At 64.6% G+C, this 41,042-nt stretch carries 24 protein-coding genes and 1 pseudogene; 4 read left to right on the top strand and 21 right to left on the bottom strand.

Going from position 1 to position 41,042, the window contains the following annotated elements; all coding sequences use genetic code 11:
* Positions 1-501 precede the first annotated feature (501 nt).
* On the top strand, positions 502-1,296 hold the full coding sequence (locus V5B39_RS12760; protein ID WP_332343271.1) for an IclR family transcriptional regulator: 795 nt from the start codon (positions 502-504) through the stop codon (positions 1,294-1,296).
* A gap of 116 nt (positions 1,297-1,412) precedes the next feature.
* Here V5B39_RS12760 and V5B39_RS12755 read toward each other — a convergent pair whose 3' ends face one another.
* Complete coding sequence (locus V5B39_RS12755) at positions 1,413-2,249, bottom strand: PEP-CTERM sorting domain-containing protein (RefSeq protein WP_332343270.1); 837 nt, start codon at positions 2,247-2,249, stop codon at positions 1,413-1,415.
* Positions 2,250-2,537: 288 nt separating this feature from the next.
* Here V5B39_RS12755 and V5B39_RS12750 point away from each other — a divergent pair, with 288 nt between their 5' ends.
* Positions 2,538-3,113 carry a Uma2 family endonuclease gene (locus tag V5B39_RS12750; protein WP_332343273.1) on the top strand — a complete coding sequence of 192 codons (576 nt, stop codon included), beginning with the start codon at positions 2,538-2,540 and terminating at the stop codon, positions 3,111-3,113.
* Between the two features lie 4 nt (positions 3,114-3,117).
* On the opposite strand, the gene V5B39_RS12745 is transcribed toward V5B39_RS12750, so the two are convergent.
* The 4 genes from V5B39_RS12745 to V5B39_RS12730 form a co-directional block, all read right to left on the bottom strand.
* Positions 3,118-4,596: a DUF3999 family protein gene (locus V5B39_RS12745; protein ID WP_332343269.1), complete on the bottom strand. Its 1,479-nt coding sequence runs from the start codon at positions 4,594-4,596 to the stop codon at positions 3,118-3,120.
* A gap of 5 nt (positions 4,597-4,601) precedes the next feature.
* Positions 4,602-7,901, bottom strand: a complete 3,300-nt coding sequence (locus V5B39_RS12740; RefSeq protein ID WP_332343268.1) for a DUF2339 domain-containing protein — start codon at positions 7,899-7,901, stop codon at positions 4,602-4,604.
* A gap of 293 nt (positions 7,902-8,194) precedes the next feature.
* Positions 8,195-9,541: a methyl-accepting chemotaxis protein gene (locus tag V5B39_RS12735; protein WP_332343267.1), complete on the bottom strand. Its 1,347-nt coding sequence runs from the start codon at positions 9,539-9,541 to the stop codon at positions 8,195-8,197.
* A gap of 9 nt (positions 9,542-9,550) precedes the next feature.
* Positions 9,551-9,919, bottom strand: a complete 369-nt coding sequence (locus tag V5B39_RS12730) for a response regulator (protein WP_034951443.1) — start codon at positions 9,917-9,919, stop codon at positions 9,551-9,553.
* 283 nt (positions 9,920-10,202) lie between these two features.
* Between V5B39_RS12730 and V5B39_RS12725 the strand changes: the two genes are divergently transcribed.
* Entirely contained in the window at positions 10,203-11,012 is an 810-nt protein-coding gene (locus V5B39_RS12725; RefSeq protein ID WP_434735693.1) for an ABC transporter substrate-binding protein, read from the top strand.
* Entirely contained in the window at positions 11,009-13,732 is a 2,724-nt protein-coding gene (locus V5B39_RS12720) for a bifunctional diguanylate cyclase/phosphodiesterase (RefSeq protein ID WP_332343266.1), read from the top strand. Before V5B39_RS12725 ends, V5B39_RS12720 begins: the two co-directional genes overlap by 4 nt.
* Before the next feature lie 32 nt (positions 13,733-13,764).
* Here the strand turns inward: V5B39_RS12720 and V5B39_RS12715 are convergent, their stop codons facing one another.
* The 16 genes and pseudogenes from V5B39_RS12715 to V5B39_RS12640 all read right to left on the bottom strand — a co-directional run bounded on the left by V5B39_RS12715 (position 13,765) and on the right by V5B39_RS12640 (position 40,848).
* Positions 13,765-14,598, bottom strand: a complete 834-nt coding sequence (locus V5B39_RS12715; RefSeq protein WP_332343265.1) for an HDOD domain-containing protein — start codon at positions 14,596-14,598, stop codon at positions 13,765-13,767.
* 8 nt (positions 14,599-14,606) lie between these two features.
* Positions 14,607-15,728 carry a protein-glutamate methylesterase/protein-glutamine glutaminase gene (locus V5B39_RS12710; protein WP_332343264.1) on the bottom strand — a complete coding sequence of 374 codons (1,122 nt, stop codon included), beginning with the start codon at positions 15,726-15,728 and terminating at the stop codon, positions 14,607-14,609.
* Between the two features lie 31 nt (positions 15,729-15,759).
* On the bottom strand, positions 15,760-16,944 hold the full coding sequence (locus V5B39_RS12705; RefSeq protein ID WP_332343263.1) for an HD domain-containing phosphohydrolase: 1,185 nt from the start codon (positions 16,942-16,944) through the stop codon (positions 15,760-15,762).
* Positions 16,941-20,351, bottom strand: coding sequence for a hybrid sensor histidine kinase/response regulator (locus V5B39_RS12700; protein WP_332343262.1), 3,411 nt, complete (start codon positions 20,349-20,351; stop codon positions 16,941-16,943). Before V5B39_RS12700 ends, V5B39_RS12705 begins: the two co-directional genes overlap by 4 nt.
* A gap of 7 nt (positions 20,352-20,358) precedes the next feature.
* Complete coding sequence (locus V5B39_RS12695; RefSeq protein ID WP_332343261.1) at positions 20,359-21,435, bottom strand: ABC transporter substrate-binding protein; 1,077 nt, start codon at positions 21,433-21,435, stop codon at positions 20,359-20,361.
* Positions 21,432-23,672, bottom strand: coding sequence for a response regulator (locus V5B39_RS12690; RefSeq protein WP_332343260.1), 2,241 nt, complete (start codon positions 23,670-23,672; stop codon positions 21,432-21,434). The genes V5B39_RS12695 and V5B39_RS12690 overlap by 4 nt, the downstream gene beginning before the upstream one ends.
* Positions 23,669-24,526, bottom strand: a complete 858-nt coding sequence (locus V5B39_RS12685; protein WP_332343259.1) for a CheR family methyltransferase — start codon at positions 24,524-24,526, stop codon at positions 23,669-23,671. Before V5B39_RS12685 ends, V5B39_RS12690 begins: the two co-directional genes overlap by 4 nt.
* On the bottom strand, positions 24,517-28,458 hold the full coding sequence (locus V5B39_RS12680; RefSeq protein ID WP_332343258.1) for a response regulator: 3,942 nt from the start codon (positions 28,456-28,458) through the stop codon (positions 24,517-24,519). The genes V5B39_RS12685 and V5B39_RS12680 overlap by 10 nt, the downstream gene beginning before the upstream one ends.
* Positions 28,455-32,189, bottom strand: a complete 3,735-nt coding sequence (locus V5B39_RS12675) for a PAS domain S-box protein (RefSeq protein ID WP_332343257.1) — start codon at positions 32,187-32,189, stop codon at positions 28,455-28,457. The genes V5B39_RS12680 and V5B39_RS12675 overlap by 4 nt, the downstream gene beginning before the upstream one ends.
* Positions 32,186-32,593 (bottom strand): bacteriohemerythrin, encoded by a 408-nt coding sequence (locus V5B39_RS12670; RefSeq protein ID WP_332343256.1) that lies wholly within the window; start codon positions 32,591-32,593, stop codon positions 32,186-32,188. Before V5B39_RS12670 ends, V5B39_RS12675 begins: the two co-directional genes overlap by 4 nt.
* 172 nt (positions 32,594-32,765) lie before the next feature.
* Positions 32,766-34,913 carry a putative bifunctional diguanylate cyclase/phosphodiesterase gene (locus tag V5B39_RS12665; RefSeq protein ID WP_332343255.1) on the bottom strand — a complete coding sequence of 716 codons (2,148 nt, stop codon included), beginning with the start codon at positions 34,911-34,913 and terminating at the stop codon, positions 32,766-32,768.
* 173 nt (positions 34,914-35,086) lie between these two features.
* Positions 35,087-36,715 carry a methyl-accepting chemotaxis protein gene (locus V5B39_RS12660; protein ID WP_332343254.1) on the bottom strand — a complete coding sequence of 543 codons (1,629 nt, stop codon included), beginning with the start codon at positions 36,713-36,715 and terminating at the stop codon, positions 35,087-35,089.
* Between the two features lie 32 nt (positions 36,716-36,747).
* Complete coding sequence (locus V5B39_RS12655; protein ID WP_332343253.1) at positions 36,748-37,317, bottom strand: chemotaxis protein CheW; 570 nt, start codon at positions 37,315-37,317, stop codon at positions 36,748-36,750.
* A 14-nt stretch (positions 37,318-37,331) separates the two neighbouring features.
* A complete protein-coding gene (locus V5B39_RS12650) occupies positions 37,332-38,963 on the bottom strand; it encodes a methyl-accepting chemotaxis protein (RefSeq protein WP_332343252.1) in 1,632 nt (543 codons plus the stop codon).
* A 16-nt stretch (positions 38,964-38,979) separates the two neighbouring features.
* Positions 38,980-39,183 (bottom strand): annotated as a pseudogene (locus V5B39_RS12645) (chemotaxis protein CheW); the annotation flags it as partial.
* A 36-nt stretch (positions 39,184-39,219) separates the two neighbouring features.
* Entirely contained in the window at positions 39,220-40,848 is a 1,629-nt protein-coding gene (locus V5B39_RS12640) for a methyl-accepting chemotaxis protein (protein ID WP_332343251.1), read from the bottom strand.
* Positions 40,849-41,042 lie beyond the last annotated feature (194 nt).

Here is a 41,042-nt window from a genome sequence, read left to right as displayed (position 1 = left end):
CGATGACGACCTGCTTGCGCTGGGTACTCCTCGTTGAACGGTCATGAGTTATTGACATTACTTGCCCGGCTGACCGGACAGTAGTGCGCTTCTTTCGAGGCGATCCTCGAGTTCGCCGATACTTGCGCACTCCCGTCGGCAGGGCTCCACTTATCAAAGCAGGTTTTCTGTCCAAACGTTCATGGCGAGCGATGAGTTGCGCCACCCCGCACGATGAAACGACTTTCATCCAAACGGGCGAAATTTTCGGCGCGAGTCAATTACCCATATAGATTACTGTTTATATTACAGTTTTTGTTATTTCACAGTAACAGACGGCCACCTCTCCAGCGTACTGGCGCATCAGGTTCGACAGGTCAAGCGACTTGCCCCCTCCAGCTGGCAGGCAACGTCCATGATGACGTGGTAAGATGCGGCACCGCACAGGCTGCGGCGGGCGAGTGGCGGAGCGCCCGAAGGAATTCCCCGTGAGCGCAGAACGGAAGGTTCGACACCAAGGCGATGGCCGAACAACAGGCAGAGAAAGGTTCCATTCAAGTCATCGAGCGGATGCTGTCACTCCTCGATGTGCTGGCCGACATGCCGGCACCGGTGAGTCTCAAGATCCTGGCCCAGCGTACCGGCCTGCATCCCTCCACTGCGCATCGCATCCTGGCCGTGATGACCGGTGCCGCACTCGTCGAACGGCACCACGACACCGGCACCTACGCGCTGGGTATCCGATTTCTCGAACTGGGCAACATCGTCAAGTCGCGGATCAACATTCGCCAGGTGGCACTGCCCTATATGCAGCAATTGCACGAGCTGATCGGCGAAGCGGTGAATCTCGGCATTCGCCACGAAGACGAAATCATCTACGTCGAGCGAACCTCGAGCGGTAGCTCGCTGGTGCGCGTGGTTTACCTGGTCGGCGGACGCGCGCCGCTACATCTCACCTCGGTCGGCAAACTGTTTCTGGCGGCTGACGGGCTGGCCGATGTGCGGGCCTACGTCAGGCGTACCGGCTTGCCGGGCAAGACTCCGCATTCGTTGACCCGCCTCGATGTACTCGAAAAGGAACTCGACGAGATCCGCCGCCACGAATTGGCCTACGATAACGAAGAAGCCGAAATCGGCCTGCGCTGCATCGCCGCGCCGATCCGTAACGATGAAGGTCGGTTGGTCGCCGGGCTTTCGATATCAGCACCCAGCGATCGCCATAACCCCGACTGGGTGACGCCGATCAAGGCGACCGCCAATGAAATATCGCAGGCTCTGGGCTTTCGTCTGCCATTGCGCGCCTTCACTGAAGTTTAGGCCCTCGCCATCGCCGGCAGATGCCGAAGGCATTCGGGCGGCGCGGAAAAATTTTTTCGAGAAATGCGAAAAACCTGGGGGCAAAGCTCTTTCAATCTCTTATGCCTGACCGAAGATCAATCCTCGGCGGCTTTTTCCGGGTCGCTGCGACGCCGAATCAACCCGAACAAACCCAGCCCCATCAACGCCAGGGTGGTGGGTTCCGGAACATTCCCGGGCGGGTCAACGAAAATGCTGTCGTTGGCACAGTTCTCCGTCCAGTGAATGTCGAAGGCCTGGCCATCCCAGCCGGCGCGGAACAGAAGATCGGTATCGATACTCATCTCGTAGAAATAATGGAGGTCGGTGCTTCGCTGTCCATAACCCGCCACCCCGACTGTCGTGTACTTCAGCTCGGCCTGTCCTATCTGCGTTCCACCGGTCATGTGCGTAGGATGGGCGAGGTCGGCATTGCCCTTCTTGGCGAGATTCCCGGCAGTGTCCCATAGTCCGTAAGCCCACACCGGATCCTGATAGACACCCCCTTCGACGCCAAATTTCTCGAAGGTGTAAACCCCCTTCTTCAGACTTTCGGCATGCAGAATGTTGATGCCGAGATCGAAACTGCCGTCCCTCTTGAAGTCGATCGCGAAATCACCCGCGCCGTAACTGTTCCCCTGGTTCAAGGTCCGCGGGTTGTGGCCGGTCGCCAGCGCGATGTAAAGCTTGTCGCCGGTTTTCTTCGCGTATAGCGCCTCGGCATCATAGGCCTGGCCACCCCAACCGGGAGTCAGGTAGTAGGCGCCGACACCAATCTGATCTTCAATGGTGAACTGGATTCCGTCGGCAGGAATCCATGTTGTCTTGTCCACTCCCCAATCGTCGAGATTGCCGTCGATGATGAATGCAGCGGCCGGCAGGCTGCCTGCCAGGCCCATCACGGCGATGGAGAAAAAAATGAATCCTCTCTTCATGTAATGCTTTCAGCCAGGAATTTGTTTTTCGGGTGATCGAGCCTTCGTCGCTTGCGGGAGCCGCTGCGCGTCTCAATCGGGAGAGGGAGTATCTCGTGAAACCGCAGGCTGCCGTTATGAACTACTGCACAGGGTCCGACACGATTCCGCCCTGTGGCCTCCGCTGGAAATTGACGCCGATTGGTGGGCGCTCATATACTCACCATGGTGCCGTTGGATTTCCTGTCCTTTGATGGCGCACCAATTAGCGGAACGAGGCAGTCACATCGGAGATGCACCGTGGGCAGCATGATCGAATTGATGGCGCAAGCCCGCCACCGCCTCAGCGTGAACGACTTCCACAGGATGGGCGAGGCGGGCATCCTGTCGCCGGAAAGCCGGGTAGAGCTGATCGACGGGGAGATCGTTGATATGGCGCCCATCGGCAGCAAGCACGCCTTTGTCGTCAACCGTCTCGCGCAGTTCTTCGCCGCCGCCGCGGGCGATCAATATCTGGTCAGTGTGCAAAACCCGCTTTGTCTCGATGAGCATTCGGAACCGCAACCGGACATTGTTTTGCTGCGACCGGACAATTACATGGAGCGGTTACCCGGCGCTACCGATGCGCTGTTGGTCGTCGAGGTTGCGCACTCGTCGGTTCACTTCGATCGCGGCGTGAAGCTGCAACTCTATGCCCGGCATGGCATTCCGGAAGTCTGGCTGCTCGACCTGATGGGCGGCGAATTGCTGGTCTGTCGCGAGCCGGTGGAGGACCAGTATCGGGTCGTTCATCAGCCGCGCGCCCGGGATGAAGTGGCGCCGCTGTTGGTGCCAGAGGTGAAGTGGCGATTGGGGGACGGAAAAACGTGGTCCGTTCCCTATTGATCCATCATTGCTCTCCGGCTTTCGACGCGCTGCGGTTCATCTGCCCGACGAGTCGCCACGTCATTCCGCCCAACACCAGCACGCCGAGCAGCAGAACGCCCCACAGGACGTAAGTGCGATTGCGCGCCGAGCGGCTGGCAAGCGCTGCGGCGCTTGCCGCCACCGGGCCGGCATGGCCGCTTTGCAGCTCGCCGACCTGCGCGGATTCCAGCCGATCAAGCTCGTGGACGGTAAAACCGGGGGCGACCTGGCTGAGCGGCTGGCTGGTCGGGCGGGCATCGGGGCGGCCAAAGTACAGGCGATAAGGGGGGGTGCCGCCAGCGAGAAAAATCAGCGTCGCTGGTTGCCAGGTCAGGCCCAGTTCGGGCTGTGCCGTGGCCGCGGTATTCAGCGGACGGATCACCCACTCCTGTTGGTGGCCGGGACGGATCGTCAGCGGACCGGAACGGCGGGTCTCTCCGTCCTGGGTGATCTGGTAGAAGGTGGCGCGGGCGCTCGGCTGAAAGACCCATTCGGTCGCCTTGCCGACCTGCCGGCTGGGCCGTTCGACGTAGGCACCGAACGCCATGGGGTAGACGATGTTGGCCTCGTTCAGCCTGACACTGATCTGTTCGACCGGCATGGCGATGCTGGCCTTGTAGAGCAGATCACCGGCCTGCTGTCCGGGCTCGGGCTTGACCCAGAGGGTTTCGCGAAAAGGTTCGCTGCGTTGCCGGGTGACGACTTCGGCCTGGATGTCGGCAAAGAGGACGGGTTCGCCACGACGCCAGGTCAGGCGCGCGTAGCGGAAAGTTTGCGGACTCAATTCGAGACGGTCATGGGTCAGCCTCTGGGCGTGGTCGTTGCTCAGCCAGCCCAGTTCGGCAGCGCCGATGGCGGACCATTGCTTGAGGTCGTTGCTGGTTTCCAGCCAGATCTGGGCGTTGTAATTGGTCCGATCCTTCGGCGCACCGAAACGCAGCGCCTCGATGTACGCCGGGGCGGTTTCGCTGCCCTTGCCCTGGTCGATTGGGCCGAAATCGAGAATCAGGCTGTCGAGCACGGCGCTGCCATGGCCATTCGCCTGGCCGGCATGCGCCTGTACCGACAGGACGCTGCCGTCAGGACGTGTCCGGATGTCGATATCGATGGCCGGGGAGCCCCCGGCTGCCGTGTGCGTCTTCGAGCGAACGGGAAAAATCCGCGCCGCCAGCCAGGTCCGCTGCGCCAGTGCTTGCTCCGGCGGACGGTGCAGGGCATGGGGCTGAGCCGTGTCGTGGGCATCGAAGACCCGCAGATCATCCAGGCCGGCGGTTCGGGCGTGCAGATAGACCGACTGCGGCAGGCGCAGTGCAAGCACGCCTTGTTTGCCGCTGATCTGCAAGGGCAGGGCATGCGAATAGTCGGCCGGCGCGTCGCTTTCTGGTGACGATGCCGCGCAGCTCGACGCCATGCACAGCAGGAACAGAAGGGCGGGAGCGGTTTTGGCTGGAGATTTCTGCATGGTCGTCATTCGGCAGCGGTCGATTTTGTCGCGGGGAATGGTGCCAGGTAGCCGATGGCCAGCATCAGGACACCCACCCCGAGGAAGGAGATGATACGTTCGACGCCGCCCACGTTGGAGAGGTCGACCATGAACAGTTTGACGACCACCAGGGCCAGCAAGGCGGCACCGGCCATCCATAGCGCGCGCCGCCGCTGCCGGGCGGCAACACGCATCAGCACCAGCGCGCTGGTGCTCCACACCAGAGCCAGCATGGCCTGCACAAACTGCGAATGGAACAGCGGTTCGGCACGATAGGGAATGGCGAGGAAGTGGGCAGCCGTGCGCAGCAGCATCAGGTTGAACCAGGTGTAGGCGGCGACCATGAGCAGTTGCGGAAGGCGGGTGGTCAGCCTGGCCAGCGCACCGCCCTCGGGTTTCCCACACAGCCGCCAGGTGGCAATGGCCAGCAGGGCGGCAAAACCGGTGGTCAGATCGAGCGGATTCAGGATCGGCAGATAAGGCAGCGGTGCCATCACGCCATCCTGCGTCAGATTCCACACCACGACCAGCGCCAGCGAGTACAGCGTGCCGAGCGGCAGCAGCACATCACGGTACCAGCCGGCCACCGGCCGCGTCGGCCAGCGTTCGTCGCGCGCGCGCGTCATCAGCAAGGCGAGGCAGGCCATCGCCACCCACGCCGGCAGGTAGCGCGACCAGCCCACGGCAGCGGACCATCCCGCCCCGGCCAGCAGCGCGGCCTGTTCCGCCGAATCGATACGCAAGCCGATCAGCACCAGGTTCTGTACCAGTGGCCAGAGAATCAGCCAGGGGCCGGCCGTACGCAGGGTATGCAATGCGCGCAACCCCTTGAGATGCTGATCGGGCAGCAGCCAGGATGCTTGTTCACCATCGCGCAGCAACCATTCGCTGGCCAGCCACAGGGCGATCAAGGCCACCCACACCGGCAGTGCCGGGAGATACGGCGTCGAGCCATGGAGCTGCCGGAATACGCACAGCAGGACCAGGAACAAGGCCGGCCAGACGGCGGTGGCCAGCCAGCGCAGGTCGGGCCATTCCTGGCGGCGTGAGATCCAGACAAAAGCCGGCGTTCCGAGTGCCACCAGGATGCCATAAAGCGGATGGACGCGCGGGTAGCCGGTCTCGACCCACCCGTAGTGACTGGCCAGGAGATGCTCAGCCCAGGCATTGAACAGGCCGAGTACGAAAACAAACCAACAGAATGCGCTCCACGCGAGCAGCAGGCGGGCAATCCGACGATGACTGGCAAACGGTTGGCGATGAAAAACCAGACCGGTGAATGCCGCACCAACAGCGATCAGCAGGGCGCCGAGAAAGTCGGTCTCGAACAGCTGGTTGCTCATTGGACGGGCTTCCCAGACTCGGCCCGAATCCATCAGGACCAGGAAAGCGACGCCGACAAGGGCGTGCGGAACCAGTGAGAAAAAGCGCGAAATACCCCAGTCAAGCCGCCTGGCGATGACCAGCAGGAGACCGGCAACGGCCAGCGCGCTCAATACCAGCAGGTTGGTCATCTGCTTTCCGCCGTGCAGCCAGATCTCGTTCCACATGCCGGCAAGAAGCCAGCTCGCGGCAAAGCCGAGGAAGACGGTGGAGAGCCCTGTCAGAATGACCGCTGACGAGATTGCTTTCTCGCCTGCCACTCCTCCTTCCGGGTTTTCGAACTTGCGGGCAGTCTCCTTGCGGAAACTGATCGCCATCAGGAAGGCGGTGATTGCGAGCAGCAGGAAACCGAGCCAGAGATTGGATCGAGCGGCGATTTCGGGCGTCAGCCCGTGCATCGAGGCCATGAAGGAGATCCAGGCGCCAAGCTGCACCAACACCCCGAAAACCCAGGCCAGGGTCTGCTTTTGCCGCAACCCGACCCAGACGATGCCGGCCCCTTCGAGCGCCCACGCGGCCGCTGTCCAGCGGCCATCGAGCGCAAACGGAATGGCCAGCGTGCCGAAGACCATGCCGAGTGCCAGGAAGGATTCGACGAGCAGCTTCAGCGAATCGGCCCGCCGTCGCCAGAGCACGAACGTCAGGCCGATGTAGAACAGCCCGAGCGCCAGCGCCGAGAAAGCCATCCCGAAAGCCGTTTCATGCACCAGACCGTATTGCAGGCCGAAGGCCAGCAGCGGCGTGCCGAAAACCAGCGTCCCGTCGACATAGTGCCTGAGCTGCGGTGCCTGCCGGCTGGCGTAGAGAGTGGCAATGGCGACGTAGAAGACGAAGAACAGGACAAGAAAAACCTGCACCGACAGGTAGTTCTCCGGCTGGTAGCGCAGCACACCCCAGGTGGTGCCGATCAGGAAGGTGAACACGAAACCGAGCAGGTTGAGCAGGCGCCACGAGCGCTTGAGCGCAATCGCCAGGATGCCGGCGTTGAGCAGGGCGTAGTAGGAGAACAGGGCGACGTGGCTGCCGTGCCCGGTCGAGGTCAGGATCGGCGCGGCGAAACCACCGACGATGCCGAATACCGCCAGCCAGAGGGCGTCCTGCAGAACCGCCAGAAGACAGGTGAAAAAGGTCAGCATGAACAGCAAACCGAACGCCAGACCCCCCGGAATCAGGTCATAAAGCCGGAAGGCGGCAAAGGTCACGAGCATCAGGATGCCCATCGCTCCGCCCTGTACCGGCAGGCTGATCGACGGCCGCGAGTGGCGGATGCGCCAGCCCCAGAGCAAGAGGCCGATGTCAGCCAGTACGATGCCGGTCAGACGCCATTCGATCGGTACCGACACGCGCGCCGCGGCATATTTGAGCAGGAAGCTGACGCCAAAGAAGAGGATCAGCAGACCGATCTTGGCCACCAGATTGCCGCCGAACAACCATTCCCTGGCCTTGGCCAGCCAGCGCGGCGGTTCCGGCAAGTCGCGCGCTTCGACCTGGCGCTGGTCGGTGGGCCCCGATCCGGTGGGCGTGGCCTGCGCCAGCGGCTCAGACTCAACGTCCGGCTCCCTGGCCCGTTCCGGAAGGGGAGCGGAAGCAGGGCCATATTCCATCTGGACAGCCGCAACAGAAGGCTCCTGGGGAGTCGATGCGATCTTTGCTGCGCTTACGGGTTCATGCGGTGCCATTCCGGCCGCGACCAGCGGCGTTTCGGAAACCTCGGGCGTCGTGGCCTCCGCCGGTGAAATCCTGGCCTCCGCATGTTCGTAGAGCCACTGTAACTGTGCCTGGAGTTCCTCGACCCGACGCTCCAGCGTGGCCAATCGGCTGCGCGCACCCAGGAGCAGAAACAGCATGACGATCGGGCCGACCACGAAGAAGAGCGCGGCCATGACGAGCAGAGATTCCACGGACAGTTTCCGGTAAAAACCTGCCCCGGATTATCACATAAGAATCCCTACCGAAAACGCTGACGAAATGGGGGAAGGTGGCTTCAGAGGGTGCGAATGAAAGCGTTGGTCGAAGTGTCTTGTTCGATCGAGAGGCGTTGACATCGGTGATCGCCCCTCCCCCTCGCGGAGGCGAAGGCGGGGTTTCGCGGAGCGCTGCTCCGCGCCGCCGCAGCCGACCCGCGAGGGGGAGAGGAGTATCGCGCCACCTCCCAACACTTTCATTCACACCCCGAAACGGGGAGGGTGGCTGCTCAGAAAAGTTCGACGTTCGACGATTTGCTGGCCGGCGCCGGCGCAGCGCGGGCAGTGCGCGTCTTACGGGTGGCGGCGGGCGGGCGCGGGCTATGCGCGGGGCCGATCGCCTGGCGGTGGACGTCGCGCTGCTGGTCCATGACATAGTTCGAGAACTGCTGCTCCATCTGCCGGGCGAGCGGTTCGATGCGCGTTTCGTGGTTGCCCTGGGCGCTGCTTTCAATGGCTCCGGCGAGCGCTTCGGCGTGCGTGTCGAGGCGTTCGAGGCCGTGGACCACCTGTTCGATCTGCTGGCGCGTCACGTCCTGGAACTGCACGCTGGCCAGGGCTTCCATGAACATCGTGGCGAGCTTGCCGCTGCTCGCGGTGATGGTGTCGAGAAGCTGCCGTTCGCGCGCTGTCAGGCGCTCGTAGCTGGCCCCGAGGGCGGCGAGCTGCTGCGCGAAACGTTCGAGACTGTCGCGTTCCTCGGTGAGGTGCGAGTGGGCGAGCTTGTCCTTGAACTGGCGCTCGATGATCCGAGTGACGGCGATGATGCCGTCGTTGATCTTCTTGACCGCGGCTTCGGTTTCGTGCGAGAGCTTCCTCACCTCGTCGGCGACGACCGCGAAACCACGTCCGGCCTCGCCGGCGCGGGCGGCCTCGATGGCCGCGTTGAGCGCCAGCAGGTTGGTCTGGCCGGCAATGTGCCGGATCAGGTCGACCAGGGTCTGCAGCGAGCGGGCTTCCTGGATCGCTTCGGCACCGTGCCGCTCGTCGGCGGCGGTCTCTTCGACGCGTTGGGCGATGAAGGCTTCGAGCTTGTCGATCAGTTGGCGATTGCCGGCGATCTGCGCTTCGGATTCGTTCGCCATGGCCTGCGATTCGGCGGCGGCGCCGGCGACGAACTGGTTCAGGTCGGTGACCACCTCGTCGATCGTCTGCAGCCGGGAGGTGACATCGTAGGCGGCCTGTTCGGTCTGCTCGACGACGCTCTGCAACTGCCCGACGAGGACCCGGTTGAAGCGCGGGATCTCCCGCAGCTCGGGCAGGGCGACGCGCTGGCAGACCTGCTGCGCCGGGCAGCGCGGGCGTTCGTCCCGGAGCGTTTCGTCGAGGCCCTGGTGGGCGTCGTGGTACAGGAGCCGCGAGATCGCCTGCTGAAGGCCGAGAAACAGCAGCAGGCCGAGCAGGATCATCAGGGTGTCACGGCTGCGGTCGCCCAGACCGAAGGTCTGGTTCAGGAGATCGACGTAGCCCGCGTGCAGGAGCCAGGCCACGATCAGCAGCACGACGGTCGCGGCCAGTCCGGTCAGCAGCGAACGCCGGCGGTACTGGTCATGGGATGGGCCGGGGGGAGGGGTCATCGTCTCGGCCTAGCGGATGACCAGCTTGATGGTGTTGAGCAGGTCGTCGGCGGTCGCCGGTTTGACGATCCAGCCCGAAGCGCCGGCGGCCTTGGCTTCTGCCTTGCGGCTTTGCTGCGATTCGGTGGTCAGGAAGAGAATCGGCAGGAACTTGTAGGCGGGCAGCGTGCGCACCTGCTTGATCAGCTCGATGCCGTTCATGCCGGGCATGTTCAGGTCGGTGATCAGGAGGTCGACCTTGACCCCGGCCTTGAACTTCTTCAAGGCTTCGTCGGCATTCGACGCTTTCTCGACGGCAAAGCCGGCCTTGCCGAGGATGCTCGAGACGCTGAGCAGGATGGTTGCCGAATCATCGACCAGAAAAATGGTTTTTGCCATGGGGAAGCTTTCTCCTGTGTGGAATGGACGCGCCATGGGCAGGCACTGCCGGGGCGACAAAGAGCTTGGTCAATGGTCTGTCGCGTGGCCAGAATCGGTATCCCCTGACACGCTCATTCACACCCGTGCTCATGCCGGGAATTGTACTGACAATTCCCGGATTGAGCACAATTTGCCAGCCAGCGGCGGGGTTTTATGGTTCAATACCCGATGGTAATGGCCATTTCAGATGGCAGAAGATGGCTGGCAGTCAATACCTCAAGAGTCATTTCAGGAGATTGCGATGCGCATTCTTGTTTTCTTCTGGCGTTTTGTCATGCTGGTCGGCGGTCTGACCGTGTCGCTTCAGGGAAGCACGGCAGATCTCGCCACGAGCCGGCTCGATCGCGTCCGGGAAGCCAGGGTGCTGCGTGTCTGCATCTGGCCCGATTACTACAGCATCACCTATCGCAACCCGAAGACGCAGTTGCTGTCCGGGATCGATATCGATCTGGCCGGCGAACTCGGCAAGGACCTCGGCGTGGCGGTGCAGTTTGTCGATAGCTCCTTTGCCCGGCTGATCGAAGATGTCACTCGGGACCGCTGCGATCTGGCCATGTTTGCAGTCGGCATCACGCCCGCGCGCGCGGAAAAGCTGCGCTTTACGCGCCCCTATCTGGCCAGCGACATCTACGCGATCACCACCAAAACCAATCGCCGGATCAAGGACTGGGATCAGATCGACCGCCCCGGATCGGTGGTGGCCGTGGCCAGGGGAACACTGCACGAGTCGATCATGAAGGACAAACTCAAGGCAGCGCAACTGCTGGTGCTCGACACGCCATTTGCACGCGAGCAGGAAGTCCAGTCGGGTCGCGCCGACGTTTTTCTGACCGATTACCCCTATAGCCAGCGTTTTCTGGCGAGCACTGACTGGGCGCGCCTGGTCTCGCCCCCCAGTGCCTACCACATCACCCCCTACGCCTATGCCATGCAGCCCGGTGACGAGGCCTGGGCGGCACGCATCGAGCGTTTCGTCAGCGACATCAAGCATGATGGGCGTCTGCTGGCAGCCGCCCGGCGGCACCAACTCGAGACCATCGTCTCCCCATGACGCGACTCGCCTGGCGACAGTTACGCACGACGTTTCTGCTTCTTCTGGGTGTATTCGTGGGCGGCATGGTGGCCATCAGCGCCTACACCCTGTGGCGACTGCGTGGCGAAGCGGTGGCCAGCGGTCTGGGTATCGCAGCGATGCATTCGCGGGGTTTCGAGGACTTCCTGACGCAAAGCCTGCACCTCACCGAACTCGTCGCGCTCAACTCCCTGGCGCAGTCGTCGCTTACACGCGATGCGCGCGATCCGCGCGGAATCGAGCGGATTTTCGTGGCGGCCCTGCAGCATGCACCGTTCCTGCGCTCGATGTCCCTGCTGGATGACACGGGTCGGATCGTTGCCAGTTCCAATCCAGCCAACCTCGGCGTCAAGGTGGCGACGCAAACCTATCTGCCGGAAGACGCTGGCCGGCTGCAGATCCTGCGCATCGGCGAACCCTGGGCCGGGCGTGACTTTGCCAGTGGCCAGCCATCGACGGCAGGAACGCCGATCAATGCCGACTCGCTCAGTTTCATTCCGGTGACCCGCAGCATCGGGCTTGGCAAAGGCCGCGTGACCCTGCTCTTTGCGCTCAATCCGGACTATTTCATCAACCATGTTGGGCAGAAGCTCGCTGCCGAGGAAGGATCGGTCAGCGTGCTGCGCTACGACGGCACGCTGCTGATGGATAGTGATCCCGGCGGGCGACCCGGATCGTTGCAGGAGCCCTTCGTTCGCAACCTGCGCCTGGACGAGGCCGAGTTCGGCCAGTTCGAGCACGACAGCGGCGAGGATCGCCCGCAGTTGATCGCCTTTCGAGCGTCGCGCCTGTATCCTTTTCTCGTCGTCACGGCGCTCGATCGTCGGCAAGCCCTGCGGCAATGGCGAACCGAGACCAGGACCGTGCTGGGCGTCATGGTTCCCGCCCTGCTGGCGATCACCCTGCTGGCGATCGGCCTCTACCGCCGGCAGATGCAGTTGGCCGAGCAACGCGCAGAATCCGGGCGTCTGCAGCAGATCAACGCCGCCAGCGTGTTCACCAATGCCCGCGAAGGAATCATCATCACCGCTCCCGACGGCACGATCATCGACGTCAATCAGGCCTTTTCCCGGATGAGTGGTTTCAGTCGCGAGGAAGCCCTGGGGCAGAACCCGCGCTTTCTCCTCTCGGGTCTTCAGGACAAGGAGTTTTACACTGCCATGTGGAGCGACCTGACCGGTCAGGGCCACTGGAGCGGTGAAATCTGGAATCGCGGCAAGAGTGGCGAGATGTTTGCGGCGATGCTCACGATCAGCGCGGTGCGCGATGATCAGGGCAGAACCCGGCAGTACGTGGCCTTGTTCTCCGACATCACCCTGCTCAAGGCGAACGAAGAAAAGCTCAAGCAGACGGCTCACTACGACGCGCTGACCGGTTTGCCCAATCGCGTGCTGCTGGCCGACCGCCTGCAGCAGGGCATGATGCAGATCCAGCGGCGCGGGCAGCGCCTGACCGTCGCCTTTCTCGACCTCGATGGCTTCAAGGCGGTCAACGACCAGCACGGTCATGAGGCCGGCGACCAACTGCTGATGACGGTCGCGGGTCGGATGAAGCAGGTCTTGCGCGAAGGCGATACGCTGGCGCGTCTGGGGGGCGACGAGTTTGTCGCGGTCTTGCTCGATCTTCCCGACATCACTTCCTGTGCGCCGATCCTGAACCGCCTGATTGCAGCCAGCGCCCAGCCGGTGCCGTACGGCGAGCGGCTATTGCAGGTGTCGACCAGCATCGGCGTGACCTTCTACCCGCAGGCCGAGGAGGTCGATGCCGATCAACTGCTGCGCCAGGCCGACCAAGCCATGTACCAGGCCAAGCTCGCCGGCAAGAACCGCTACTGTGTCTTCGATGCCGATCAGGATCGCAGTGTCCGCAGCCACAACGAACGGCTGGAGGACCTCCGCCGTGCCCTGTTGGCCGATGAATTGGTTCTCCACTATCAGCCCAGGGTGAACCTGCGCAGCGGCGCGGTGATCGGGGTCGAGGCCCTGATTCGCTGGCAGCATCCGGAAAAGGGTCTGCTGTTGCCGGCCACTTTCCTGCCACTGATCGAGAATCATCCGCTGGCGGTCGATCTCGGGGAATGGGTGATCGCACGTGCGCTGGCGCAGATCGCGGAATGGCGGGCTGCCGGACTGGAGATGGCGGTCAGCGTCAATATTGGCGCGCGGCAGTTGCAACAAGCCGGCTTCGTCGAACGCCTGGCCGGGCTCCTGGCCGGGCAGCCGGAGGTCGAACCAGGCCGGCTGGATCTCGAATTGCGGGAGACCCGTGCGCTGACCGACCTGGCCAGCGTCTGTGCGATCATCAGCGCGTGCCGGAAAATCGGCGTGTCGTTTGCCCTCGACGATTTTGCCTGCGGCCATTCCTCGCTGACCTACCTGAAGAACCTGCCGGTTTCCCGGATCAACATCGACCGCAGTTTCGTCTGCGACCTGTTCGAAGGGGGGGAGAACCGGGCCATCCTCGAAGGGGTGATCGGGCTTGCCACGGCCTTTCACCGCCAGATCGTTGCCGAAGGCGTGGAGAATGTCGAGCAGGGCCGGACGCTGCTCCAGCTCGGCTGCGAAAATGTCCAGGGTGACGGCATTGCCCGGCCGATGCCGGCCGCCGACCTGGTGGCCTGGGTGGCTGCCTGGCAGCGCGATGCGGCCGCTGCCGAGCCGGCTTCGCGACGCTGTCTGGTGACGGCGGACCCGTCGTAGCCGGGCTGGGTGTTCTCCCTCGCCTGGCGCGCTCAGAGACGCAGCGCCGCCGTCAGCGAGCGCACGTCCTCTGCCGATTCATGCATGATTTCGAGCAGCGTGTCCTCGCCGATCAGCAGGTCGATCGAGGCGGCCGTGCCTTCCCTGGGAACGCCGTCGAGGTCGCGTAACGGGCTTTCGACCGGAGCCAGTTCGTCGGCCAGCAGCAAGGTGTCGCCAAGCGTCGTCGGTGGCATCGCCAGAAAACCCCGCCAGCACACGTCGATGGCCTCGACCACCGTTTGCGGGACCTCCAGAACCTGAAGCAAGGCACGACCAACCTCGGCTTCGCCGGTTTCGCTCCACGCCGAGAAATCCTCATCGAGCAGGCCGGGATATTCGGCGGCGCGTGAAATCAGGTAAAAACCGCTGATTTCATGGACGATGCCGGCGAACATCGCGGTCTCCGGGTCGAGATGAGTGACCTTGCGGGCGATCACCTGCGCCAGTGCCGCGACATGCGCGGTGTGCTCCCAGAGTCGCGCCGCCATGGCCCGATCCTGTACCGACAAGGGGGAGGCCAGTGCGCGCGTGACGACTGCCGCTGCGAGCGAGCGCAGATAGCGGAAACCCAGCCGCAAAACGGCCGTCCGCACGTCGGTGATCGGGCGGCCCGAGGGATTGAAGGCGGTCGAGTTGGCCAGCGCCACGACCTTGGCCGACAGCAGGGGTTCAGCCTTGATCAGGCGCGTAGCCTGGTCGATGTGGCAATCCGGATCGCTGAGCGCATGCTGCAGTTTGAGCGCGACCAGCGCGTTGGTCGAGAAGTTCACTTCGCCATGTTCCAGTTCTGCGGCGATCTTCTTCAGGATGTCGTATCGTTGCATGGCCGTATTCAAACCTCGCGGGGGTTGAAGGTTTCGATCAGCGCCGCAGGGATCTGCTGGAGTGGCAGTACCCGGTCGGCGGCGCCGAGCTTGATGGCCTCCCTGGGCATGCCGAAAACCACGCAGGAGGCTTCATCCTGGGCGATCGTTGCGGCGCCGGCATCGTTCATCTCCTTGAGGCCGCGGGCGCCGTCATCGCCCATGCCGGTCATGATCACGCCGACCGCGTTGCCGCCGGCAAAGCGGGCCACCGAGCGAAACAGCACATCGACCGAGGGTTTATGGCGATTGACCAGGGGGCCGTCGAGCACCTCGATGTAATACTGCGCGCCGCTGCGCTTCAACAGCATGTGCCTGCCGCCAGGCGCGATCAGTGCGCGCCCCGGCAGCACGCGGTCGTTGTTCCGGCCCTCGCGGACCTCGATCGTACACAGCGAATTGAGGCGTTCGGCGAACATTGCCGTGAACTGCTCGGGCATGTGCTGGACGATGACGATGCCCGCGATCGTCGGCGGCAGGCGGGTCAGCACCGCTTCGAGTGCCTGCGTTCCACCGGTCGAGGTGCCGATGGCGATCACCTTGTCGGTCGTCCGTTGCACCGTCGCGGGACCGGCGGGGAGAATGGCGTCGGCGCTGTTGCGCGTCATTCTCTCCAGTGCTGGCAGCCGCGTGCTCGCCGCCGGCTGGGCGGTGGCGAGCGGCGATCCGGCGGGCAATCCGACCCGGGTCCGGGCGGCCGCGCGGATGGCGGCGATGATGTCATTGGCCGCGTCTTCGAGGAAACCCTTGAGCCCGAATTTCGGCCGGTTGATGATGCTCACGGCACCAGCCGCAAGCGCCTGCAGGAGCGTCTCGCTGCCGGTCGTGGCAGGCGATGAACAGATGATCACCGGCGTCGGTCGTTCGGCCATCAGCTTGCGCAGGAAAGAGAGGCCGTTCATACGCGTCATTTCGATATCGAGAATGACCACATCCGGCCAGCTCCTGCGCAGCTTGTCCATCGCGAAGAGCGGATCGGCCGCCGTACCCATGACCTCGATGCCGGTCTCCCGGACCAGTGCCTGCGCGATGACCTGGCGAACCAGCGGCGAGTCATCGACGATCATGACCTGGATTTTCTTGTCGCTCATCAATGCTTCCGATGCTGAATGGTTGAATCGGTCAGGACTGCCGGCGTTCCGGGAGGCGGCTCTGGCCGGTTGCATCCCCGGATCGGGCCGTCGCCAGGGATGCGCCGGCGACTGGCCGTGAGGCGTCAGAGTGGCCGGTGGCGATCGCGTCGAAAGTGTCGGCGCAGACCAGGAAGCAATCGACGATCAGCGGGTCGAAGTGCTCACCGCGCCCCTGCGCGATGATTTCCACCGCCTTGCCGTGGGGCATGGCGGGCTTGTACACGCGCTTGCTGATCAGGGCATCGTAGACGTCGGCAATGGCCATCAGGCGTGCGGCGAAGGGGATGTCCTCGCCGCGGAGGCCCTCCGGATAGCCGGTGCCGTTCCAGCGCTCGTGATGCGAATAGATGATTTCGCTGGCGATCCGCAGGAACGGGTGCTGGGTGTCGACCCCGAGTTCGGCCGCGAGCAGGGCATCGCGGCCGATCGTCGTATGTCGCTTCATGATTTCGAACTCGCCGGCGTCGAGTGGTCCCTCCTTGAGCAGGATCTGGTCGGGAATTCCCACCTTGCCGATGTCGTGCAGGGGGGCGCATTTCCAGACCAGCCCCCATTCTTCGAGGGGCATGCGTTCCTGCTGTGCGGGTTGTTGCAGGAGGTATTCGACGAGCGTCCGGACGTAGGCGCGGGTGCGGCGGATATGGTTGCCGGTCTCGTTGTCGCGGGTTTCGGCGATCGCTCCGAGGGCCACGATGGTCAGTTCCTGACTGCGCTGCAGGTCCAGGGTCCGGGCCTCGAGGGCATGCGTACGTTCGCTGACCAGCGCTTCGAGATGGAGATTGCGATCCGCCAGATGGATCTGGGCCTGGCGCAGCCGTAGTTGCGTGCGTACGCGCGCCAGCAGGATCGGTGGTGCGACCGGCTTGGGCACATAATCGACGGCACCGAGTTCGAGACCGCGGATGATGTCGGCCATATCCGTGTGGCTGGAAAGAAAGATCACCGGGATCTCGGCGGTACGGGTATCCCGCTTGAGCGCCGAGCAGACCTGATAACCGTTCATGTCGGGCAATTCGAGGTCGAGCAGTACCAGGTCGGGTGCCGGCGACATGATCGCCAGCTCGATGCCCTTGCCGCCGCGCGTCGCGATGCGCGTGCGAAAGTGCGGGAGCAGACATTCGTTGATGACTTCGAGGGTGGCCGGATCGTCATCGATCAGGAGAATGGTGGTCATGATCTTTCATCCAGGTTGTGGGTTGTTTCATGATCGGGGAACAGCCGTCTGGCGGCGTCGAAATCGAAACTGCGCACGCATGCCAGAGACGCGTGCAGCGGTGCTGCCCAGGCCGTCTCGCCGAGTTCCGCGAGACAGTCATGGATGGCGCGCTCACTGTCGCCGTCGGCGGTCTCGAGCCGGCGCAGCAGGGCCAGGATACTTGCCGGAAAGGGTCCGGCGGGCAGCGGCGTGGCGAGTGCAGGTGCGAATGAAAGGGTTGGTCGAAGTCCTTTGTCCGATGGAGAGACCCTGGCATCGGTGATCGCCCCTCCCCCCTCGCGGGGGAGGGGTTGGGGAGAGGGGTCATCGTGACACACGAGTTCGTCAAGTTCGTCAAATCCTTGCGAAAGCACCTGGCCAGAGCCGTTGGTCTGCTCTGGTGGCCTCTGTGAGGGCATGGACGTCCCCTCTCCCCCAACCCCTCCATCGCGGGGGAGGGGAGTCGGGTATCCGCCCAACACTTTCGTTCGCACACTGGCGAGTGCTGCCGGCGGCGTTGCGTCGGCAGCGCCGCTTCCGAATGCCCGCCTGATCTGTTCGCTGGCCTCGTCGACGGCTGCCGCCAGACCGATGATCGCTGCATCGGCGGCTTCGTCGCGGCTCGCCGCTGCCTCGACCTGCCGGGCAAAAGCCTGCGCACGGGTGATCCCGAGCATGCCGACGCGGCCGACCAGGGCATGGGCGAGCTGGCGGGCCTGTTCCCGCTGGCCGGTCGCCATCGCCTGTTCGATCTTGCTGACCTCGGACCTGCCCTGGTCGGCAAAATCGCTCAGCCAGTGCCGGTAACGTGCGGTATTGCCGGCGAAGCGGGCCAGACCGGCGGCGCTGTCGATCGTGCCGGGAGCAGGCCAGGCGGGCATGTCCTGAGCGCCGGTCGCAGGCGGCAAGGCGTCGATCACGGTGGCGGCTTGTCGCTGCTTGTGGACGGGAATCCATTTCGCCAGCATGTGGTAGAAGGTCGGGTGGTCGAAGGGTTTGCCGATGTGGTCGCTCATGCCGGCAGCGCGCTGGAGGCTCTTTTCATGTTCCATGATGTGCGCGGTCATGGCGACGATCGGCAGGGCCTCGAAACCGGCGCGGCTACGCAGTTCGCGGGTCGCACTGTAGCCGTCCATGACCGGCATCTGGATGTCCATCAGCACCAGATCGAAAGCGTTCGCGCCACTCATCCGGAGGCGATCGACCGCTTCCTGGCCATTGTTGGCCATCTCCGGCGTGATACCGACCGCGCTGAGCAGGGCTTCGACGATCTCGCGGTTGATCGGATGATCATCGACGACCAGTACCCGCGCACCGTGATAGGCTGTCGGCAGTGCGGACGCCAGCAGGGCCGTGTCGGGCCTCGCCTGATCCCCCGGCGTCCCCGGTACTCCCAATCCCAGCCAGAGCGTGACGCGAAAGGTGCTGCCGGAACCGGGCCGGCTGCTGGCGCAGATGTCGCCATCCATCTTCTCGGCGAGCCGCTTGCAGATGGCGAGTCCCAGGCCGCTGCCGCCGAACTTGCGCGTCATGCTGGCATCGGCCTGCGCAAAAGGCTGGAACAATTGCGCGATGTCCTGCTCGCTGAGGCCCAGACCGGTATCCTCGACATCGATGGCCAGGCGCACGCGCGTCGTTTCCGTGTTCAGCACGCTGATCCGCAGCTCGATGTGGCCGCTGCTGGTGAACTTGATGGCGTTGCCGAGCAGGTTGAGCAGGATCTGTTCGATGCGCAGCGGATCGCCGATCAGGGTATCGGGAACCTCCGGGTCGATGCGTTCAACGAGTGTCAGCCCCTTTTCTGCGGCCTGGTGCATCAGCACCGACTGGCAGCGCTCGAATACGCCGCGCAGGCTGAACGGGGTGTTCTCGAACTCCAGCCGGCCAGCGACGATCTTGGTCAGGTCGAGCAGATCGTTGATCAGCTGCGCCAGGGACTTGCCGGCACGGCCGATCTTGTCGAGGTAGTCCTGTTGCCGGGGATCACGGCTGAGTTGCCGGGCGAGCTCGGTCAGGCCGATCACGGCGTTCAGCGGCGTGCGCAGTTCATGGCTGACATTGGCCAGGAAAGCGTCCTTGGCGCGGTCGGCCTGGGTGGCTGCGGCCAGCGCCGCGCTCAGGTCGGCGGTACGCCTTTCGACCAGTTCTTCGAGCTGCAACTGCTGGTCGATCAGTTCGCGCGTGCGCGTGGCGACTTCGCTGGCGAGCGTGGCATGCCAGGTCTCGACGCGTTCGGCCAGGGTGTTGAAGGCTGCCGCCAGGGTCGCCACCTCGTCACCGTGCTGCGGCTTCGCCCGCGTCACGCGGGCGCTCAGTTCCCCCTCGGCGAGACGCTGTGCGACGTTCGCCAGTTCCCGGATCGGACGCGTCACATGCCGCGCCGCCAGTGCCACGACGATCAGGCCGCAGACGGTGAACAGCAGGCCGAAGAGCAGCAGTTGCCAGGCGCGCTGCTCGATTTCGTGCAGGATCTCGTCGCGCTCGCGGCGAACCACGAGACTCCATCCTTCGTTGGCGGCGATGCGCACAAAGCGATAGGTGGCAAGGACCGATCGTCCGTCCGCCGCATTTTCGACGAAACTGCCATCCATTCCCTGGGAAACGGGCGGTGGCGGCCGCTCGCCCGTCCCGGCCAGCAGACGGAAGGTCGCGAGCAGCCGCTGCTGCTGATCGAAGAGGGAAACCGAACCGGAATTGCCGAGCGAGCGCAGTTCAACACGATCGAAATTGCCCAGCAGTTCCTGAATCGACACGCTGGCCACCAGCACCCCGAGCAATTTGCCGGTGGGAGTCCCGGCAGCGTCCCGCTCGGGGACCTGGCGGGCGATGATCAGGCTGGGTTCCCCGGCGACCGTCGGAGCAGTGGTTTCGATATGTTCGATGAGACCCGGCGTCGACAGGCGTCCGAGCAGATCGGCGTCGGCGAGGGGGCGTCCGACCAGGGTGGCGTCGCTGGCGGCGAGCACGCGCCCGTCGCCCGTCGACAGCAGCGCCAGGGATTCGAAAACATCCGGGTAGGCGCCCATCACCGACTGGAAGTGGCGACTGGCCGCAGCAGCCATCGCGGGGGTCTGCGGCGTGGCCAGTGCCTGTCTGAGGACAAGGTTTTCCGAGAGCAGGCGGAGATTGCCGCGGCGTTCCCGCAGGGCGGTCTGGATCTGCGTGCTGCGGCTGTCGGCACTCAGTTCGAGGGCCTGCCGGGCATCGGCCAGGTGGATCTGGTTGGCCCCCGGCAAGTCGAAGAACGGCAATCCGTACAGCCAGGCGCTGAGCAGGGCGGTAATCGCCAGCACCAGCAGCGTGCCGAACAGGCCGGCGACGCGCAGGACGATGCCGCTGCCCGGCGATGTCCGGCTGACGGCAGTGTTCTCTGCGGCACGGTGCATGCGTGCGTCAGGGCTCGTAGTCGAAGACATACAGGCGATAACGGGTGGGCGCCGCCGTGACCTGCTGCAGCCCGTCGTAGGCAAAAGCCATGGCCAGGCGCTCCCAGGAGGTGTTCGCAGGCAGCTTGCCTAGCCGCTGCAGGAAATGGAACTCGCCGAGCAGAAGGTGGCGGTCGCCGCTTGCGGCCGGGATGGCCGGCGCAGCGGGGACCTCGAGAATTTCGCGGCGCGCGATCGTCACCGCCTGTGCCAGGGGCAACACGGGCGCCTGGCCGCTGAAAGCGCTGCCATCGTGCATGGCCCAGCGGGCAGCGGTTTCAATGTTCCCGCGGCTCTGACGCATCCATTCGAGTGCGCGGACCAGCGCGGCGACCAGATGCCTGGCCGCCTCGGGATGCCGTTGCACGAAGCGTCTGGTGAGCACCAGATAGTCCGAGCTGGGGCCACGGAAGACGATGCGTGCCTGCGGATGGCTGGCCAGGGCGATGGTCGGCGCCGGTTCCCAGGCGGCAAACCCATCGATCCGCCCCTGCGCCAGCGCAGCCGGCATTTCGTCTATGGTCAGGGCGACCAGCGTCACTTCCCGCTCGCTCAGCCCGACGCTGGCCAGCGCCTGCAGCAGCGTGTAATGGGCGCTGGAGTCCGGAACATACGCCAGGCGCTTGCCCTGCAGGTGTGTCAGCAAGCCTTCCTGGCGGGCGACCAGCGCCGTCGCGCTGCGTTTGGTGAGGCCGGCAATCGCGACATCGGTACGCGCCGCCAGGCGGATCGTCGGCAGGTCGCCGAGCAGTCCGGCTTCGAGCCGGCCATCGGCGAGCAGATCGAGCATGTCGCTGCCGCGCCGGAACGCGAAAGTGGCCAGTGGCTGGCCGAGTTCTTCGAGCCGACGCTTGAGGATTCGATCGCGCTGCAGTAGCGCGCCGATCATCGCCGCCGGATAACCGAGCGGCTGCACGCCGAGGTCGACCGAAGCGGCATTTCGGGGCAGCGCGTAGCGTGCGAAATACTCCTCGTCGGCCGCGGCGAGGCCGGTGCAGCAGAGCCACAGCAGGAGCAGTCCGCTCCAGTCGCGCAGCATCGTCATCCGGCCTCCTCGCGGCCGGCGAGGACCTGCCGCGCGGCTTCGAAATCGAATTTCTGCACCGCTGCCCGCGCCGCCTGCAACAGCGGTTCCCAGTCGCTGTTCGGCAGTTCTGCAAGACAGTTTGCGATCGCCGTGGCACTGCCGCCATCCGCATCCTGCAGCAGGCGCAGCAGGGCCGCGACCGAAGCCGGCATCGGCCCGGCGGGTCCTGCTGCGGGTGGTGATCTGGCCGCTCGACTCGTCGCCTGCCGGGGGGGCGATTGGGCGAGCGCCGCCTGGATGCCGGCGCACATCGCCTCGATCGACTGCGCCAGTTGCCGGCGCAAGGCATGGCCCGCCGGACTGTTCGCCTGGCCGGCCCGCAGGGCCTGCTCGAGCGCCTCGGCCAGGGCTTGCAGTTCGCGCATGCCGAGCGTCCCGACGCGGCCCTTGAAGGCGTGCACCGCCTGTCTCGCCGATTCGCTCGCTCCAGCGGCCAGCAGGGTATCGATGGTCGCGGTGAAACCAGCCGATTCGCCGACGAATTCCCGCAGCCAGTGGCGGTAACGCGCGCGGTTGCCGGCAAATCGCTGCAGTGCCGTGGCGCTGTCGAGGCCGCTGATCGGTGCCAACTCGTTCTCGCCGGCGTCGGCAGCGGTGGCCGCAGCGGGCGCCGCTGCGCTCGGGGTAATCCCCTGCACGGCCAGCCAGCGCGCCAGCAGCGCGAAGAAGGCCGGCAGCGAAAACGGTTTGCCGAGGTGATCGTTCATGCCTTCGGCCAGGTACACCTCTTTCTCGTGCACCATCGTGTGCGCCGTCATGGCGACGATCGGCAGCGTGGCGAAACCCGGCAGCGCACGGATTCGGCGGGTGGCCGCCAGGCCGTCGAGAACCGGCATCTGGATGTCCATCAATACCAGGTCGAAAGCCTGCGCGCCGGCCTCGCGGAGAATGTCCAGCGCCTGCTGGCCGTTCTCCGCGAGATGCGGCACGATGCCGACGCTACCCAGCAGCTCGAAGACCAGTTCGCGATTGAGCGGCTGATCGTCGACCACCAGCACGCGCGCTGCCGGGTAATGCGTTGGCAGATTCTCGGCAGCGGCCGGGTCGTCGCCGGTCGGGCACTCGTTGGCGGTCGTTACGCCCAGGCGCAGGCGGACGCAAAAGCGCGTGCCTTCGCCCGGCCGGCTGCTGACCTCGATCGACCCCTGCATGCCTTCGGCGAGTTGCTTGCAGATCGCCAGGCCCAGGCCAGTGCCGCCATGCTTGCGGGTGATCGACGGATCGGCCTGGACGAACGGCTGGTAGATGCGGGCAATCTCGCTCTCGCTCATGCCGATTCCCGTATCCTCGACTTCGATCAGTAATCCGGCCTGCTGATCGTCGATATCCTCGACGGTGATGCGCACCACGACCCGGCCGGTGTCGGTGAACTTGAGCGAGTTGTTGAGCAGATTGAGCAGGATCTGTTCGATGCGCAGCGGGTCGCCGACCAGCCATTCGGGGAGTCGCTCGTCGATCCGGCTTTCGAGGCTCAAGCCCTTTTCGAGGGCATGGTGGCCGATCACCGACAAGGCGCGTGCAACGGTCTTCCGGAGGCTGAACGGGGTGCTTTCGAGGGTCATTTCACCGGCAGCGATCTTGGTCAGGTCGAGCAGGTCGTTGATGATTGCCAGCAGCGTCTGGCCGGCGTCCCTGACCTTTTCCAGGTATTCGCGCTGGCGAGGGTCGCTGCTCTGGTTCAGCGCCAGTGCCGAGAGCCCGATGACGGCGTTGAGCGGTGTCCGCAGTTCGTGGCTGACGTTGGCCAGGAAGGCGTCCTTGACCCGGTCGGCGACTTTCGCCGCTTCCAGCGCCGCCTGCAGGGCGCGGTTCTGCTGGTAGAGGCGGAGAAACACCCGCGTCTTGGCGCGCAGCAACGGGTTATTGATCGGCTTTGCCAGATAATCGGTGGCGCCCGTCCGGTAGCCATGGATGCGATCTTCCGGGCTGTTGTGGGCGGCGGTGATGAAGATCACCGGCGTGTCGGCGGTCTGCGGATTGGCCGACAGGCGTTCGCAGACCTCGAAGCCGTCCATTTCGGGCATCTGTACGTCGAGGAGGATCAGCGCGAATTCCTCTTCGAGGGTAATCGCCAGCGCGTCGAAACCGTTGCCGGCCTCGACGATCGTTGCTTCGATACCCTTGAGGGCGGTGCGGATCGCCAGGCGGTTGGCGGCCAGGTCATCGACGACGAGGATCTTCGGAACGCCGTTCATTCCGCCCCCGCCATGGTTTTTCGGAAAACCCGCAGTTCGGCCTGCAGCGGCACCCAGGTGCGGTTTCGGTCGAAGATCGATTCGGCGCTGCCGAGGACCAGGAAACCGCCGCGCTGCAGGCTGCGTTCGAACAGGTCGAGGGCCCGCGCCTGCAGCGCCGCACCGAAATAGATCAGGACGTTGCGGCAGATCAGCAACTGCGTTTCCAGGAAGGCATCATCGGTGACCAGGTTGTGTTCGACGAATTCCATGGCTTGTAGGGAGTCTGCACGAATGGCCATTGTCTCATTGGCGTCATGGCCATGGGTATCGAAATAATCGTCGAAACAGGCGCTGCCGCCAGCCGCCAGATAGTTGGCCCGCCATTGTGCAAACTGGTCTGCCGGCCAGCGGCCACGGCGCGCGACCCTGAGCAGGTCGGCGTTGATGTCGGTGGTGATCATCCGCGCCTTGTACGCCAGATCACATTCGTGCAGCAGAATGGCGAGCGAATAGCTCTCCTGGCCGTAGCCACAGCCGACCTGCCAGACGTTGATGCGCGGGAAGCTGTCGAGCTCCGGCATCACCTGTTCGCGGAGATACTTCCATACCGGCGGGTCGCGGAAGAATTCGGAGACCGGCACCGACAGCATGTTGATCGCGGTCTGTGCCACCTGCTCGTCGTGCAGCAGGGTCGGCAGCAATTCAACCAGGCTGCCGACCTGGAAGGTATCGACCAACTGTCTGAGCCGGCGGATCAGCGAGGTTCGACCGTAACCGCTGAAGTCGTAGCCGTAGCGCTCGCGCAGCAGCAGGAGCAGCAGGTCGACCTCGATGGCCTCGAGCGGGCGCGCGGATTGGCGTTTCAGAGCCATTTCTCGAGCAACTGCAGCAGACGGTCGATATCGACCGGCTTGGCAAGATAATCGCTGGCGCCGGCGGCAAGGCAGAGCTCGACGTCGCCGGGCATCGCCTTGGCGGTGACGGCAATGATCGGGATCTGGCCGGTGCTGCCGCTGCGCATTCGCCGGATCAGTTCGTAGCCATCCATGCCAGGCATCATGATGTCGGTCAGAACCGCCGCGAACTGGCCGGCAGCGAGCATGTCGAGCGCCTGTGCGCCGCTGCCGGCGACACTGACGGCAAAGCCGCGGGCACGCAGCGCTTTCGACAGCGCCGACTGGTTGCGAACGTCGTCATCGACGATCAGCAGTGCGTCGTGCCGCATCGCCGTGGCCGCCGGTGCGGCGACGGATGCCCGCGTCTGCCGGGCGACCGCGAGCAGGACCTCCTCGCGCAGGCGCGCGCTTGCCTGGCCGTTGAGCCGTCCCTTGGAGATCACCGCGTCGGCGTGCGCATGCAGGCGCAGCAGCTCGGCGTCGTCGAGGTCGCGCGCCGAGTAGACCACCACCGGCGGTGGCTGCGGCGTTGCGGTGGCGACTTGTTCGAGCCATTCGAAGCCGCTCATGTCGGGCAGCATCAGGTCCAGGATCACGGCATCGAAACGCGCAGCGGCGATGGCCGCCAGACCTTCGCTGCCGTTGTGTGCCTGACTGAGTTCGATGTTCGTATCCTTGAACAGGACGCGCACGGCCTGGTTGCTCGCCGGGTCGTCTTCGATCAGCAGCACCTGCCGCCGGCCGGCGGGCGGGGCAGCCGGCACCGGCGAGCGGTCGAGCATGTCGCGGAGCGCGGCCAGGATGGCGTCGCGGGTGATCGGCTTGCGGATGTAGCCGTCGGCGCCGAGTGCCGCCGCTTCGCCGGTGTCGGCCATACCGGAGATGATGTACACGGGAATGCCGGCGCTGGCCGGGTCGGACTTCATCCGGCGCAGGACTTCGATCCCAGGGATGTCGGGCAGACCGAGGTCGAGCAGAACGCCGGCCGGGGGCTCGGCAGCGATCAGGGCGAGCGCCTTTTCCCCGCTATCCACCGCCAGCACGGCGTAGCCGAGCGTTTCGATCAGGCGGGTGACGAGGGTCACCAGCCGGCCATCGTCTTCGACCACCAGGATCAGCGTGTGGCGGCCGGCGGTGGCCGTGCGCTCGGCCTCTGTCATCAGCGCTCTGGCGGGTGCCGGGGTACTGCTGTCGCAGACGATGTCCGGCAGGTGCACCGAAAAGCGGCTGCCGCTGCCGGGCGTGCTCTCGATCTCGATGCGGCCACCCAGCAGATCGACGAGTTGGCGGCTGATCGCCAGCCCCAGGCCGGAGCCGCCGTACTTGCGTGCGCTGCCGCCATCGACCTGCTGAAAGGCGTTGAAGATGCGTTCGATCTGGTCGGCCGCGATGCCGATGCCGCTGTCGATGATGTCGAAACGCAGTCCCCGCTCTTCGGCGCACAGCACCAGCCGCACCGACCCCTGGTCGGTGAACTTGACGGCGTTCGACAGCAGGTTGGTCAGGATCTGGGTCAGCAGGCGGCGGTCGCTGTGGATGATCGGCGCCGCAGCGGTTTCGGCCTCGATGGCGAAAGCGATCGACTTCTTCGCCGCGAGCGGCTCGAACAGGCGGCGCAGGTAAAGCAGAATTTCGGAGACCGGAAAATCCTCGATCAGCATTTCGACCTTGCCGGCCTCGATCTTCGACAGGTCGAGAATGTCATTGATCAGCGACAGGAGCTGGCTGCCGCTCTCGTGGATGACGCCCGCCGACTCGACTTCGTCGTCGTCGAGGTGGCCGGTGGCGTTCTCGGCGAGATGCCTGGCCAGGATCAGGATGCTGTTCAGCGGTGTGCGCAGTTCATGCGACATGTTGGCCAGGAACTGCGATTTGTAACGGTTGGCCTGCGCGAGTTCGCGCGCCCGCGTCTCGGCCTCGCTACGGCCGAGTTCGAGCTGCCGGCCCTGCGCTTCCAGACTGCGATTCTTCTCGGCCAGCTCCTCCTGCTGCACCCGCAGTTCCTCCTGGGCGCCGCGCAGGGTTCTGTTCTGTGCCTTGAGTTCCTCGGACTGGGCACGCATTTCGTCGCTCAACGCCTGCATTTCATGGTTCTTGTCAGCGAGTTCGGCCTTCTGCTGGCCCAGGGTCTCGGTCTGCCGGCGACTTTCATCGAGCAGCGCGAGATTGCGCTCGGCGGCTTCGATGTTCGCCAGGTGCAATCCGAGCGGGCCCACCAGGGCCGCGAGAAAAGCGTGCTCGTCGGGCGACAGCCGGCGCGTCGCGGCCAGTTCGACGACCGCCAGCGTCTCGTCCTGATGTGTGATCGGGTAGAGCACGAGTTCCTCGGGAGGAAACTCGGCCAGTCCGCTGGCGATCAGCATCAGGCCGCCACTCACTGGCGCCAGGATCACCGCCTGGCCATCGCGGGCACACTGGCCGACCAGCGCTTCGCCGGGCGCGAAGCGGTCCTGCGACTGGCTGCGCCGGGCCAGTCCCTGGGCGCCGGCACGCTGGTAGTGGCCGTCGGCATCGCGCAGAAAGAGCGTCGCGACGGGAACGTCGAGCTGCCGCCGCAGATGTCCGAGGAGGGCGTCGGCCACGTCGATGAGCCTCTCCTCCTGGCTGACGGCGGTGGTCAGCGCGGCGACGTTCTCGTGAATCCAGCGGTCACGCGCAACCGCCTCGGACATCTCACGAAAACTTTCCGCGGCCTTGGCCATGTCGCCAATCTCGTCCTGGCGGTCGAGACCGGGAATCGCCGTTTTCTCGCCTCTGGCCAGGCGCACCAGCGCGGTCTGCAGCGCCAGCACCGGCTGGAGTAGTCGCCGGCCGCTGATGACTGCCATTGCGGTCGCCGCCCCGGCGATCAGCAGGCCGCTGCCGAGGATCAGCCATTGCAGCGAATACAGGCTGGACAGCGCTTCGTCGCGGCTGATCTTGGCGATCACGCCCCAGCGCGGTTGGTCGCCGAGGGCGCCGGCAAACGGTTGCAACTGCCGGTAAGCGATGAACGAGGGCTGGCCGCGATAATCGACGAGCTGATCGCTGCCTTCGTTGCCGGCGAGCACACGGCTGACGGCTTCGGTCTGCAATTGCCGCTTGAGGACCGACGATTCCGGGTCGAAAAAGGTGTTGGTCAGCAGCCAGCCACCGCTGCCGACGAGAAAGGCTTCGCCGCTCTCGCCGAGTCCGGCCTTGAAGTGCATGTGCCGGTCGAGCGGTGCGAAAGCGATCTGCGCCACCAGCGCGCCCAGCGGCTGACCGGTCTCGGGTTCGCGAATCGGGATGGCGAGAAACATCGCCGGCCGGTTGCCCGCCGCCGCGTAGGGTTCGGCGTCGGCAAAGGCCGGCACGCCGCTCACCGCCTGGCGCAGGGCGATCGTCGCCACGCGCGCCAGGCCGCTGTCCTTCCACGGCCCGGTGAACAGGTTGGTCGCAAAATCGTGATCCTTGAGCAGGGAATAGACGACATGGCCCTGCAGATCGACCAGCAGCATGTCCTGCCAGCCATAGACGGCATGGCGCCTGCGGAAGAACACATCATGCTCGCCATGGGCCTGCTGGTAGCCATGGCGGCAGGGATGGCTGGCGGAGTTGGCGGAGTTGACAGTGTGCGGCACGTCGCTGTCGTACAACGGCTGGAGCTGGCTGTCGGCGCGGGCGCCGCAGGCGGCGAAAGCGGCGGAAAACTGCTGCATGGCGGCGATCACGGCCGGGGCGTTGCCCATGCTGACGATGTCGTCGCGCATCCGTTCGAGGTGGTTCCGGAGGTCTTCGCGGCGCGCCTCGGCAACGGCCGCCAAACCGCGTTCGGCGGATTCCTGCAGGGCCTTGCTGGCGACCAGGGTGACAATTACGAGCAACAGCGAAACGGCTAAGACGGCCGGCAGCACGGTCTGGAGGAGCAGTTTTGAACCCAGTTTCATGTCGGTGTCCCCATGCCTTCGGTAATGAGCTGCCGCGCCGCTGCAAAATCGAAACTTTCCGCTTTCGCCAGCGCTGCCTGCAGCGGCGCTTGCCAGTCGCAATCCGGCAGTTGTTCAAGGCAGGCGGCGATGGCTGCGGCGCTGCCACCATCCGAAGCCTCCAGCAGGGGCAGCAGGGCCGCGATCGCGGGCGGCATCGGCCCTTGAGGCCGAACTGCTGCGGCCGTCGTGGCCGGCCTGCCGGGGCCGAGCGCTGCCTGCAGGTTGACGCGCATGCGTTCGATCGACTGTAGCAGTTGTTGGCGGATCGTGCTGCCCGAATTACTTTCTTTCTCGCTGTCGGCCTCGCCGGCCCGGAGAAACTGCTCGAGTGCTGCCGCCAGACCATGCAGTTCGGTCATGCCAAGCGTACCGACGCGGCCCTTGAAAGCGTGCACCATCTGCCTGGCCGCGGCGTACTCCCGATCGCGCAGCAGCGCGTTGAGCCTGGCCATGAAGTCCGCCGAATCCCCGACGAATTCCCGCAGCCAGTACCGATACCGCGCGTCATTGCCGGCAAAGCGCTGCCGTGCTGCGCTGGCGTCCAGACCGTCGATCGCCGTCAGCTCGCCGTCGCTGGCGGCGATGGCCACGGGCGCAGTCGGCAGCGGCGGGGCGTCGACGCGATGCGCCAGCCACCTGGCCAAGAGCGCAAAGAAACTGGGCAAGGCGAACGGTTTGCCGAGATGGTCATTCATCCCTTCGTCCAGGTACACCTGCTTTTCGTGTTCCATCGTGTGCGCCGTCATGGCGGCGATCGGCAGCGTCGCAAAGCCCGGTAGCGCACGGATCTGGCGTGTTGCCGTGAGGCCGTCGATGACCGGCATCTGGATGTCCATCAACACCAGGTCGAAGGCTCCCGGGCCGGCCTCGCTGAGGAGCTTGATCGCCTCCAGGCCGTTTTCGGCGAGGCGCGGGACGATGCCGACTGTGGCCAGCAAATCGAAGACGATCTCGCGGTTGAGTGGCTGATCGTCGACCACCAGGACGCGCGCGTCGTGGTAATGCGTCGGCAGGGCCTGAGGATTTGGCGTTTCTTCGCTGTCGGGAAGGTCGTTTTCGGTCGCCAGGGCCAGGGTCAGGCGGACGCCAAAGCACGTGCCGTCGCCCGGCTGGCTGCTGACCTCGATCGACCCCTGCATGCCTTCGGCGAGTTGCTTGCAGATCGCCAGGCCCAGGCCGCTGCCACCGTACTTGCGGGTGATCGACAGGTCGGCCTGAACGAAAGGCCGGTAAATATGGGCGATCTCGTGTTCACTCATGCCGATTCCCGAATCCTCGACCTCGAGCCGCAGATCGGCGCGCTGCGTGTCGAGGTGTTCGACGAGGATGCGCACGACGATGCCGCCGGTCTCGGTGAATTTGATCGAATTGTTGAGCAGGTTGAGGAGAATCTGTTCGATGCGCAGCGAATCGCCGATGAGCCTCTCGGGAAGTCGCTCGTCGATCTGCGCTTCGAGCCGCAGCCCCTTTTCGGCGGCGCGGTGGCCGATCACCGAGAAAACGCGCGCAGCGGTCTGGCGCAGGCTGAACGGCTGCGCTTCGAACCTCATCTCGCCGCTCGCGATCCGGGTCAGATCGAGCAGGTCGTTGATGATCGCCAGCAGCGTCTGGCCGGCGTCACCGACCTTTTCCAGATACTGGCGCTGGCGGGCGTCGGTGCTGCTTTGCAGGGCGAGTGCCGAGAGCCCGATGACGGCGTTGAGCGGTGTCCGCAATTCGTGGCTGACGTTGGCCAGGAAGGCGTCCTTGACCTGGTCGGCGACTTTGGCCGCGGCCAGCGCGCTGGTCAGCTCGGCGGTGCGGCGTGTGACGAGGTCTTCGAGGTGTTCCCGATGCTCTTCGAGCTGCTGCTTGATCAGTCGCTGTTCGGTGACATCCTGCTTGACCCCGAGAAAGTGGGTGATCGTCCCGTGCTCGTCGACGATCGGCGAGAGCAAGGCTTCTTCCCAGAACAGTTCGCCGTTCTTGCGCTGGTTGAGGAGCGTGCCGCGCCATTCGCCGCCCGCGCGCAGCGTCTCCCACATTTCCCGATAGGTCTGCCGCGAGGTCTGGCCGGATTTCAGCAGGCGCGGGTTCTGGCCGATGGCCTCGTGCCGGGGATAACCGGTGACCTGGACGAAACGCGGATTGACGTATTCGATCAGACCCTCGCGACTGGTGATGACGATCGATACCGGGCTCTGCTCGACCGCCTGCAGCAACTTGTGGACTTCCTCCTCGGCGGCCCGACGCTCGGAAATGTCGGCGAAGATCCAGATGCTTCCCTCCTGGGGATGCGCGGGGTCGATTGCCCGGCCGTTCAGTACGCCCCAGAAAGGCTGACCGTCCTTGCGTTGCAGCAGCACTTCCTCGCAATGGTTCCTGCCGGCGCCGCAGTTGGCGTAGGCGCGCTCGCCGACGGCCTCGAAAATGGCGCGCGAGGCATACAGGCACTCGGTCGACTGCCCGGACAGCTCGCCGGGTCCATAGCCAAACATTTCCTCGAAGCGGCGATTGCACGAAACCACCCGCCGGTGCTTCAGGTAGGTGATGCCAATCAGCGCGTTGTTCAGGATCGTCTCGTGTTCGGCGAGCAACTGCCGGGTCTGCTCGCTCTGCTCGTGCTCGCGGCTGACGTCGAACATCAGCCCGCGCAATCTCGTCGGCTGGCCGTCCTCGGCGATGACCCGAACCCGGTCGTGTAGCCAGAGCGTGTGTCCGTCGGCGGCGACGAAACGATATTCGAGATCGTAGGGCAGCCCTTGCTCGCTGCAACTCGCGCGGTAGTCGCTCGCCCAGTCCCGGTCGTCCGGGTGCAGATGCGCCACCCAGAAGTCGGCCTGTTCCCAGTCGCCGACCGGAAAACCCAGCAGGCGTTCGGCTTGGGCGCTGACGAAGGTGAACTGCAGGGTTTTCGCATCGGCCTCCCAGACGATGCCGTCGATCGACTGCACGAGCTCCTCGTGCCGCCGGCTCAGGCGCTGCATGCGTCGGCTCATGCGGGAGGCAAAGGCCCTGGCGAGCAGGAACAGTCCGGCCATGGTCAGCAGCGCCGCGATGCCGGTGATCCAGGCGTGTTGCTGTTGGCGGAGCAGCAGCGGCGTGATGTCGAAGCGGATGCTGATGCCACCACGCACATCGCCGACCTGGTAGTCCATGTCCTGATGGCAGCGCAGGCAGGCGGTCTCGAACAGCAGGGGCGCCATGTAGCGGAATTCGCTCCGGTCACCGTGGTGAAGCGTTGCGGAACGTTCCTTCTCGCCGGCGGCAAAACCCGCGAGTGCTGCGCGTTCCCAGTCGTCGGGGGCGTTGTCGGGGTTCTTCAGTTGCAGGCTGGTAATGTGAAAACGGTAGTCGCCGTCGCGCGCCGCCAGTTCCGAGATCTCGCGCGTCATCAGCGCCGGATTGCGCAGGGTGTAGGTCTTGCCGTTGGTCGCCGTGATGTCGGGGTCCTGCAGGTACGGGTTGCTTTCGACGCCGGCGCGTTTTTCCACGTAGACACCGCCGTGCCCGGCGTTCCAGCGCCGGGTCAGGAGGATGTCGCGGAAATGCGCGCGTGCGCGCGTGAGCACGAACTCTTCGACAGTCGCCTCTTCATTGGCCAGCTCAAGAAAAACCGCTGTCATGCCGGCAACGATCAGAAGCAGGCCGATCTGCAGCAGAAAGCGGTACTGCAACCGTTCCCTGGTCGTCGTCTGTTGCCTTTTCAAAGCGGACTCGAACGCCAGCGTGCCAAGGCTGCGGCCAGTTGGCGATCCGAGGTCTCGACGTGATCGATCAGCCAGCGTTTGATGAATCCGGCAATCGCCGCGGCGCTGACGATGCCCTCGTTCATTTCTTCGATCTGGGCGCGGACCTCGTCGAACAGGTGTACATGTTCCTTCTGGTGCCGGGCCAACAATTCGTAGTGGATGTCCAGCATCAGTTGTTCCTCGCGGGCGAAGTGATCCCTGGTCAGGGTTTCGAGTTCGGCCAGCACGGCCTGGGTGGCGACCCGATCCGCTCGCTCGCTCGCCTCCTGCAGACGATTGAGCAGGCCGACCATGGCGCGATGGTCGTTGTCAATCTCGGGGTGGCCGATTTCCAGTGCTGCGCTCCATACCAGTGGTGCCATGGTCTCATCTGTCCAGTAAGTTTGCGGATAAATGCCTGGTCGCCGGGTCTGCAACCGGCTGCTGCGGCCGTTTTCGCGGATCTTTCCCGCCATCTGGTGCAATTCATTGATCAACAAGATGATAATTACATTGGCAGGCATCTGGATGGAAAACGTCCTGAAAAAATTGGGTTCAAATTGCCGATCGGATACTTAACCAAGGCCTTCCCGCCGTGGGAGGAACCCCCCTCAGTGCGCCCGAATGTTCGACAGACTCGGGAAAGTGCTCGGCGGCCAGCGGGCGGCTGAACAAATATCCCTGGTAGTAGTCGCAGCCGTGTTCTTCGAGAAAGGCGAGCTGCTCTGCCGTCTCGACGCCTTCGGCGACTACCGAGAGGGACAGCGAATGCGCCATGGCGATGATCGTTGCGGCGATCTCGGCGTCGCTGGTGTCGGTGGTAACGTCACGGATGAAGCTCCGGTCGATCTTCAGCTTGTCGATCGTGAAGCGTTTGAGGTAGCTGAGCGAGGAATAGCCAGTGCCGAAATCGTCGAGTGACAGGCGCACGCCGAGCGCACGAATCCGGTTGAGGATCGCGACGGCCCGCTCGCCATGTTCGATGAGGATGCCTTCGGTGATCTCCAGTTCGAGGAAGCGGGCGTCGAGACCACTGTCCGCCAGGGTCTGGCGAAGCAGTTCCGGAACATCCTGCAAAAAGAACTGCCGCGGCGAAAGATTGACGGCGATGGTCCGCAGCGCTCGCCCGGCGTCGAGCCAGGCCTGCATCTGCCGGCACGCCGTCGCCAGCACCCAGGCGCCGAGCGGTGCAATCAGCCCGCAATCCTCGGCCACCGGAATGAAGTGTATCGGTGCGATCATTCCCTGCTCGGGGTCGCGCCAGCGCAGCAGCGCTTCGGCGCCGATCACCGCGCCGCTGCGGGCCTCGATCAGCGGCTGGTAATGCAGGACCAGATGGCCGAGGTCGATCGCCCGCCGCAGGCGCGATTCCAGGTGCATGCGTTCGAGGGCGCGGGTGGTCAGCGCTTCGGTGTAGAAGCAGAAGGTCTTGCGTCCCTGCGCCTTGGCCAGATTCACGGCGGTGTCGGCGTTGCGCAGCAGCAGCGCCGGATCGCTGCCGTCGTCGGGCGAGATGCTGATGCCGGCGCTGGCGCTGAGGTAGATCTCGTCGCTGCCCCCGATCCGGAAAGGCGCTTCGAGCGCCTTGAGCAGGTCACTGGCGACGACGGCGGCATCGGCTGCGACCTCGATCTCTTCCATCAGTACCGCGAATTCGTCACCGTGCACCCGCACCAGCGTGTCCTCGTCGCGCAGCCGCAACTTGAAGCGTTCAGTGATCGCGACCAGCAGCACATCGCCGAACTCGTGCCCGAACGAGTCGTTGATGTTCTTGAAGAGGTCGAGGTCGAAGATCAGGAGCGCCATCTTGTGATGGTGACGCCGCGCCCTTTCGAGGGCGTGCTCGAAGCGGATGTTCAGCAGGCTGCGGTTGGGCAGCTTGGTCAAGGGGTCGTGGTAGGCAATGAATTCGGCGTGTGCCTCGGCGTTGCGCAGGCGGCTGATGTCGGTGAATACGCCGATGTAGCGTTCGATCTGCCCATATTCGTTGTGCACCGCGCTGATCGTCAGCCATTGCGGGTAGGTTTCACCGGTCTTGCGGCGGTTGCAGATTTCGCCCCGCCAGAAGCCGGTGTTGGTCAGTTCGCTCCAGACCCTGCCGTAGAACGCCGCGTCATGGTGGCCCGATTTGAGGATGCCGGCATTCTGGCCGACGGCTTCCTCGCTGCTGTAACCGGTGATTTCCGTAAAAGCCTGATTGACGGCGACGATGCGGGCGTTGGCGTCGGTGATCGCCACGCCGTCGCGCGTCAGTTCGAACACCTTGGCCGCCTGCCGCAAGGATTCCTCGCTGCGCCGGATCGCGGTGATGTCGTCGACGATCACGGCGAACTGCCCGATTTCCGGGCAGTAAGCGGTGACCCGGTAATGGCGGTCGAGTTCGACGCTGAAATCGTCGAACTGCTGACTGTCACCGGTCAGCGCGACCGCCCCGTAGCGCTCGATCCACCGCGGTTCGAGCTGCGGCAGCACTTCGCGAACCCGCCGGCCGACGAGCTGGCTCCTGGCGAGGCCGGTAATCGCCTCGAAAGCCGGGTTGACGTCGATGAAGCGGTAATCGCAGGGCTGGCCTTCGCCATCGAGGAGGATCTCGTGCAGCGCGAAGCCCGAGGGCAGGGCATCGAAAAGCCTGCGCAGGTCTCGCTCGTCGATCCTCGGGCAGGCTGCCTCGATGGGAGCGCTGCTATGGTGGACTGAGGGCATGCTTTTTTTTTCCAGTGGAGATCAAGCGGCCGCTACGTTTTAATGTAAAAGTCGCATCAGCGACTCACGAACCTCCCCTCTCCCCTCGCGGGAGAGGGGTTGGGGGAGAGGGAAACGGTCATGACTTTCATGATCGGGGGTGTCTGGAAAAGTCATGACCGTTCGCTGCCGGTTCAGAAACGCTCGAAGTCGCCGGCTGGCACCAGGGGGGCAATCCGGCCCGCTCTCCCGCTGCGTGCGGGCGCCGCCTGCAGATGGGTGGACGGGGACGCTCGCCGCGTGCTTGCCGCGCCGTGGCCTTCCTCAGCCAACCGGAAGAAAGTCATCAGCTCCTGCAGTTGCTGCGCCTGGCTGCCGAGTTCCTCGGCGGTGGCGGCGAGTTCTTCGGAGGCCGAAGCGTTCTGCTGCGTCGCCTGGTTGAGCTGCCCCATCGCGCCGTTGATCTGACCGACGCCCGAACGCTGCTCCTGCGAGGCGGCGGCGATCTCCTGCACGAGGTCGGAGGTCTTCTGGATCGACGGCAGCATGTCGCCGAGCAGCGCACCGGCGCGTTCGGCGAGTTTCACCGACTCCTTGGCGACATTGCCGATTTCCTGCGCGGCGACCTGGCTGCGTTCGGCGAGCTTCCGCACCTCGGCGGCGACGACGGCGAAACCCTTGCCGTGTTCGCCGGCGCGCGCGGCTTCGATGGCGGCGTTCAAGGCCAGCAGGTTGGTCTGGTAGGCGATGTCGTCGACGATGCCGATCTTGTCGGCGATGGTCTTCATCGCTTCGACGGTGCGGGCGACGGCTTCGCCGCCTTCGAGGGCCTGCCGCGAAGCGGTGGCGGCCATACCGTCGGTGACTTTGGCGTTCTCGGTGTTCTGGACGATCGACGCGCTCATCTGTTCCATGCTGGCCGTCGTTTCCTCGACCGAAGCGGCCTGTTCGCTCGACGACTGCGAGAGCGATTGGGCGGTCGCCGAGACCTGGCCCGAGGCATTGCTGAGGTTGTCGGCGGCAGTGCGGACTTCGCCGATGATCTCGCCGAGCCTGGCGGTCATCGCCTGCATTGCCGACATCAACTGGCCGACCTCGTCCCGGCCCTGGGCCTCGACCCGAACCGTCAGGTCGCCTTCGGAGAGGGCGTTGGCCGCCTGGACCGCGGCATTGACCGGCACCGTGATCGAGCGCGTGACCCAGGCAGCGAAGCCGGCGCCGAGGAGCAAAGCCGCGATGGCGAGCGTCAGGACGAGGAAGCTGGCCTGCTGGGCGGCCTTGTCGGCTTCCTCGCCGGATTTTTTCATCAATTCGGTCTGGAAGTCGGTCAGTTTGTCGATCGAATTCATGAACTCGCGTTGCGACTGGCGCATTTTACCGAGCAGGTGGGTCGTGGCCTCGCCGGTCTGGCCGGCCTTGACGATCTCGATGAACCTGTTGGTGTCGCCAACGTATTCCTTGCGCAAGGCGAGTGAGTCGGCGATCAGCTTCTTGCCGGCCTCCGAGGTGATCGTTTTCTCGAGTTGCCCGAAACGTTCGCTGACGACCTTGCGGGCCTCGGCGAGGCGATCGAATTCCTTACCAATTTCGCCTGGGTCCTTGAGCAACAGCGCGTTGCGCGCTGTCCGAGCAACGATGTTGACCTGCTCGATGATGTCGTTGGCCCAGACGGTCTTGGGAAACTTGTCCTGGACCATGTCGTCGATTTCATGGTTGAGCATCTGGATGCGGTTGTAGGAGACCGCTGCGAGAATGGACATCAGCATCAGGACGATGCCGAAGCCGAGCCCGAGACGGGCGCCGATTTTCAGATTCTTGAACACGATGGTTTATCTCCAATGAGAGGTGGCAGGGATCAGCCGGCTGCCACGCCTTCGCCGCCGGCAATGCTGGTCAGCATCGCAATTTCATCGACCGACAACACCTTGACGATATTGAGGAGGATCACGAACCGGCCGGCGACCTTGCCCATGCCGAGGATGAAATCGGCGCGAATGCGGGCGCCGAACGACGGCGGCGGTTCGATGTCGCTGGCCGGGATCTCGATCACTTCCGAGACCGCATCGACCAGGAGCCCGATGTCATGCCGGAGATCGTTCTCGCTGACCTCGACGATGACGATGCAGCTGCGTTTGCCGATCGGACTCTGGGCGCGCCCAAAGCGCGCCGCGAGGTCGACGACCGGGACGACGGCGCCGCGCAGGTTGATGACGCCGCGGATGAACGCCGGCATCATCGGGATTTCGGTGAGCTGGCCGTACTCGATGATTTCCTTGACGTTGAGGATGCCGACGGCGAACATCTCGCCGCCGAGAACGAAGGTGAGGTATTGCGGTGGGCTTTCGGCCGCGGCCGGCAGCGCGGCCGCGGCACGCCTGGTGACGGCTGTGCCGCTGGCTGGCCGGGTGGGGGTGATCGGGGTCATGGTCGGGGTCCTCCTCAGAAACGTTCAAAGTCATGGTCGGCTGGCGTCAGCGTGGTGCTGCATGCCGGTGCTCGGTGGCGTGGTGCGAACTGGGGCGGCGCGCGATCCGGGGTGCTCCGTCTCGCGCCGGCCACGCTGCGGTCGCCATCGGCCAACTGGAAGAAAGCCATCAGCTCCTGTAGTTGCACCGCCTGGCTGCCGAGTTCCTCGGCGGTGGCGGCGAGTTCTTCGGAGGCCGAAGCATTCTGCTGCGTCGCCTGATTGAGCTGCCCCATCGCGCCGTTGATCTGGCCGACGCCCGAACGCTGCTCCTGCGAGGCGGCGGCGATCTCCTGCACGAGGCCGGAGGTCTTCTGGATCGACGGCAGCATTTCGCCGAGCAGCGAACCGGCGCGTTCGGCGAGTTTCACCGATTTCCGGGCGACGTGGCCGATTTCCTGCGCAGCGACCTGCGAGCGCTCGGCGAGTTTTCTCACCTCGGCCGCGACGACGGCAAAACCCTTGCCGTGTTCGCCGGCGCGCGCGGCTTCGATGGCGGCGTTCAAGGCCAGCAGGTTGGTCTGGTAGGCGATGTCGTCGACGATGCCGATCTTGTCGGCGATGGTCTTCATCGCTTCGACGGTCTTGCTGACGGCTTCGCCGCCTTCGAGGGCCTGCCGCGAAGCGGTCGAGGCCATGCCGTCGGTGACTTTGGCGTTCTCGGTGTTCTGGACGATCGACGCGCTCATCTGTTCCATGCTGGCCGTCGTTTCCTCGACCGAAGCGGCCTGTTCGCTCGACGACTGCGAGAGCGACTGGGCGGTCGCCGAGACCTGGCCCGAGGCGTTGCTGAGGTTGTCGGCGGCGGTGCGGACTTCGCCGATGATCTCGCCGAGCCTGGCAGTGGTCTTGCGGATGGCATACAGCAGGCTGGCGCCGTCGTCCGAACGGACTCCGATTTTCTGGGTCAGGTCGCCCTCGGCCAGTCGTTGCATGGCGGCGACGGCATAGCTCGGCTCGCCGCCCAACTGACGCAACAGGTTGCGGCAGACCAGCAACGACAGGCCCAGCATGGTCAGCATGGCAAAGATCGTGACGATGAGAACCTGCACCTGTATCTCCGAGGTTTTCCTGGCAAGCTCCTGTTCGGTCGTGGTGACTTCCCTGGAGAGTCGCCCGATGCTGTCGACCAGTTCCTTCTTCAGCGATCGCCAGGCGGGGGTCTCTTCCTTGTTGAGGAGGACTTTTGCTTCGTCCTGGCGACCGGCGCCCAGCGCCGCGAGCACCGCGGTTCGTGCCGCCTGCTGCCGTTGGGCCAGTCGGTCGATCTCGCCGATTACGGGAGCGAGCTCGTGATCGACCGTTAGCAGTCTGCTTCTGGACAGAGCCGCATCGAAGTCACCGACCGCCTGCGTCAGGTTGTCGTAGGCCTTTCGGTTGGTTGGATCGAAGATGATGTTGCGCAAGGCCTGACCGCCTTGCAGGCCTTGGGCATACATCTCATTGAACGCCGCCAGGCGGGCATTGTCGTTCTGGATGAAGCCGGCGAAACCCTCCTTGCTCCGTTGCAGGGCGACGACGGCCATGGTCATGGCGACACCGAAGAGTAGCAGCGTGGTTGCCGTCAGGACTAGCAACTGTGTTCCGACCTTCATTTTTGTGAACATGAGGGGATCTCCAAACATCGACCAGGAGCCCGATGTCGTGCCGAAGCTTATTCTCGCTGACCTCGACGATGACGATGCAGGTGCGTTTGCCGATCGGACTCTGGGCGCGCCCGAAGCGCACCGCGAGGTCGACGACCGGGACGACGGCGCCGCGCAGGTTGATGACGCCGCGGATGAACGCCGGCATCATCGGGATTTCGGTGAGCTGGCCGTACTCGACAGGCAGGGGAGAGTGGGGTCATGGCCGGAGTTCTCCTCAGAAACGTTCGAAGTCGTGCTCGGCCGCTGCCTCGGTGGCGACGCGGGCCGGTGCCCTGGAGCGTGCCGGCGTCGCCTGCCGGACAGCCGGCGCGGCGCGGCGCGCCGTGGTGGCGTGGCGATCGGCCCCGGCGAGCCGGAAGAAAGTCATCAGCTCCTGCAGTTGCTGCGCCTGGCTGCCGAGTTCCTCGGCGGTGGCGGCGAGTTCTTCGGAGGCCGAAGCGTTCTGCTGCGTCGCCTGGTTGAGCTGCCCCATCGCGCCGTTGATCTGACCGACGCCCGAACGCTGCTCCTGCGAGGCGGCGGCGATCTCCTGCACGAGGTCGGAGGTCTTCTGGATCGACGGCAGCATGTCGCCGAGCAGCGCACCGGCGCGTTCGGCGAGTTTCACCGACTCCTTGGCGACATTGCCGATTTCCTGCGCGGCGACCTGGCTGCGTTCGGCGAGCTTCCGCACCTCGGCGGCGACGACGGCGAAACCCTTGCCGTGTTCGCCGGCGCGCGCGGCTTCGATGGCGGCGTTCAAGGCCAGCAGGTTGGTCTGGTAGGCGATGTCGTCGACGATGCCGATCTTGTCGGCGATGGTCTTCATCGCTTCGACGGTCTTGCTGACGGCTTCGCCGCCTTCGAGGGCCTGCCGCGAAGCGGTGGCGGCCATGCCGTCGGTGACTTTGGCGTTCTCGGTGTTCTGGACGATCGAGGCGCTCATCTGTTCCATGCTGGCCGTCGTTTCCTCGACCGAAGCGGCCTGTTCGCTCGACGATTGCGAGAGCGACTGGGCGGTCGCCGAGACCTGGCCCGAGGCGTTGCTGAGGTTGTCGGCGGCGGTACGGACTTCGCCGATGATCTCGCCGAGCCTGGCGGTCATCGCCTGCATTGCCGACATCAACTGGCCGACTTCGTCCCGGCCCTGGGCCTCGACCCGAACCGTCAGGTCGCCTTCGGAGAGCGCGTTGGCCGCCTGGACCGCGGCATTGACCGGCGCCGTGATCGAGCGCGTGACCCAGGCGGCGAACAGCGAAGCCAGGACCACCGCGACCGTGCCCAGGATCAGGATCAGCCATTGCGTCTGCTCGGCGCGCGTGTCGGCTTCCTTGCCCTGGGCGGTCATCAGCTCGGTCTGGAAGTCGACCACCTTTTCGCAGGCCTCGATGTACGCAGCTTGCGACTTGCGCATCCGGCTGAGCATGACCTCGGTCGCCTGCTCCTTTTTACCGACCTGCATCAGCGTCAGGAACTCGTCCTGGTCCACCAGGTAGAGGTTGCGCGCCTGATCAAGATCCTTGAGGAGCGCCTTGCCCTTTTCACTGTGGATGCTCTTGTGCAGCTTGTCGAGATTCTCGGCAATCGTCTTCCTGGCTTCCGCGATGCGCTCGTACTGCTTCTTGATTTCCTCGGGACGCGGATCGATCAGCAGATTGCGTTGCGCACGGGCCACCTGGTTGATCGCATCGATGACATTGTTGGCCCAGACCGTTTTCGGGAAGAAGTCTTTGACCAGGGTGTCGATGTCGGCGTTGAGCCCCCCGACGCGCAGGTAGGAGAGTACCGAGATGCCGAGCAGCAGAATGACGACGAGGCCGAAGCCGAGTGCGAGACGTACGCCGATTTTGAGATTCTTGAACACGATGACTGACCTCCGGGGAAAGGGGATGGGGTCCTGCTTGAAATCAGTAAGCGGCCAGACGTTCGACGGGCCGGGGCGCGGTCAGACGCCCGTCTTCGAGACGGGTCACCAGCCCGACCAGCGCCGGCACGTCGAGGATCAGCGCCACCTCGCCGGTGCCGAGGATGGTCGATCCGCCGATGCCGCGCAGGTGC

It is taken from the genome of Accumulibacter sp. (assembly GCF_036625275.1).
Lineage (GTDB): Bacteria > Pseudomonadota > Gammaproteobacteria > Burkholderiales > Rhodocyclaceae > Accumulibacter.
This window is presented reverse-complemented; position numbering and strand designations above follow the sequence as displayed.

Excerpts from the sequence above, each read along its gene's own strand:
- V5B39_RS12760 (WP_332343271.1), top strand. The coding sequence starts at position 502 with ATGGCCGAACAACAGGCAGAGAAAGGTTCCATTCAAGTCATCGAGCGG.
- V5B39_RS12755 (WP_332343270.1), bottom strand. The coding sequence starts at position 2,249 with ATGAAGAGAGGATTCATTTTTTTCTCCATCGCCGTGATGGGCCTGGCA.
- V5B39_RS12750 (WP_332343273.1), top strand. The coding sequence starts at position 2,538 with ATGATCGAATTGATGGCGCAAGCCCGCCACCGCCTCAGCGTGAACGAC.
- V5B39_RS12745 (WP_332343269.1), bottom strand. The coding sequence starts at position 4,596 with ATGCAGAAATCTCCAGCCAAAACCGCTCCCGCCCTTCTGTTCCTGCTG.
- V5B39_RS12735 (WP_332343267.1), bottom strand. The coding sequence starts at position 9,541 with ATGACCCCTCCCCCCGGCCCATCCCATGACCAGTACCGCCGGCGTTCG.
- V5B39_RS12730 (WP_034951443.1), bottom strand. The coding sequence starts at position 9,919 with ATGGCAAAAACCATTTTTCTGGTCGATGATTCGGCAACCATCCTGCTC.
- V5B39_RS12725 (WP_434735693.1), top strand. The coding sequence starts at position 10,203 with ATGCGCATTCTTGTTTTCTTCTGGCGTTTTGTCATGCTGGTCGGCGGT.
- V5B39_RS12720 (WP_332343266.1), top strand. The coding sequence starts at position 11,009 with ATGACGCGACTCGCCTGGCGACAGTTACGCACGACGTTTCTGCTTCTT.
- V5B39_RS12715 (WP_332343265.1), bottom strand. The coding sequence starts at position 14,598 with ATGCAACGATACGACATCCTGAAGAAGATCGCCGCAGAACTGGAACAT.
- V5B39_RS12710 (WP_332343264.1), bottom strand. The coding sequence starts at position 15,728 with ATGAGCGACAAGAAAATCCAGGTCATGATCGTCGATGACTCGCCGCTG.
- V5B39_RS12705 (WP_332343263.1), bottom strand. The coding sequence starts at position 16,944 with ATGACCACCATTCTCCTGATCGATGACGATCCGGCCACCCTCGAAGTC.
- V5B39_RS12700 (WP_332343262.1), bottom strand. The coding sequence starts at position 20,351 with ATGCACCGTGCCGCAGAGAACACTGCCGTCAGCCGGACATCGCCGGGC.
- V5B39_RS12695 (WP_332343261.1), bottom strand. The coding sequence starts at position 21,435 with ATGACGATGCTGCGCGACTGGAGCGGACTGCTCCTGCTGTGGCTCTGC.
- V5B39_RS12690 (WP_332343260.1), bottom strand. The coding sequence starts at position 23,672 with ATGAACGGCGTTCCGAAGATCCTCGTCGTCGATGACCTGGCCGCCAAC.
- V5B39_RS12685 (WP_332343259.1), bottom strand. The coding sequence starts at position 24,526 with ATGGCTCTGAAACGCCAATCCGCGCGCCCGCTCGAGGCCATCGAGGTC.
- V5B39_RS12680 (WP_332343258.1), bottom strand. The coding sequence starts at position 28,458 with ATGAAACTGGGTTCAAAACTGCTCCTCCAGACCGTGCTGCCGGCCGTC.
- V5B39_RS12670 (WP_332343256.1), bottom strand. The coding sequence starts at position 32,593 with ATGGCACCACTGGTATGGAGCGCAGCACTGGAAATCGGCCACCCCGAG.
- V5B39_RS12665 (WP_332343255.1), bottom strand. The coding sequence starts at position 34,913 with ATGCCCTCAGTCCACCATAGCAGCGCTCCCATCGAGGCAGCCTGCCCG.
- V5B39_RS12655 (WP_332343253.1), bottom strand. The coding sequence starts at position 37,317 with ATGACCCCGATCACCCCCACCCGGCCAGCCAGCGGCACAGCCGTCACC.
- V5B39_RS12650 (WP_332343252.1), bottom strand. The coding sequence starts at position 38,963 with ATGTTCACAAAAATGAAGGTCGGAACACAGTTGCTAGTCCTGACGGCA.